Annotated in this window: 52 protein-coding genes, 7 pseudogenes and 1 riboswitch (2 of these 60 cut by a window edge); of the genes and pseudogenes, 27 read left to right on the plus strand and 32 right to left on the minus strand. The window is 68.5% G+C overall.

Annotation, left to right across the window (positions count from 1 at the left end):
* Both ACIGWZ_RS09800 and ACIGWZ_RS09805 read right to left on the minus strand, forming a co-directional pair.
* Positions 1-374: the start of an NAD(P)-dependent oxidoreductase gene (locus ACIGWZ_RS09800; RefSeq protein ID WP_400062643.1), read on the minus strand. It extends 574 nt beyond the left edge of the window; only the first 374 of its 948 coding nucleotides appear in the window; it begins with the start codon at positions 372-374; its stop codon lies off the left edge, out of view.
* Between the two features lie 130 nt (positions 375-504).
* Positions 505-1,446 carry an NAD(P)-dependent oxidoreductase gene (locus tag ACIGWZ_RS09805; protein ID WP_400063258.1) on the minus strand — a complete coding sequence of 314 codons (942 nt, stop codon included), beginning with the start codon at positions 1,444-1,446 and terminating at the stop codon, positions 505-507.
* A gap of 870 nt (positions 1,447-2,316) precedes the next feature.
* On the opposite strand from ACIGWZ_RS09805, the gene ACIGWZ_RS09810 reads away from it, so the two are divergent.
* Entirely contained in the window at positions 2,317-3,336 is a 1,020-nt protein-coding gene (locus ACIGWZ_RS09810) for an isopenicillin N synthase family dioxygenase (protein ID WP_400062645.1), read from the plus strand.
* A gap of 378 nt (positions 3,337-3,714) precedes the next feature.
* Here ACIGWZ_RS09810 and ACIGWZ_RS09815 read toward each other — a convergent pair whose 3' ends face one another.
* Positions 3,715-4,062, minus strand: coding sequence for a universal stress protein (locus ACIGWZ_RS09815; protein ID WP_400063260.1), 348 nt, complete (start codon positions 4,060-4,062; stop codon positions 3,715-3,717).
* On the opposite strand from ACIGWZ_RS09815, the pseudogene ACIGWZ_RS09820 reads away from it, so the two are divergent.
* A pseudogene (locus ACIGWZ_RS09820) lies at positions 4,019-4,529 on the plus strand (MerR family transcriptional regulator); the annotation flags it as partial. The gene ACIGWZ_RS09815 and the pseudogene ACIGWZ_RS09820 overlap by 44 nt on opposite strands.
* 33 nt (positions 4,530-4,562) lie before the next feature.
* Here the strand turns inward: ACIGWZ_RS09820 and ACIGWZ_RS09825 are convergent.
* Complete coding sequence (locus ACIGWZ_RS09825) at positions 4,563-5,303, minus strand: class I SAM-dependent methyltransferase (protein ID WP_400062647.1); 741 nt, start codon at positions 5,301-5,303, stop codon at positions 4,563-4,565.
* Between the two features lie 660 nt (positions 5,304-5,963).
* On the opposite strand from ACIGWZ_RS09825, the gene ACIGWZ_RS09830 reads away from it, so the two are divergent.
* Together ACIGWZ_RS09830 and ACIGWZ_RS09835 are read left to right on the plus strand one after the other, a co-directional pair.
* Entirely contained in the window at positions 5,964-6,554 is a 591-nt protein-coding gene (locus ACIGWZ_RS09830; protein WP_400062648.1) for a TetR/AcrR family transcriptional regulator, read from the plus strand.
* The gene (locus ACIGWZ_RS09835) at positions 6,554-7,390 is read left to right on the plus strand and encodes an alpha/beta fold hydrolase (RefSeq protein WP_400062650.1); all 837 of its coding nucleotides are present in this window, start codon (positions 6,554-6,556) and stop codon (positions 7,388-7,390) included. The genes ACIGWZ_RS09830 and ACIGWZ_RS09835 overlap by 1 nt, the downstream gene beginning before the upstream one ends.
* 32 nt (positions 7,391-7,422) lie before the next feature.
* Here the strand turns inward: ACIGWZ_RS09835 and ACIGWZ_RS09840 are convergent.
* Positions 7,423-7,809 (minus strand): annotated as a pseudogene (locus ACIGWZ_RS09840) (transposase); the annotation flags it as partial.
* A 37-nt stretch (positions 7,810-7,846) separates the two neighbouring features.
* On the opposite strand from ACIGWZ_RS09840, the pseudogene ACIGWZ_RS09845 reads away from it, so the two are divergent.
* Positions 7,847-8,291, plus strand: a pseudogene (locus ACIGWZ_RS09845) (transposase); the annotation flags it as partial.
* Positions 8,292-8,347: 56 nt separating this feature from the next.
* Here ACIGWZ_RS09845 and ACIGWZ_RS09850 read toward each other — a convergent pair.
* On the minus strand, positions 8,348-9,133 hold the full coding sequence (locus ACIGWZ_RS09850) for an amidohydrolase family protein (RefSeq protein WP_400062652.1): 786 nt from the start codon (positions 9,131-9,133) through the stop codon (positions 8,348-8,350).
* On the opposite strand from ACIGWZ_RS09850, the gene ACIGWZ_RS09855 reads away from it, so the two are divergent.
* The gene (locus ACIGWZ_RS09855; protein WP_400062654.1) at positions 9,110-9,595 is read left to right on the plus strand and encodes a MerR family transcriptional regulator; all 486 of its coding nucleotides are present in this window, start codon (positions 9,110-9,112) and stop codon (positions 9,593-9,595) included. The two genes, ACIGWZ_RS09850 and ACIGWZ_RS09855, sit on opposite strands and share 24 nt — an antisense overlap.
* Positions 9,596-10,049: 454 nt before the next feature.
* Here ACIGWZ_RS09855 and ACIGWZ_RS09860 read toward each other — a convergent pair whose 3' ends face one another.
* On the minus strand, positions 10,050-10,643 hold the full coding sequence (locus ACIGWZ_RS09860) for a TetR/AcrR family transcriptional regulator (RefSeq protein WP_400062656.1): 594 nt from the start codon (positions 10,641-10,643) through the stop codon (positions 10,050-10,052).
* Positions 10,644-10,779: 136 nt separating this feature from the next.
* Between ACIGWZ_RS09860 and ACIGWZ_RS09865 the strand changes: the two genes are divergently transcribed.
* The 5 genes from ACIGWZ_RS09865 to ACIGWZ_RS09885 all read left to right on the plus strand — a co-directional run bounded on the left by ACIGWZ_RS09865 (position 10,780) and on the right by ACIGWZ_RS09885 (position 15,634).
* Complete coding sequence (locus tag ACIGWZ_RS09865) at positions 10,780-11,523, plus strand: SDR family NAD(P)-dependent oxidoreductase (RefSeq protein WP_400062658.1); 744 nt, start codon at positions 10,780-10,782, stop codon at positions 11,521-11,523.
* A 28-nt stretch (positions 11,524-11,551) separates the two neighbouring features.
* A complete protein-coding gene (locus tag ACIGWZ_RS09870; protein ID WP_400062660.1) occupies positions 11,552-11,866 on the plus strand; it encodes a VOC family protein in 315 nt (104 codons plus the stop codon).
* A 92-nt stretch (positions 11,867-11,958) separates the two neighbouring features.
* Entirely contained in the window at positions 11,959-12,705 is a 747-nt protein-coding gene (locus ACIGWZ_RS09875) for an SDR family NAD(P)-dependent oxidoreductase (protein WP_400062662.1), read from the plus strand.
* Positions 12,706-13,583: 878 nt separating this feature from the next.
* Complete coding sequence (locus ACIGWZ_RS09880; RefSeq protein WP_400062664.1) at positions 13,584-14,312, plus strand: glucose 1-dehydrogenase; 729 nt, start codon at positions 13,584-13,586, stop codon at positions 14,310-14,312.
* A gap of 335 nt (positions 14,313-14,647) precedes the next feature.
* Positions 14,648-15,634: an LLM class flavin-dependent oxidoreductase gene (locus ACIGWZ_RS09885; protein WP_400062666.1), complete on the plus strand. Its 987-nt coding sequence runs from the start codon at positions 14,648-14,650 to the stop codon at positions 15,632-15,634.
* Between the two features lie 567 nt (positions 15,635-16,201).
* Here the strand turns inward: ACIGWZ_RS09885 and ACIGWZ_RS09890 are convergent.
* Positions 16,202-16,401 (minus strand): annotated as a pseudogene (locus ACIGWZ_RS09890) (transposase); the annotation flags it as partial.
* Positions 16,402-16,517: 116 nt separating this feature from the next.
* On the opposite strand from ACIGWZ_RS09890, the gene ACIGWZ_RS09895 reads away from it, so the two are divergent.
* From ACIGWZ_RS09895 to ACIGWZ_RS09930, 8 genes are all read left to right on the plus strand, one after another.
* Positions 16,518-16,832 carry a gas vesicle protein gene (locus ACIGWZ_RS09895; protein WP_400062668.1) on the plus strand — a complete coding sequence of 105 codons (315 nt, stop codon included), beginning with the start codon at positions 16,518-16,520 and terminating at the stop codon, positions 16,830-16,832.
* Positions 16,833-16,868: 36 nt separating this feature from the next.
* Entirely contained in the window at positions 16,869-17,339 is a 471-nt protein-coding gene (gene gvpJ / locus ACIGWZ_RS09900; RefSeq protein WP_400062670.1) for a gas vesicle protein GvpJ, read from the plus strand.
* Between the two features lie 3 nt (positions 17,340-17,342).
* Entirely contained in the window at positions 17,343-18,089 is a 747-nt protein-coding gene (locus ACIGWZ_RS09905) for a GvpL/GvpF family gas vesicle protein (RefSeq protein ID WP_400062671.1), read from the plus strand.
* Between the two features lies 1 nt (position 18,090).
* The gene (locus ACIGWZ_RS09910; protein ID WP_393547316.1) at positions 18,091-18,315 is read left to right on the plus strand and encodes a gas vesicle protein GvpG; all 225 of its coding nucleotides are present in this window, start codon (positions 18,091-18,093) and stop codon (positions 18,313-18,315) included.
* Between the two features lie 366 nt (positions 18,316-18,681).
* A complete protein-coding gene (locus ACIGWZ_RS09915; protein WP_400063262.1) occupies positions 18,682-19,041 on the plus strand; it encodes a gas vesicle protein in 360 nt (119 codons plus the stop codon).
* A 20-nt stretch (positions 19,042-19,061) separates the two neighbouring features.
* Positions 19,062-19,889, plus strand: coding sequence for a GvpL/GvpF family gas vesicle protein (locus tag ACIGWZ_RS09920; RefSeq protein WP_400063264.1), 828 nt, complete (start codon positions 19,062-19,064; stop codon positions 19,887-19,889).
* A 3-nt stretch (positions 19,890-19,892) separates the two neighbouring features.
* Positions 19,893-20,129, plus strand: coding sequence for a gas vesicle protein (locus ACIGWZ_RS09925; RefSeq protein WP_400062673.1), 237 nt, complete (start codon positions 19,893-19,895; stop codon positions 20,127-20,129).
* Complete coding sequence (locus ACIGWZ_RS09930; protein WP_400062675.1) at positions 20,105-20,422, plus strand: gas vesicle protein K; 318 nt, start codon at positions 20,105-20,107, stop codon at positions 20,420-20,422. The genes ACIGWZ_RS09925 and ACIGWZ_RS09930 overlap by 25 nt, the downstream gene beginning before the upstream one ends.
* A 237-nt stretch (positions 20,423-20,659) precedes the next feature.
* Here the strand turns inward: ACIGWZ_RS09930 and ACIGWZ_RS09935 are convergent, their stop codons facing one another.
* From ACIGWZ_RS09935 to ACIGWZ_RS10010, 16 genes and pseudogenes are all read right to left on the minus strand, one after another.
* Positions 20,660-21,403: a hemolysin III family protein gene (locus tag ACIGWZ_RS09935; protein ID WP_400062677.1), complete on the minus strand. Its 744-nt coding sequence runs from the start codon at positions 21,401-21,403 to the stop codon at positions 20,660-20,662.
* A 369-nt stretch (positions 21,404-21,772) separates the two neighbouring features.
* Entirely contained in the window at positions 21,773-22,858 is a 1,086-nt protein-coding gene (locus ACIGWZ_RS09940) for an AI-2E family transporter (protein WP_400062679.1), read from the minus strand.
* A gap of 211 nt (positions 22,859-23,069) precedes the next feature.
* Positions 23,070-23,519, minus strand: a complete 450-nt coding sequence (locus tag ACIGWZ_RS09945; RefSeq protein ID WP_400062681.1) for a hypothetical protein — start codon at positions 23,517-23,519, stop codon at positions 23,070-23,072.
* 263 nt (positions 23,520-23,782) lie between these two features.
* A complete protein-coding gene (locus ACIGWZ_RS09950) occupies positions 23,783-24,220 on the minus strand; it encodes an SRPBCC family protein (RefSeq protein WP_400062683.1) in 438 nt (145 codons plus the stop codon).
* Positions 24,221-24,308: 88 nt separating this feature from the next.
* Entirely contained in the window at positions 24,309-25,085 is a 777-nt protein-coding gene (locus tag ACIGWZ_RS09955; protein WP_400062685.1) for an SDR family oxidoreductase, read from the minus strand.
* A gap of 682 nt (positions 25,086-25,767) precedes the next feature.
* Complete coding sequence (locus ACIGWZ_RS09960) at positions 25,768-27,051, minus strand: NPCBM/NEW2 domain-containing protein (RefSeq protein ID WP_400062687.1); 1,284 nt, start codon at positions 27,049-27,051, stop codon at positions 25,768-25,770.
* Positions 27,052-27,481: 430 nt separating this feature from the next.
* Positions 27,482-28,606 (minus strand): LLM class flavin-dependent oxidoreductase, encoded by a 1,125-nt coding sequence (locus ACIGWZ_RS09965; protein ID WP_400062689.1) that lies wholly within the window; start codon positions 28,604-28,606, stop codon positions 27,482-27,484.
* On the minus strand, positions 28,603-29,979 hold the full coding sequence (locus tag ACIGWZ_RS09970) for an NtaA/DmoA family FMN-dependent monooxygenase (protein WP_400062691.1): 1,377 nt from the start codon (positions 29,977-29,979) through the stop codon (positions 28,603-28,605). The genes ACIGWZ_RS09965 and ACIGWZ_RS09970 overlap by 4 nt, the downstream gene beginning before the upstream one ends.
* Before the next feature lie 20 nt (positions 29,980-29,999).
* Positions 30,000-31,295 carry an LLM class flavin-dependent oxidoreductase gene (locus tag ACIGWZ_RS09975; protein WP_400063265.1) on the minus strand — a complete coding sequence of 432 codons (1,296 nt, stop codon included), beginning with the start codon at positions 31,293-31,295 and terminating at the stop codon, positions 30,000-30,002.
* Positions 31,296-31,326: 31 nt separating this feature from the next.
* Positions 31,327-31,863 carry a flavin reductase family protein gene (locus ACIGWZ_RS09980; RefSeq protein WP_400062693.1) on the minus strand — a complete coding sequence of 179 codons (537 nt, stop codon included), beginning with the start codon at positions 31,861-31,863 and terminating at the stop codon, positions 31,327-31,329.
* A gap of 49 nt (positions 31,864-31,912) precedes the next feature.
* Entirely contained in the window at positions 31,913-32,650 is a 738-nt protein-coding gene (locus ACIGWZ_RS09985; protein ID WP_400062695.1) for a GNAT family N-acetyltransferase, read from the minus strand.
* A gap of 135 nt (positions 32,651-32,785) precedes the next feature.
* On the minus strand, positions 32,786-33,811 hold the full coding sequence (locus tag ACIGWZ_RS09990; protein ID WP_400062697.1) for an ABC transporter substrate-binding protein: 1,026 nt from the start codon (positions 33,809-33,811) through the stop codon (positions 32,786-32,788).
* Positions 33,812-33,956: 145 nt separating this feature from the next.
* On the minus strand, positions 33,957-34,760 hold the full coding sequence (locus tag ACIGWZ_RS09995; RefSeq protein ID WP_400062699.1) for an amino acid ABC transporter ATP-binding protein: 804 nt from the start codon (positions 34,758-34,760) through the stop codon (positions 33,957-33,959).
* A complete protein-coding gene (locus ACIGWZ_RS10000; protein ID WP_400062701.1) occupies positions 34,757-35,815 on the minus strand; it encodes an ABC transporter permease subunit in 1,059 nt (352 codons plus the stop codon). The genes ACIGWZ_RS09995 and ACIGWZ_RS10000 overlap by 4 nt, the downstream gene beginning before the upstream one ends.
* A 337-nt stretch (positions 35,816-36,152) precedes the next feature.
* A riboswitch (SAM riboswitch) is annotated at positions 36,153-36,261 on the minus strand.
* A 345-nt stretch (positions 36,262-36,606) separates the two neighbouring features.
* Entirely contained in the window at positions 36,607-38,871 is a 2,265-nt protein-coding gene (locus ACIGWZ_RS10005) for a serine/threonine-protein kinase (protein WP_400063267.1), read from the minus strand.
* A 255-nt stretch (positions 38,872-39,126) separates the two neighbouring features.
* Positions 39,127-39,318: pseudogene (locus ACIGWZ_RS10010) on the minus strand (SDR family oxidoreductase); the annotation flags it as partial.
* 192 nt (positions 39,319-39,510) lie between these two features.
* Here ACIGWZ_RS10010 and ACIGWZ_RS10015 point away from each other — a divergent pair.
* Positions 39,511-39,720, plus strand: coding sequence for a hypothetical protein (locus ACIGWZ_RS10015; protein ID WP_400062703.1), 210 nt, complete (start codon positions 39,511-39,513; stop codon positions 39,718-39,720).
* A gap of 333 nt (positions 39,721-40,053) precedes the next feature.
* On the opposite strand, the gene ACIGWZ_RS10020 is transcribed toward ACIGWZ_RS10015, so the two are convergent.
* Complete coding sequence (locus ACIGWZ_RS10020) at positions 40,054-40,440, minus strand: hypothetical protein (RefSeq protein ID WP_400062705.1); 387 nt, start codon at positions 40,438-40,440, stop codon at positions 40,054-40,056.
* 97 nt (positions 40,441-40,537) lie between these two features.
* On the opposite strand from ACIGWZ_RS10020, the gene ACIGWZ_RS10025 reads away from it, so the two are divergent.
* The gene (locus ACIGWZ_RS10025) at positions 40,538-40,819 is read left to right on the plus strand and encodes a GNAT family N-acetyltransferase (protein WP_400062707.1); all 282 of its coding nucleotides are present in this window, start codon (positions 40,538-40,540) and stop codon (positions 40,817-40,819) included.
* A 32-nt stretch (positions 40,820-40,851) separates the two neighbouring features.
* On the opposite strand, the gene ACIGWZ_RS10030 is transcribed toward ACIGWZ_RS10025, so the two are convergent.
* Complete coding sequence (locus tag ACIGWZ_RS10030) at positions 40,852-41,292, minus strand: hypothetical protein (protein ID WP_400063296.1); 441 nt, start codon at positions 41,290-41,292, stop codon at positions 40,852-40,854.
* A 271-nt stretch (positions 41,293-41,563) separates the two neighbouring features.
* Here ACIGWZ_RS10030 and ACIGWZ_RS10035 point away from each other — a divergent pair, with 271 nt between their 5' ends.
* Complete coding sequence (locus ACIGWZ_RS10035) at positions 41,564-42,739, plus strand: glycerophosphodiester phosphodiesterase (RefSeq protein WP_400062709.1); 1,176 nt, start codon at positions 41,564-41,566, stop codon at positions 42,737-42,739.
* A gap of 446 nt (positions 42,740-43,185) precedes the next feature.
* On the opposite strand, the pseudogene ACIGWZ_RS10040 reads toward ACIGWZ_RS10035, so the two are convergent.
* From ACIGWZ_RS10040 to ACIGWZ_RS10060, 5 genes and pseudogenes are all read right to left on the minus strand, one after another.
* A pseudogene (locus ACIGWZ_RS10040) lies at positions 43,186-43,458 on the minus strand (GNAT family N-acetyltransferase); the annotation flags it as partial.
* 148 nt (positions 43,459-43,606) lie between these two features.
* Complete coding sequence (locus ACIGWZ_RS10045; RefSeq protein ID WP_400063268.1) at positions 43,607-43,735, minus strand: LPFR motif small protein; 129 nt, start codon at positions 43,733-43,735, stop codon at positions 43,607-43,609.
* 588 nt (positions 43,736-44,323) lie between these two features.
* Positions 44,324-44,479 carry a hypothetical protein gene (locus ACIGWZ_RS10050; protein WP_400062711.1) on the minus strand — a complete coding sequence of 52 codons (156 nt, stop codon included), beginning with the start codon at positions 44,477-44,479 and terminating at the stop codon, positions 44,324-44,326.
* 23 nt (positions 44,480-44,502) lie between these two features.
* Entirely contained in the window at positions 44,503-44,946 is a 444-nt protein-coding gene (locus ACIGWZ_RS10055; RefSeq protein WP_400062713.1) for a hypothetical protein, read from the minus strand.
* 31 nt (positions 44,947-44,977) lie between these two features.
* Positions 44,978-45,535 carry a transmembrane domain-containing protein gene (locus ACIGWZ_RS10060; protein ID WP_400062715.1) on the minus strand — a complete coding sequence of 186 codons (558 nt, stop codon included), beginning with the start codon at positions 45,533-45,535 and terminating at the stop codon, positions 44,978-44,980.
* A 1,148-nt stretch (positions 45,536-46,683) separates the two neighbouring features.
* Between ACIGWZ_RS10060 and ACIGWZ_RS10065 the strand changes: the two genes are divergently transcribed.
* The 5 genes and pseudogenes from ACIGWZ_RS10065 to ACIGWZ_RS10085 all read left to right on the plus strand — a co-directional run.
* Positions 46,684-47,715, plus strand: coding sequence for an MBL fold metallo-hydrolase (locus ACIGWZ_RS10065; protein ID WP_400062717.1), 1,032 nt, complete (start codon positions 46,684-46,686; stop codon positions 47,713-47,715).
* 269 nt (positions 47,716-47,984) lie between these two features.
* Positions 47,985-49,166, plus strand: a complete 1,182-nt coding sequence (locus ACIGWZ_RS10070; protein ID WP_400062718.1) for an acyl-CoA dehydrogenase — start codon at positions 47,985-47,987, stop codon at positions 49,164-49,166.
* Positions 49,167-49,306: 140 nt separating this feature from the next.
* Positions 49,307-50,620, plus strand: coding sequence for a cytochrome P450 (locus tag ACIGWZ_RS10075; protein WP_400062720.1), 1,314 nt, complete (start codon positions 49,307-49,309; stop codon positions 50,618-50,620).
* Positions 50,621-51,225: 605 nt separating this feature from the next.
* The gene (locus tag ACIGWZ_RS10080; protein WP_400062722.1) at positions 51,226-54,600 is read left to right on the plus strand and encodes a pyruvate carboxylase; all 3,375 of its coding nucleotides are present in this window, start codon (positions 51,226-51,228) and stop codon (positions 54,598-54,600) included.
* Between the two features lie 120 nt (positions 54,601-54,720).
* Positions 54,721-55,158: pseudogene (locus ACIGWZ_RS10085) on the plus strand (hypothetical protein); the annotation flags it as partial.
* 21 nt (positions 55,159-55,179) lie between these two features.
* On the opposite strand, the gene ACIGWZ_RS10090 reads toward ACIGWZ_RS10085, so the two are convergent.
* Positions 55,180-55,526: the final stretch of a hypothetical protein gene (locus tag ACIGWZ_RS10090; RefSeq protein WP_400062724.1), read on the minus strand. The gene runs 532 nt beyond the window's last position; the window shows 347 of its 879 coding nt (coding positions 533-879); its start codon lies off the right edge, out of view; its stop codon occupies positions 55,180-55,182.

Here is a 55,526-nt window from a genome sequence, read left to right on the forward strand (position 1 = left end):
GCCAGGAAGTCGGTCCCACGCTTGGCGGCTTCGTTCCGGACCAGCGCGGACACCTGGGTGGACACCGTGGAGCAGTCGATCAGCACCTTCGGCGCGGCGTCCGACGAGGTCAGCACGCCGCCGGGGCCCGTGGTGATCGCCTCCAGGGCGGCCGAGGCGGTCACCATGGTGAAGACGATGTCCCGGTCGGCCAGGTCAACCGGCCGGTCGGCGATCGTCGCTCCTCGTTCGGCCAGTGGTTCGGCCTTGGCGCGGGTCCTGTTGTAGACGGCTACGTCGTGCCCCGCGTCCAGCAGGCGGGCAGCCAGCTGGACGCCCATGCGGCCGACACCGACCCAGCCGATACGCCGGCGGTCCTGGGCGGCAAGCGTCATTGTTTCTGTACCTCAATCCCTGGAGGACGACTCGACCGATCGGCCGCGCAGCTGACCGGCCGGAGGGGGTATACGACCCGGCAAGGGCCGATGAGCAAGGACTCGCAGGCGGACTACGACGGTGGCTTCCTCAGGTAGTCGACGGTGGCTTCCTCAGGTAGTCGACGGCGGCGAGGTCGTCGTTGTCGTGGCCGGCGGCGACGGTTGCTTCCAGGCGGTCGCGGACGGCCTGGAGCAGAGGGCTGGGGGCGGCTGCTGCTGCGGCCAGTTCGATGTCCTTCAGGGCCAGCTGCACCGCGAATCCGGGCGCGTATGAGGCGTCGTCCATGACGCGCACTTTCTGCAGCTCGTACGGCATGGCGAGCGGGCCCGCCTCAAGCACTCGGACGAACGTCGCGTGGTCGACGCCGAGATCGTCGCACAGCGCAAGGACATCGCTCATGGCGACCGTCGAGGCAGCCATCCAGGCGTTGACCGCGAGCTTGACGGCGTTTCCCTCGACCCCCGTCCCGACATGGAGCACGGACGAACCGAGAGCGTCGAGCAGCGGACGCGCCCGTCCAAGGACATCCTCGGGACCGGCAACCAGCCAGACGAGCTTGCCCTGCCGTGCGGGAGCGGTGCTTCCCGAGACCGGTGCGTCGAGGTACGCAACACCGTGATCACGAGCCAGACCGGCCAGCGCGTCGGCGTTCCGTGGCCCTACCGTGCTCGCCTGTACCCAGACGGCGTCGTCGTCGAGCAGACCGATGGCAGCTGACATGACCTCCGCGACCGCATCGCCGTCACGGAGCACCGTGAGGACGACCGACGCGCCGGAGACCGCATCGCCCACCGCGCGCACTGCCGTGACCCCGGCAGCGTGTTCCGCCACCGCACGGGCCCTCGCCTCCGTACGGTTCCACAGCCGAACCTCGTGGCCACTCTCTCCGAGCCGCATCGCCATCGCGGCGCCGAGTGCGCCTGCTCCGAGAACAGCGACGGTGGAAGCGTGAGACATGGAAGATCCCTTTCCGTTTCCCCTTATCCATCTTCCGCTGGCACCCGGGTGTTCCCTGGCAAGGAAACGCAGCGCCCTTCACGAGCAGTGAGCCGAACATCGGCAGCCGAACATCGGCGGGTCCGGCAGGACGGAGGCACCCCCCGGCCTGGTCCCCGACCCGCTCGCGTGCCTCCCTCCCGCGCAATGCCGCAACCGCTCACCGAGCGCACTCATATCGGCCGCGCTGGGCTCGCGAACTGCGACAGTCGCCCGGGCCTCGATATCGGGCCTCCGTCCGTCCTCTGCCGAAGCCATCGAATTGCCGGAGCGCCTCCCTGCTCCGGCAACCTCTCCCGTGCCGGATGCCGTCCGCTCGATGAGGTCACCTCCGTAAGCGAGCACTTCAGCGACGTTGGTGTCGTCACGCTGTTGATCTGCGGGAACTGGCCGACCCGCGGGGGATTTGCTCCGGAACGCGCTGTGACTTGCCGGCGCCCCCCGAACACTGGGCAGAGACCGCTGAGGGACAGAGGGAGCAAAGATCATCCAGCTGGAGCCTTACCGCTCGGTGGGCTTCCGCACTGCCACGAATTCCCGTCAGCAACCCACCGAGGAAAGCCGGAGGTCAAGACCGTCTCCACGCCTCGACGCCCGGTTCTCCGATGAGGGCATGGCGGGGAAAGGTTCCGTGTGACGTGCACCATGCTTGGCCCGCCGGTCGGCGCAGTATCCTTCCTGCCATGCTCCTGCTCGTTCGACGCCGCCACGTGGACCTCCTCCGCGTCACGAGCATGTCCTGTCGACGCTCCGGCTGACTTCCGCTCCGCCCGCCCGGCCCTTCCGTGCAGGCGGTCTTCCCTCTGCACATCTGCCCGGCCTCGCGGCCCGCCCTACCCGGGCCTGCCGCGGCTTGCTCGGCCACCACCGAGTACGGCCTGGCCCTCACCCGCGGAAAACACCATGTCGCAGCAGCTTCCCGTGATTGACCTGTCAGCCGCGTCCCGTGATCCCCAGGAGCGCGCCCACCTGCACGCGCAGCTCCACACGGCCGCCCGAGATGTCGGCTTCTTCCAGCTCACCGGACACGGGGTCGCCCCGGCCCAGACCGATGCGCTCCTCGGTGCCATGCGCCGCTTCTTCGCCCTTCCGGAGGCGGACCGCTTCGCCGTGAGCAACCTCAAGTCCCCGCACTTCCGCGGCTACACCCGAATCGGCGACGAGCACACCGGCGGCAGCCGCGACTGGCGCGACCAGCTCGACATAGGCGCCGAGCGCCCCGCCCGCGCTCCCGGCCCGAGCGAGCCCGCCTACCTGTGGCTGGAGGGCCCCAACCAGTGGCCTGGCGCCCTGCCGGAGCTGCGTGCCGCGGCCCTTGCCTGGGTGGACCGGCTCACCGAGGTCGCCAACCGGCTGCTGCACGAACTGCTCGCCTCGATCGGCGCGCCTGCCGACTTCTACGACAATGTCTTCGCCACCGACCCGCACCTGCACCTGAAACTGGTCCGCTACCCCGGCAGTGCCACCGATGGCACGGGGCAGGGCGTCGGCGCCCATAAGGACTACGGGTTTCTCACACTGCTGCTGCAGGACGAGGTCGGCGGGCTCCAGGTGCAGCGCGCGGACGGGGACTTCCACGACGTTCCGCCGCTGCCGGGGGCGTTCGTGGTCAACCTCGGGGAACTACTGGAGGTGGCCACAAACGGCTACCTCAAGGCCACCAACCATCGCGTAGTCAGCCCGCCCGGGGCCGTGGAGCGGTACTCCGTGCCGTTCTTCTACAACCCGCGCCTGGACGCGCGCATCGCACCGCTGCCGTTCCCGCACGCCGGCCACGCCCCCGGCGTCACCCAGGACCCGGCCAACCCTCTGTTCGCCGAGTACGGGCGCAACGAGCTGAAGGGCTGGCTGCGTGCCCACCCGCAGGTTGCCCGCCGCCATCACGCCGCCCTCCTCACCCAGGAGCTGAGCGCGGCCGAGTAGACCGGGTGAGGCTGGTCAACGCTTGTGCGGGCAACGGCGCAGAGGCCGCAGCTGAGGCTCTCTCAGCTGCGGCACAGGAGTAGCCGAACAATGCCCCGTACCGGGGCCGCAACGCACTGGACGACCGTGTGAACAAGCTCAAGCAGTTCCGGGCGGTCGCCACCCGGTTCGACATGCGCGAACTACATTTTCCTGAAAGCTGCACACTGCGGCGATCGTCACGTGGCTCTGCGCCTTCGTTCAAGAGCCCTCAGCACAAACACCGTTGCCGTACTCATACTCCAGCAGCGTTTTGGTATCGGTGCTGGAGTGCTGACCCGCCTCGGCCGCCCGGCAGGCGGCGCGTCGCATGAGTGGAACTCCGGTCCCTCGAAGCGATCACGGGACCACGGTGACCGGCCACCGGGCCGCCTTGACCAAGCGCACCGCGAGCGAGCCGATGAAGCGGTGACCTGCATGTTCGGAGGCCCCGACGACCACGGCGTCGGCCTTCAGCTCGTCGGCCACCCGCACGAGGCCGCCGAACGCGTCGCCCTCGACGGTGTGGAACTCCCACCGCACCCGGAAGACGTTGCCCAGGCGCTCGGCACCCTCCCGTACCTGCGTGACGATGTCCTCGGCGATCTGGGAGGTGGTCTCCACCATCGCCGCGGACAGGCCGGGCGCCATCGCCATCGCGGTTCCCGGGGTCGGCGCGGCGCACGCCGAAGCACTGGCAGCGCGGATCCGCGTCCTGCGCCTGCGGCGCGCGGTGCTGACGGGGGTGGCCGAGCGCGGGTCCACACCTGAGGAGACGGAACTCATGCACCGGCTGGCCCAGCCTTCCGAGGACGAACGCCGACGTCTGATCGGCGATTTCCTCGACGCCGTCTTCGGCGGTCCTGACGCCGCCCCGCATGCGCGGGGGCATGCGCTCGATGACCCCCGAGTTGCCCGACAACCCGGAGGCGGAGCAGGTCCAAGCGTGGGTGGAGTCGGCCGAAATATCTCTGGACCCTGATTTCCGCGCCATGGTGCGACGGGTGGCCGAGGACCAAGCAGCCGAGCAGGCCCGAAGCGACATGATGGGCCCGCGACGCGACATTGCCGCAGCCGTCCGTGACCAGGCCGGCCCGGTCCTGATCGCCGGCGTCGACCCGGCCTCGCCCCAGGCCGATCCGATCGTCGCTGCGTTCACGGCGCACTACGCGCACTGGGGATGCTTTCACGTCTCGGCGCGGCGGAACTTACGGTTTGTGGGTTACCCAGAGCAGTTCCGCCGGCCAGCGGTGTGCCCAGTCGGGTGGGTCGGTTTCGTTGTAGCCGTTGGGTGTTCCGAGTTCGGGTCGCGGCTCGATGAGGTCGTCGATGATGAGACCCGCGCCGCGCAGGACCTTGACCCAGCCGCCGTAGGTGAGCTGATAGCTGGTCGCGCCGTCGTCTTCGGCGATGGTGTTCAGTCCGAAGTAGTCCTGCTGCAGCGTCGTGGTCACGCGGCTGGCGGCTTCGTCGTAGCACGCTTCGAACCATGGGCTGGCGACGTTGAACACCAGGCGACCGCCTCGGCCCAGGACGCGTGCGGCCTGCGGGACGGCCAGGTGCGGGGGCGCCCAGCTGAGCCCACCGAAGTCGCAGAACACCAGGTCGAAGCTGTTGGCGGCGAAGGGGAGTTGTTCGGCGGCGCCTTGCACCAGCGGGTAGCGGGCCGCTCCCATCGCGCGGTTCGCTGCGGCGAGTTGGGCTTCGGACAGGTCGAGTCCGACCACGGTGGCGCCTTCGGCGGCGAGCGCCCTGGACCACTGGCCGGCGCCGCAGCCGAGTTCGAGGACGCGCTTGCCGGTGACGTCGCCCAGGGCGTGCAGGTGCGCGTCGGGGATGGAGTACATGCCCCACAGCCGGGGTGTGGCGCCGATTTGCGGGTCGTGCTTGTGCTGGTAGGCGCTGCTGATCTGGTTCCAGAGCCGCCGGTTGGCGGGGATGCTGTCCACGTGCCGACTCCAGCACTGCCTGCCGGGGGCGGTCAACACGATTAAGGCACTGGCCGGCCCTCGCCTCGGTCCGGCCCTGGCCCGGCCCATGATCCGCCGGACGAGCCCTGGCCCATCCACCCCGCAACAGCCCCTCCCGTTCCGCTTTCCGAGGCGACCCTCCCCCCGCGGCCCCACTCCGACATCGCAGTCAGCGTTGTGGCCATCGTCGCGGCGCCTTCCGTGAGGCGGGTCAGGAGGGTGCGGGAGAGGTCGACCTCTGTCGGGGAGTAGCCGACTGCCGCGGTGACGTAGGCCGCCAACTCGTGGTCGCCGTCGGATGATTCCACGCGCACCGTCATCACCGCCGGGGCCCCTCCACCCGGCCGTGGCCCATCGACAGGCCAGCTCCTTCACCGTTTCCAGGGCCAGGTCCTTGACCACGCCGACCTGCCGCTTCAGGGACTTCACCGGGGACGTCCGCCACCGTCAGGGCGTTCACGTCCTCTCCGGGGCACGCGTGGCCAGTTCTGATCCCCTGCTTGCGGTCACCCAGCGGGAAGCTCTCTGGCTGCGATACACGACGTGACGCCGAGCGGCGACGAGACTCACCGCCTCCCGTTTGCCATCCCTAGGACCCCTAGGTTATACCTAGGGCCACTAGGAATACGGGGAGGGTGTATGGCGCGGGCCGGGCTGACGGCGGAGCGGGTGACGAGTGCGGGCGCCGAGCTGGCGGACGAGGTCGGGCTCGACCGGGTGACCATGTCGCAGGTGGCGCGGCGACTCGGCGTGAAAGATGCGAGCCTCTACTCGCACGTCCGCAGTCTGGAGGATCTGCGCGGACGGATCGCGCTGCTGGCGGCGGACGAGAAGACCATCCGTATCGCCGAGGCGACCGCCGGGCGGTCGGGCAAGGACGCTCTGGTCGCGTTTGCCAACGCCTGGCGGGAGTACGCCCGCCAGCACCCGGGCCGCTACATGGCGACGCAGACCCCGATCCAGATCGACCCTGAGCTGGCCGCAAGAGCGCCCGGACCACGGCGCGCGGTCGAGCTGACCTACGGCATGCTGCGCGGCTACGGACTGGCCGAGCCCGATCTGACCGACGCGGTCCGGTTGCTGCGCAGCACGTTCCACGGGTTCGTCGCCTTGGAGGCGGCGGGCGGGTTCGCGCACGAGCGTGCGCCGCAGCACTCCTGGGTCCGCGCCCTCGATGCCCTGCACACCCTCCTGGAGCACTGGCCCCCGTCCCGAGAAGGAGACTCCTGATGACCGCCCCGACCCTCGGCAGCCTGCGCGTGAACGGCGCAACCCTGCACTACGAAGTGCGCGGCCAGGGCCCGCTCCTACTGCTGATCCCCGGAGGAGCGGGCGACGCGGCCTCCTACGACGGCGTCGCCGACGACCTGGCCGCCGCATACACGGTCGCGACCTACGACCCGCGCGGCATGTCCCGCAGCACGCTGGACGACCCCGAGGCCGAGCAGCACGTGGCCGAGCACGCCGACGACGCGTTCCGCATACTGGAGCTGCTGTCGCCGGGTGAGCCTGCCGCGGTGTTCGGCGCCAGCTCGGGCGCGATCACCGCCCTGCACCTGCTCACCGTCCATCCCGAACGCGTCGAACGCGTCGTGGCGCACGAGCCTCCGGTAGTGGAGGTCCTGCCGGATGCCTCCGCACATCGCGCGCTCATCGCGCGCGTGCAGGAGACGTTCCGCACCCAGGGGCTCATGCCGGCGATGGCCGTGTTCGCCGCGGGTCTGAAGAAGGACGGCGACACCACCGAACCGAAGGCCGAGCTCAAGCTTCCGCCGCAAGCAGCGGCGCGGGCCGAGCGGACGATGGCCAACCTCCCGTACTTCGTCGGGCGCATCGTGCCCAGCTTCATGTCCTACGCCCCGGACATCCACCGGCTGGAGGCGCTGTCGGACCGGCTCGTGCTCGCCTGCGGTCACGACTCACGCGGCGAGCTGCCCTACCGTCCGGCCGCTCTCCTGGCCGAGCGTCTCGGCACGGAACTCCTGCACTTCCCCGGCGGACACACCGGCCTGACCACGCACCCCGCCGAGTTCGGCGAACTCCTTCGGAAGGCATTCCTCGCCTGAGACCGTGTTCTACGTGGTGAGGCGGACAAGTTGCCCCGGTCCACGGGGCTCGGACCTGTGTGTTCGCCCCCCTTTTTAGCCCTGACGTGGGCGGTGTCGAGGACGACACGGGTGGCATCGATGAGGCCGCCGTCGTCGAGCCGGTGCAGTACCCCCTCGTGCAGGCGGCCCCAGACTCCTGCTCGCGACCAGATCAGAAACCGGCGGTGGGCGGTCGACTCCGATATCCCGAAGCAGGGCGGCAGTTGGCGCCAGGCGCATTCGCTGACCAGGACGTAGATGATGGCCGCGAACAGCGTCTCATCGGGGGTGTCCCGCGTTCCACCGCCTTGCGGCCGCGCCCTCGACGGAGGGACCCGCGGCTTGGCGATCTCCCACAGCCCGTCCGGAACAATCCAACTCCACGTACCCCGCCCCAGACCGAACCAACGACCGCCTCACCACGTAGGACTTCCCCAGGCGATCGCCGATACGACCTGCTCGGCCACCACGATGCGCAACCGTCGCGTTGAGTGGATCCGACTTGGCGTCTTTGCGAAGCTCAAACAGCTCGCGTGGGAGTGCCACGACAGGCCTGGGACCGCCGCCGGAGGAGATCACCGTGCACCTGGACGCCGGCTATGACTCGGACAAGACCCGTGTCCTGCTCGACGAACGCGGCCTCCGCTGCCGCATTGCACACAAGGGTGAGCAGGCGCCGATACAGACCAGTCAGAGGTGGCATGTCGAACGCACCCACGCCTGGCAGAACGCCTGCCACCGCCTCGCCCGCTGCTACGAGCGTCGGGGCACTGTCATCGACGCCTTCTTCGACCTGGCCGACGCCATCATCACCGCGCGTAGCCTGATCCGTCGGGCATGGACGACCCACCGTTGGGACGAACGCCCGAACCGCCGCCCATCAGCACCCTTATCTGCGCCACCTCATTCCTCGTACGGTCGGAGCCATGCGTGCGGTCAGAGACCGAGCAGCTCCGCGAGGGTGCCGCCGAGGACGCGATCGCGGAGCGCACCCGGCCGAGTCACTCGTTCGACGGTGGCGCGGGCGAGAACCGGGTCGCCGTAGGGTGCGTCCGAACCGAACAGTGTGCGGTCGGGCACCTCGTTGATGGCCAGTCGCACCGCGAAGATGATGTTCGCTGTCGACAGTTCCAGGTACATGTTCGGGGTTTCCCGGGCCAGCTCGATGGCCGTCAGCCAGTTCATTCCGCCGAGTTGGCTGATCACCAGGGGGACAGTGGGGTGACGGCGCGCGAGACCGGCCAGAGTCGCCAGGTCAGCCGCTGTGGTCGGCGCGAACCCGTGGACGACGACCGGCAGCCCGCCGTGATCGGCGGCTGCCTGCAGAACCGGCTCGATCTGGCCGGCCCTTTCAGGTGGCGGGGTCAGCTCACCAATGCCCCGAAAGCCCCGGCCAACGACCTCCCGCTCGACGTCCGCCGCGATCTGCTGGGCCGGTAGGTCCAGGCGTACCTTGCCGAAGCCGATGAAGCGCTCGGGGTATGCCGCGCACGCCGAGTCGAGTTCCCGCCACGCGGCCTGGTAACTGTCCGGACCATTCGACCGTCCGCTGACCGTCTCGTCCAGCACACTCATCTCGCGCCGGAACGAGGCCAGGTCGGTGGCCCGCTCGGGATGCGGCCGGGTGCCGAACAGCACGGCGCGGTCGACTCCTGCCTCGTCCAGCAATGCGATGTGGCTGTGCACGGGATCGTGGACATGGCTGTGCGCGTCGATAATCAACGAATTCTCCTGGTCATGAACGGTGACAGCGGCGGAATACGGCCGCTGGCCTCAGTGTTGAACGTTGGCACCATGGCAAGGTCAAGCCGAGTGGAGAAACGAGGGGCGATGCTGATCGGGCAACTGGCCAAACGCACCGGGACCAGCGAGCGCCTGCTCCGGTACTACGAACGCGTCGGCCTGCTCACCGCGAACCGTCAGCCCAACGGATACCGCGACTACGATGACGCCACTGAGCAGACGGTCAGGCAGATCCGCGCCCTGCTGGCGGCCGGGCTGTCCACCAACCTGATCCGGCAAGTGCTGCCCTGTGGCAATGCGGACGGCTCGCTGCGTCCGTGCCCAGGAGTGCTGGAAAAGCTCCGAGTCCAGCTCGCCCACCTGGACCAGCGCGCGAACGAGTTGGCGCAAGCTCGGCAGACCCTGCGACAGGCGATCGCGACCACCGAACAGATCGAGTAACCACGGCCAACGCACCCGCGGCCTGAGCCGGCTACCCGGGCAGCAGCGCCGAAAATCGGCCCCACAACGGGTCGATCAGCGAATGGTGGCGGCACAGACGCAGGTACCCGGTGACCACAGGGTGTCGCAACTCCATGATCACCAAGACCTGTGCTTGTTTCCGTACCGTAGACGAGACGGAGCTGCCGCGCTTCGTCCAACGCCGCTTCACAAGCGGCTACTGGCCGACGCCGTTCAAGCCAACGCCGCCTCTGGCGGACGGCCCTGAGGAAGTGCGCCGCCGCGCCGGTGGTACCGGATGCCCATCGAGACACGTTCGCTATTTCCCATGGGGAAGTCCATGAACCTCCCCATGGGAATTATCGTGACCGTTCCACACCACGGGAGGGCCAGTCCGACTCCCGTCCCCTGGCTCGAGGTTTGGTGAGCGCGGTCGCCGCGGGGTGATTCCGTCTCAGTCTGGGATGGCGGCGTCGACCAGGGCGGCGGCTACGGTGCGGGCCGCTGTTTCGGCGCTGGGGTCGCGGTCCAGCCAGGCGCTGATCCCGGCGCCGTCGTAGAGCAGTACCAGTTGGTGGGCGAGTGACTTCGCATCCTTGGCGCCTGCCTGCTGGGCGAGGCCGAAGAACAGCTCATGCAGCCAGGTGCGGTAGCCCTGTGCGGCTTGCTCGACGACGCCGCCGGGTGGGGCATCGGCACTCGCGCTGATGAACGCACAGCCACGGAATCCCGGCTCGGTGAACGACAGCCCCTGCACCTCGAACGCGCCGACCAGGCGCTCCTTCGGGGTGTCGTAACGGGTCTCGAGTTCGTGTGCCATGCGCTCGGCGGTCGCGGCGTGCCGTGCCTGCAGGTAGGCGCGGACCAGGCCGTCCTTGCTGCCGAACGCGCTGTACAGCGTGGCTTTCGCGACTCCGGCGTGCTCGATGACTCGGTCGATCCCGACCGACTGGACACCCTCGGCGTAGAACAGCTCGTTGGCGGCGGCCAGCAGTCGCGCCCGCGCTGCCGCGCTGCGTGCCTTCGGTGACAGCACCCTCTCAGACATACACGCATAGTAGCAGACAGGTCTGTCTGTCTTGAATTGATTGCGGGTTCCTCTTGACATATCCAGACAGGTCTGTCTAGATTGAACCTGTTACCAGACAGACCAGTCTGGATAGCAAATCTGGAAGGTGCATCCCATGTCTGTGGAGCACAAGAACCTCGACCTGCACCCCATTACCGCCCTGGTCACCGGGGCTACGTCCGGCATCGGCCGGGCAGTCGCCAAGCGGCTCGCTGCCGATGGAATGTCCGTCGTTGTGTCCGGCCGCAACGCTCAGCGAGGCGCCGAGACCGTCGACGAGATCACCGCGGCCGGCGGCCATGCCCGGTTCGTCGAGTCGGACCTTGAGGACCCGGCCGGCATCGACCGGCTCGCCGGCGAGGTCGGCGAGATCGACGTCCTGGTCAACAACGCCGGGCAAGCCATCTGGGCACCGACCGAGGAGATGAAGGTCTCCGAGTACGACGCGATGTTCGCCAGCAATGTCCGCGCGCCGTTCTTCCTCGTCGCCGCGTTCGCTCCGGCGATGGCGGCGAAGGGGTCGGGCAGCGTGATCAACATCGGCAGCATGGCCGGCAGCCTCGGCCTGGCCACCGGCGCCGCGTACGGCGCGACCAAGGCCGCGTTGGCATCACTGACGCGGGGCTGGACCGCTGAGTACAGCGGCCGCGGCGTTCGCTTCAACACCGTCGCCCCCGGCCCGGTCTACACCCGGCCCGAGGCCCGCGGCCTGTTCGACGCGCTCGCCGAGACCACCGCGATGAAGCGCGCTGCCGAGCCCGAAGAGATCGCCGAGGTCGTCGCCTTCCTCGTCTCGCCGAAGGCCGGCTACGTCACCGGCGCGACCGTTGCCGTCGACGGCGGCCGCACCGCCATCTGAACCTGTCTGCCCCGAGAGGCACACGCTCATGAGCGACACCGTGTACGGACTCGGCGTCGACGCCGCTGGCGCTGGCGCTGAGAAATTCGCGCACTTCCGGGCCGAGGCACTCGGGCGGGAAGTCGCCTCAGGCGAGGCCCGAATTCGCCACACTCGGCCCGGAGAGGCCACTTCAGCCGCGATCCGGTTCCACCTCGACCTCATCAGCCCCACCGTCGAGGCCGAGTCTCAGCGGCTGATCGCGCTCGGTGCGTGCCAGATCCGCCACGTCGCCCAGGGCTCTGCCCGCTGGGCAACGCTCGCCGACCCCGAAGGCAACGAGTTCGCCCTCGTCGCCGGCTGAGACACGAAATGCGGCCAAGGAGTGCGCACCCGAGTCCGAGCGCACGCGTCCGCGACCAGGTCGCCCGGCAGCACAGAAGCACAGGAGTTGAAATGAACCAGCCCGTTATTCTGATCACCGGAGCGCTCAGCGGCATCGGCCGCGCCGCCGCCGTCGCCTTCGCCAAGAAGGGCGCGAAGGTGGTCGTTGCCGGTCGACGCGATGAGGCAGGCAAGGCGCTCGCCGAGGAGCTGCGCTCTTTCGGCTCCGAGGCCGAGTTCATCAACGCGGACGTCCGCAAGGAGGATGACCTCCGCGCTCTGGTCGACGAGACCGTCGCACTGTTCGGCCGTCTCGATGTCGCGGTGAACAATGCCGGCACCGAAGGCAAGGTCGGCCCGATCACGGACCAGACCGCGGAAAGCTATGCCGCGACGTTCGACACGAATGTTCTCGGCGTGATCCTGAGCATGAAGCACGAAGCGCGCGTCATGCAGGGACAGGGCAGCGGCACCATCATCAACATCTCCTCGACCTACGGGCACGAGGGTGCGGCGGGAGCCTCCCTCTATGTCGGCAGCAAGCATGCCGTCGAAGGCATCACCAAGTCCGTGGCGCTCGAGCTCGCCAAGTCCGGCATCCGCGTGAACGGCGTGGCGCCTGGTCCTACGGACACTGGCATGCTGACCCGTTTTACCGGCATACCGGAGAACAAAGCGGCTCTGGTGGCGGATGTTCCGTTGGGGCGCCTCGGCCTCCCGAAGGAGCTTGCCGACGCGATCGTTTTCCTTGCATCGAACGAAGCCTCATTCATCACCGGGCATATCCTCAACGTCGACGGCGGTCACACCGCCAACTGACCTTGCCAGGCAAGGATGTTCGCGTCCGCTTCGACCCGGTTGGTTGACCCGATCGTGAGGGGAACAGCTCCGAACAGGTCGATCGGCCTACCTCGTGCTGTGACCGCGGTGGTTCGCCGGGGTGGCGGTCGTGGCGGTTGACCCGGTGAACCTATGCGGTCACGGCACTAGCCATTACTTCGCGCCGAGGAGGCGTACGGCAATGCTGCGATCCACACACGACATGGTTTTGCCCCAGTTCGTGGAAGCCGGCGGGGTCCAGTACGCCTACCGGCGCTCGTTGAGCCCAACGGCACCCCGCTGGTGTTCTTCCAGCACTTCATGGGAAATCTCGACGACCACGACTCAGCTTTGACTGATGCCTTCGCCCGGGAGCGGGAAGTAGACCTACGGCATTTGAGTGGTCACCCACCCGCACCGGCAGGCGCAGCTGCGCACTCCAACCGGGTCACGAGAGTGGGCCACGGGGATGAATGACCGAGTCAATGGGTTTCCCGAACCCACGTCGTGAGCTGCGTGTGATACGACGACAGTCCAGCGCCGTGCGCAGAGCACTGGCTCGACTGGCTTTGCGTCACAGAACCGCGCCACTGGCCGAATTCCGTTCACCTGGGGAGTAATTCACTCGCTGGATCGGTTCTCCCTTAGCTTTGAGCCATCGGGAATCGGTCATCGGTCATCGGTCATCGCGATCCGTGAGCATGGGACCACCTGAGGTGCTCTCAGGGCCCAAAGGCTGTCCCATGGTGCTTTAATTCCGCCTTGGGCGTGGGCATATCTACTCGATCCGATCTCCCCGAACTAAGATGTTCGCGAGGCATCCGGAATGAACTCGAACCATCCGCCAGTCAGGATTGAGCATGTCGGGAGTAGCGACTATGGGCAAGCTGCAGGGAAAGGTGGCGGTCATCACCGGCGGCACCGCGGGGATCGGACTGGCCACCGCAAGGCTCTTCGTCAGAGAGGGCGCCTATGTCTTCATCACGGGCCGCCGCCAGAAAGAACTCGATGAAAGCGTGAAGGCAATCGGTGGCAACGTATCCGGCGTTCAGGGTGACGTCGCCGAACTGGCCGACCTCGACCGCCTCTATGAGACCGTCAGAGCGAAGGGGCGAATCGATATCGTTTTCGCCAACGCAGGGCTGGGTGAGTTCGCTTCACTGGAAGATGTCACGGAAGAGCATTTCGACAAAATCTTCAACATCAATGTGAAGGGGGCACTCTTCACGGTACAAAAGTCCCTGCCGCTATTGAATGATGGCGCCTCTGTCATTCTTGCGGGCTCCGTTGCGAGCGTCAAGGGAACCCCCGCGTTCTCGGTCTACGGTGCGAGCAAGGCCGCCGTCCGAAACTTCGTCCGAGGATGGACGGTGGAGCTGAAGGATCGCCGTATCCGGTGCAACGTCCTCAGCCCTGGCCCGATCGAAACTCCGCTTGTGGCGGAGCAACCTCAAGATGCCATCGCGAAGATTGCATCCACCATTCCGATGGGCCGCATGGGGAAGCCCGACGAAGTCGCCAAGGCGGCGCTCTTCCTGGCCTCGGATGACTCCAGCTTCGTCACGGGGATCGAACTGTTCATTGATGGCGGCAGAGCGCAGATCTAATTCCGCAACGGCGCATCCGGCCGTGTCGTTCAGTTCGCGGGGCCCGTCGCGACCACATGCCGGCGTAGAGCTTCGGATTCAGGCCCGCTCCCCAAGACAGGGATACAGACGAGACGAGTGCCTGTCGAGCCGCGCCGGTGACCGCCATCGGCGGGCCGTTCGAGATCATCGATCGTGAAGTGCCACGGCCGGTCCCGACCACGTACGGGTTGCCGTGGTCGTCCGCGGAATCTGCCACGGCCCCACAGCGTTTTCGTGACCGCCAAGTTCCCGCCCAGCTCCCAGGGGTGAGCCTGGGAGGTGGGGATTTCCTTTCTCTCCAAGGAGGCTGACCGATGGACGTGTCCTGCCAGTTCGCCACGTCTCTGCACTCTCCCGAACACATCGCCACCGCTGAACAGTTGGGCTACCATCGCGCCTGGCTCCACGACACCCCCGCCCAAAGCCCCGACGTCTGGGCGATGCTTGCGCTGGCCGCCGAACGCACCCGCCGCATCGGCCTCGCCCCCGGTGTCCTCGTCCCGACGCTGCGCCATCCGATGGTCAACGCCTCCGGCGCCGCCACCCTCGCCGCTCTCGCACCCGGCCGAGTGGCCCTCGCCTTCGGTACCGGTTTCAACGGCACGCGCGCCCTCGGCGCACCCCCGGCCTCCTGGTCGTACCTCAGCGCATACGTCCGGACGGTACGCGGTCTACTGCGCGGTGACACCGTGGAATGGGACGGCGCCCCCATGCGCATGATGCACCCCGGTACGAACGCACCGCAGCGCCCCATCGACATCCCTGTGCTGGTCTCCGCTCTCGGCCCCAAAGGGCTTGCCCTCACCCACGAGATCGCTGACGGTCTGTTCACCGTCAACGGCGAAACTGCCCATGCCCACGAGTTCACCTGGGCCGCCCTGGGCATCCACGGCACCGTCCTGGGCGAGGAGGAACCACTCGACTCTCCCCGTGTCCGCGCCGCCGCCGGCCCCGGCAATGCACTGGCCTACCACGCTGCCTACGAATTCGGCGGCGACCCCACCACCCTGCCCGGCGGAAAAGCCTGGCTCGACGCCATCACCGCTCGCCCCCGCACCGAACGTCACCTCGCCGTACACGATCAGCACCTCACCGACCTCAACGCAGCCGACACCGCCGCCTGGAACGCCGGAAGCTGGCAGGCAATCACCTCCACCACCGTCACCGGACCCCCCGACCGCATCCGAGACCAGCTCAGCGCCTACGCACGAGACGGCATCACCGAAATCGTCTACCAGCCCTCCGGCCCCGATATCCCCGGCGAGCTCGAACACTTCATGGCCATCGCCCGTGACGTGTAAGCCTCGATTCACCGAGTAGGTGTCTGTCCGCGAGCCGGACATGAAGACGCGGATGCCCTCTGGGCTAGGCCCTCGCTTGCGCGTCGCGCTCCTTGGCCGGGTGCTTCAGATCGGTCCGGCGCCCCGGAGTGATCCGAGCCCAACGACCGGGCCGACGGACGGGATGCGGTACTTGTGGAGGTCCTCGTGCGGCGAACGGTGCTCCGTCGATGACGCCGTTGGTGAGGTCGGCCAGGAGTTGGCGGAATTCGGGGCGCAGGACGATCCAGTCGATGGAGCCATCGGGCTTGATGACCCTGCGCTTCTTGAAGGCCGAGGTGTCGTTCTCCCGGTAGACCTTGGCGAGCGGTCCCCAGCGCAGGCGGGCCCGGGAGTCCTCGGCGTCTTCGAGCTGACGGTCGACGCCGGCTTCGAGGCCGACGCGAAAGTGGTATCGGCCGGGCTAACCTCCACCGGCCGCCTTGTCGTCATCCCCGGACCGGAGGAGGCACGATGACCGACGCCGCCGACCTGCTCGCCGCGCACCCGCCCACCACGATGGACCGGCTGGAGTTCCTGCGCGCCCGCTTCGACGCGGGCCTCGCCTGGGTCGAGAACGACATGATGGAGCCGGGCCCAGACCCGGTCTCGGCTCCACTGGGCGAACGCCGGTAGACCGTCTGCCGGCACGGACCGAACACTGGAGGCAGCTGCCTCCAAGTGCAGCCCGACGTGGCGACGAACACGATCGCCACCAGAGCGTCGCGGTCACCTGCCCGACGCCGGCCTCAGGCGGAGACTGCGCTGGCGAACCTGATGGGTCGCGACAGGTCCGTATGCAGGACGGGACGCCGTTCGGCCCTGCTCAGGATGCGATGGTCACGGTGGCGATAACACTTGATACATGGCAGAGCGATCGCGGACACGGACTTCGTCGACGGCCACCCGAAAGCAGAAGGCGCCTGCGATGGGGCCTGCGGCCGCGGCGCGTGGTGCGGCCGAGTTGTTGCAAAGCCTGATCAGCCATCGTGCCGAGGGGGTATCGGCCGTCCGGCGCAGCGAGGATGGCTGGTGTGTCGAGGTGGAGGTCCTCGAGCTGGCACGCGTTCCTGACACCACGAGCCTGCTCGCCACCTACGAGGTGAAGCTCGACGAGCAGGGCGAGCTGCTCGAATACTTCCGTACCCGTCGCTATCGCCGAGGCTCGGCCGACGAGTGAGCGCACGGTCCTCACGCGATGAAAGGACGTCACTAGATGGCCGCCACGAGCACTTATTCCGGCTTTGCCGGTGAGGTAGTCCCGTGCCCTCCCAGAGCCGGCACGTTGTACGACGTGCTGGAGCTCATCCTGGACCGGGGCATGGTCATCGACGTGTTCATCCGCGTGTCGCTGGTCGGGATCGAGATCCTCAAGATCGATGCCCGCATCGTCGTCGCCAGCGTCGACACCTATCTGCGTTTCGCTGAAGCGTGCAATCGACTGGACCTGGAGCGGGACTCGGGAAGTGTCACCGTTCCCGAGCTGTTCAGCGGCCAAGCCGCAAAGAGCATCGGGAAGAGCAAGGTCAAGAAGGCGGCCAAATCCGTCGGCGACACCGTTCGCACCGCGGTGGGAGCGGGCGACGATTCGGATGAGGAGTCCGAGGAGGAAGCGCAGCCGAAACGCCGGCGCGCCCCCGCCCGGTCCGGAGCGGCTTCCCGCCGGCGTAGCTCCGGGGAGGACTGACCGGTGACGGACGACGGCGTCTACGTCTACGGGATTGTCCGTGCGGCGCATCCGGTGCCCACGGTTCTGCACGGTGTGGGTAACCCGCCGGGGGCGGTGACGATGATCGTTGAAGGGAAGGTTGCCGCGGTCGTCAGCCCCGCCCCACCGCAGTTGCGCGCCCGCCGCCGTGACCTTCTGGCACACCAGGAGCTGCTGCTGACGCTGGCCGAGCAGGGGCCGCTTCTCCCCATGCGGTTCGGTATGGTCGCGTCCGACGCGACGGCCGTTCGCCGGCAACTGACGGATGCCGAGGATCGCCATCTGGCCGTCCTGGACTGGGTCGCGGACCGGGTCGAGATCAACGTCAAGGCGATGCCGGCCAAGGATTCCCTCGCGGCCGTCGTCAAGGATGACCGCGCCGTCCGCGAGCTGCGCGAGGCGGTGCGCCGCCGGCCGAGCTACGAGGCGAACGTCCGCCTGGGGTCGGCCGTGGCGGCGGCGCTGTCGCGCCGGGCCGCCGAAGCGGGGCGCGACGCCGCACAGGAGCTGCGCCGTGCGGCTCATGCGATCGCTGCCGGGCCAGAGGTCTCCGGGTGCGTGATGAACGTATCGTTCCTGGTCAGCCGGGGTGACTGCGTCCGCTTCGCCGAGGAGGTGCAGCGGCTGGCCCAGCGCCATCGCGACCGGGTGGAGCTGAAGGTTGCCGGCCCTCTCCCGTGCTACAGCTTCCTTGAGCCCGAGCGCGTCGCCGAACGGATCGGGGCATGACATGGGGCTGATCAGCGGACTGCTCACCCTGCCGCTCGCCCCCGTGCGGGGCGTGACCTGGGTCGCCGGCCAGCTCGCTGAGGCCGCCGATCGTGAGCTCCACGATCCGGCACTGATCCGCGTCCGGCTCGCCGCCCTGAACCAGGAGTACGAGAACGGTCATCTCTCCACCGAGGCATTCGAACGCGAAGAAGACCGGCTGCTCGACCTGTTGCACGGGTGCTGACCTGGTACGTGCGACGACGCGGCGTCGGGTGGGCTGTTCGGGCTGTTCGGGCTGTTTCGGGTGTGACCTGCCCAGTGCGCGATAAGTGCCGCTCGATCCCCGTCGCTGGGCGTTCCGCCACCCTCCTCGACGCCGAGGAGGAGGGCTGGCGTGGTGAATTTCGCGTGAGCGGGGCCGTGCATAGGAGGGAGAAGCTCACCCGAGGACGAAGATGACGACGACGAGACGACGACGGAGATGACGAGGGTGAAGACGGCGAGGTACGGAGGCGATACGGAGTATGAGGCGGACGGCGGTGGAGGGGCCAAGGCCGACAGGGGAACGCGACGCCGGTAGAAACGAGGGACGGGAGGAATGGGCGACTACATGACAGATGTTGATTACCGGCAAGGCTTCTCTCCCGCGTCCGGTCCCAGTACGGCCAACCTTGCCGACATTCTCGAACGCGTTCTCGACAAGGGCATTGTCATCGCCGGGGATATCAAGATTGATCTCCTCGATATCGAGCTGCTCACCATCCGCTTGAGGTTGTTCGTCGCTTCAGTCGATACCGCAAGGAAAGCCGGGATCGACTGGTGGGAGACCGATCCAGCACTCAGTTCGAAGGCGGCCCGCAGTGAACTGCGTGACGAGAACCGCCGGCTGCGCGAACGCGTGGAAGCCCTCGAGTCCGATAGTGAAGAGGCGTCGGCAGCCCCTCGAAAGAAAAGCAGGGCGGAGGCATGACGACGCATGTGCCCAGCGGTATGACACGCCCCGCGACCGCGGGGTCGTCCAACGGTTCGAGGGCCGAGACCGCCGTCTATGTCTTCGCCGTGTGCCGCCGACTCGACCCCGCGGCCCTGACCGGACTTCCTGGGCTCGCCGACGGCCGCCAGGTGCGTGCTCTGCCGTTCGGTTCGCTCACGGCGGTCGTCCAGGACGTACCGGCCGCTGAGTTCACGGAAGAGGCGTGGCATCGGCGGCTCGGTGACCGCCAAGAACTGGAGCGCTGCGCACGAGCCCACCATGAGGTGGTCACCGCGGCGGCCTCCTGCGGGCCGACGGCGCCCCTCGCGCTGGCCACCCTCTACCACGGCGAAGAACGCGCGAAAGAAGTCCTCGGCCAGGATGCGGACCGCTTCGGCGCGGCGCTGGACCGCATCGAAGGCCAGGCCGAGTGGGGGGTGAAGGTCTACTTGTCGGCTACGCCCACCGAGCCTTGCGGCGGCGGACCCGCCGCGTCTCCCCGGAACGAGTCCGGTGCGGGCATCGGTGCCGGCCGGGCCTACCTGCAACGGAAGCGCGGGCTGCACCAGGCGCGAGAGCAGCATCACGACCGCACGCTGCGGATCGCCGAGGACGTCGATGCCGCGCTGTCCGGTCTGGCGACGGCTTCCCGCCGGCTCGGCCTGCACAGCCAGGAGGCGACGGGGGAGCGGCATCGGCTGCAGATCCTCAACGCCACTTACCTGGTCGCGGCCACGATGGACGAAGAACTCAGGACCGCGGTGGAGGATCTGCGACGTCGCACGGGAGCGCACATCGAGATGTCCGGGCCGTGGGTGCCGTACTCCTTCGTCGGCGAGGTGTGAGCCGTGCCGGCGTCGTCCCATGAGCCTGTTCCCTGGGAGACACCGGGCCCCCTTACCGGTCCCGTCGGTGTCCCACTGGTGGACCTGCTGGACCGCGTTCTGGCCACAGGCGTCGTGGTCAGTGGCGACCTTGTCATCGCCATCGCCGAGGTTCCTTTGGTACGTCTCTCACTCCATGCGCTGTTGTCTTCGGTCAATGAGCGTGTCCCGGCCCCATGGTCGGACGGAGGCCCCTTGTGACGGACAAGGGCGCACGAGCGGAGAGCCGCTTCGATATCGACCGCGATGAAATGGGCCGCGATCTGGTCGCTTTGGTTCTGACCATCGTGGAACTGCTACGGCAGTTGATGGAACGACAGGCGATCCGGCGGGTGGACCAGGGCGACCTGAGTGACGAACAGGTGGACCGGATCGGGGAGACACTCATGCGCCTCGAAGAGCGGATGACCGAACTCTGCGATCAGCACGGCCTCCGGCTGGAGGATCTGAACCTCGACCTCGGGCCGCTGGGCTCGTTGCTGCCCCGCGCCTGACGCTGCGCTCTCCGGGCACAGCGGCGCGGCGCTCCCGTCCTGCGGATCGACGAGCCCTTTTGCGGTCTGTGGTGACCGTCCGGTGCAGGTGAAGCGGCGTCGCTCGGTCCCGCCGGTGGCCTGGCGATCGCCGTCTGACTTTCGTCGCCTGAGCGATCCGGATTCGTTGGAGTTGTGGCTTGGTGAGCGGTGCGTTCCCTGCTCTGTGTCACATCGGTTGCGAACGGCTGCTGACGGTCAGCGGACCGCAACGAGGACGGCAGCGTAGTGGGCGGCGAAGGCGGTGACGGTGAAGGCGTGGAAGACCTCGTGGAAGCCGAACCAGCGGGGAGAAGGGTCGGGGTGCTTGAGTGCGTAAGCCACTGCGCCGACGCTGTACAGAAGACCTCCGGTGACAACAAGGATCACTACGGTCGCTCCGCCAGTGCGCGCGAAATCGGGCAGGTAGAAGACTGCCGCCCAGCCCAGCACGATGTAGCAGAGGACGTAGAGCCAGCGTGGGGCGCCGATCCAGACGATGCGGAAGACGATGCCGGCCAGGGCGCCGGTCCACACCCACCAGAGCAGGACCGAGCACTGTTGGGACGGCAGAAGCAGCACAGTCAGGGGGGTGTATGTGCCGGCGATCATCAAGAAGATGTTGGTGTGGTCCAGACGGCGCAAGATGGCCTCGCCGCGCCGTCCCCACTCTCTGCGGTGGTAGAGCGCACTGGTGCCGAAAAGCAACCAGGAGGAGATCGAGAAGACCCCGCACGCGAGGGTGGCCTGCGGTGAGCGGGCGAGGCGGATGAGGACGATGCCGGCGACGAGCGACGCGGGGAATATGCCTGCGTGTAGCCATCCACGCAGCTTCGGTTTGAGCGATTCCAAAGCGTCGGCAGCCTGCTCCACCGCAGCTCCGGCAGAGGCGCGCGGGGGGACGGCTGGAGAGGGTGAAGAACCCCGCCCCTGCTCACGCTCCAGGGGGTCTTCGGCGGTCATGCGGCCATGCTAGGAACCCGATGGCCGTGGCAGTCGGAGGCGCGGGCATGCGCACACCAGGAAACATGAACACGGCGTCATCGGGCTGTTCCTACTCCCGTGAGCGCCAACGAACCATCGGCTGAGTGGATTGTCGCACCCGCACGTCACCCGGCACGTACGTCATGCCGACGGCGGCGGTCTCTCTGCCAGATGACCACAGCGGGCCCCTCCCGCTCCCCTGAAGGCACCGCGTCGGCATGGGCGTATACATATGTGCCGGCGTACGGCACACCCACCCGTGGACGGCGCTAAGCCCCGAGGGCGACAAACGCCATGACGGGCGCTGCGCGTCCCGGCCGCCGGAGGGGGAGTGGAGCACGGGAAGCGTCACGCTAATGAACCGGCGGCTGGGGCGCGGAGGGCCTGGATCACGGACCAGGCGACCGAGGCCATGGGTACGGCCACGACCGCGCCGATGACCCCCGCGACGATGCTGCCGGCGATGACGCAGAGGGCGACGACGAGCGGGTGGAGCCGCACCGCCCAGCTCAACACGAGCGGGTGCAGCACATGACCTTCGAGCTGGCCGATGACGACGATGAGCGACAGTACGACCAGGGCGATGAGCGGGCCGCGACCCGCCAGAGCCACCATGGTGGCCACCGCCAGCGCGATGGGTGAGCCGATCAGCGGGATGAAGGCGGCGACGAACTCCAGCAGGGCCAGTGGCAGGGCCAGCGGCACCCGCAGCACGAACAGCGCGAGTCCGACGAGTAGGGCGTTGGTGCCGGCCACGATGATGATGCCGCGGGTGTAGCCGGCGAAGGTGTGCCATGCCGCGTGCCCGGCGACGCGCCACCGGGAACGGGCGGCTTCCGGCAGCTGTGCGCAGGTCCAGAGCCACAGTCGTTCGCCGGAGTGGATGAAGAAAACCGAGCAGAAGAGCGCCAGCACACCCCCAGTGACCAACTCGATGACCCGGCCGGCTCCGCTGAGCGCGCCGCTGATCAGGGTGGAGCGGTGCGAGGCCAGGAAGGAGGCGAACTTTCCCTGCAGATCTGCCAGCGCGGTATGGCTGACGTGCAACGGGGGGCCTTCCAACCATCGCTTGATCCGGTTGAAGCCCCCGCCGAACTCTCCCACGAGCCGTTCCCACTCCCCAGCCACCGCGTTGCCCACCAGCGCCAGCAGAGCCAACAGCACCACGATGCTGCCCAGCACGGATACCACCACTGCTACCGCTCGCGGCAATCGGCGGGCCATCAGGTCGGTCAGGGGGCGCAGCACCGAGGCGATCACCAGGGCGACGAACAACGCGACTGCGACGAGCTGGAAGCGGCCCAGCACCCTAAACGCCCCGTACACCGCTACCCCGACTGCCAGCAGTCGCCACGCATATGCGGCGGCCATCCGTAGTCCGGAGGGGACCGATGCGCCGACGACGTGCGCCCGGGCGCAGCGTACGGCGGACATTGACCGGCCTCGGCCTGCCGCCCCCGCGGGACGGCTGCCCAGAACCACGGGCCGTGGACGGCGATGCCCCGGCCCCCGCCTGCTGGGCCGCTGTGCGGGGCGGCCATACCTGTTGCTCACCTGGGCACTTCCTCCCGCGTCCCAGTGCGGTACGCGCTGCTGGGGAGACGCCCCGCCTCGGGCAGATCTACGTGAGTTATCGAATGATCATTTATCCCTGAACGTATGGAGGAAAACCACCGCCATCCGTATGCCATGCACGAACCTGTCCACGCGCGTGGACAGCGACAAGCGGCGGCCTGATCACGCGGAGGGCGGAGATCGCCACCGCCACCGCCACCGAGAAGGTCATCGCCGAGCGCGGCATCGAAGGGCTGACCCACCGCGCGGTCGCCGAGCAGGCCGCCCTCCAGCGAGCCGTCGACCGCTCCAGGCGCTCGTACGCGACGAACAGCGCCAGCGCCGGCACCGGGGCCGCCATCATCACGTACGTCCAGACCGGCCGGCCCAGCTCGCGCCTCTGGATCGGCGGCAGGACGAGGAAGAGCAGGCCGAGGACGGACAGCGGCATGCCGGGCACATCGAGCCCGGCCGCGTGCCCGGCCGCGTGTCCGGCCCCGGACTCGCGGATCGGCATCGAGCCGTCGATCACACCGAGCACGCCCAGAGGCAGGCTGACCAGCCGCCTGCCGCGACCACGAGACCGTCCACTTTGCGTCCGCGCCCTCGACGACCACATGTGCACCGTCGACCTCTCCGCGGACGCCCCCCTGCACATCGCCGTAAGAATTCGCACCCTGGGGCGCGGAGCCATCCTGCCTGGTGCCTCGAACTCGCCCCGCACAGAGGGCGTACGTCTTTCACGGCACCGTGACCGTCGCAGCCCTTCGCCTCTGGCTTTGCGCGTGACCCGCCGGACAGAACCTAGGAGGGCAAGGCGAAGCGCTCTTTGAGGGCGTTCAGACCGGTGGCGTAGATGGTGTCGCCGAAGTGCTTCTCGATCTCGGGGACGAGTTCGTCGGCGGCCTCGTATGTCGCGGCCCAGCGGATCTCGGCGCCCGCCTCGTGCGGGTGCACGGACAGCGTGGAGACGTAGTCGGAGACGGGGACGGCGGATTCATGGATGGTGTAACGGAGCATCCGGCGCGAGTCGTCCTTCTCCAGGAGCCGTTCCCGGATGACCACTTGGCCGTTGACGGAGAACGCCTGTACTGCCCCGGGCGTCTCGGGATCGGCGCCGTCCTCGATCACTGACGGCGGCAGCAGGGGGTGCCAGTCGGCGAGGCCGCCGAACTTGCCGATGATCTTCCAGACGGCATCGGGGTCGGCGGTGACGACGGCGGTGCGGGCGAGCGTGTGCACGGATAGGCCTCCGGTGGCTTCGGATTGCGATGGACTTCGCATGGCGATGACTGGGGGTGGTCTCTGGTCCGCCGGTTCCCTCGACGGATCACCACGTGCCGTCGCCGCGCAGTACGGCGTCGGCGCCGCCGTCGATGAAGGCGACCTGGCCGGTGACCAGTTCGTTCTCGGGAGAGGTGAGCCAGGTCAGGAGGGGAGCGATCTGTGCTGGCTGGGCGTGGCCGTGGAGCGGCATGGGGACGGTCGTGTCGACGATCTCACGCATGTCGGGGCTGGCCAGCATCGGTTCGGTCATGGGGGTGACGACGGTTCCGGGGGCGATGGCGTTGAGGGGGATACCGGTGCCCGCCCAGTCGGCGGTCACGGCGGTGCGGCGTATCCATCGGGCAAGCGCGGCCTTGGTCGAGCCGTAGATCGCATAGCCCTCTCCCCGGTCGACTGCTGCCTGGGCGGCGGCCAGCGCTGCTTCCTCGTCGCCGGCGAGCGCCGCGTCGGCGATGGCCGTGTCGTGAGGGTGGATGGAGGCGACCGAGGCGATGACGACGGCGCGCGGGTCCGTGCCGGCGGCCAGCAGGGGGCGCAGCCCCTCCAAGGTGGCGACCACCCCGAAGTAGTTGACGCTGACGGCGCGCGGTTGGAAACCGGCGAGACCGGCGCCCGCGATCACGGCATCGAGCTGTCCACCGCTCAACTCGCTTGCCCGCTCGACCAGATGGGTCCGGCCATCGGGGGTGGCGAGGTCCGCGACGATATCGGCGTCCTTGAGGTCGGCGCCGATGACCGTGTTCCCTTGCTCCTTGAGCCGGGTGGCGGTGGCCTTGCCGATGCCGGAGGCAGCTCCGGTGATGAGGTAAGTGCGGGACATGGTCGGCTCCTTTGCTGATGCCGTACGTGCGCCGGTCGCTGATCACTGCGCGTTGCGGCCGTTGGCCGTACGCCTTTGGTCGTCGGTCACCGATCGGCAGTCGCCGTTCGCCGCGCGGCGGCACCGGCGCGCGGGCAGGCAGGGATAGCGCGACAGCAGGGGCGTGGCGGACGAATCGACCACCGGCCGATCGACTCCTGATCAGGCGGTGATCAACGTACGCTTTTTCGGCACGACATGCCAAAAAATCTCTCCGCGACGATAAAGGCCGAGGCGAAGCAGGGCACGGAGCGCACAATGGCGGCAGCGCGGGGTCGTCCGTCCCTGACGGAACAGCGGCGCCTCGCGCCAAGGCAGGGCAGCTGCGCGCAATTTCTGGCCGGCTGGACGGGCGGCAGACCTGTACGAGGTCCCCGATCCGCGGCACGTCTCGTCATTACCGTCCGGCTTCTGGCGCTGCGCCAGGGGCTTTGTTCGGATCACCGAGCGGACCAGAGGAGGATGCCTGCGAGGTGGAGTCCGGTCAGGTAGAGGCTGACAGTCTTCTCGTAGCGGGTGGCAATGCCTCGCCACCGCTTGGCGGTGTCGCGCTGCTCATAGACCTCGTGTACCAGAACTGGCCGCCGACTCTTCCCTCCCTGCCGGTCCTGGCGGTGTGGCCACAGCAGCTGTCGGCGACCGCTCAGCGGCACGTGATGAGGGGACCGGCCCAGTCGGCGTGGTCGGAGTTGTTGCTGTTGCCGCCGTCGGTGACCACGAGACGCAGCTCGGTGCCGCCGGTCAGGTCTGCGGTGAGGTGCTTCGCGGGCTGGTCGACCGTCATCAGCCCGCTGTCGGCGACCTTCGTGCCGTCCCGGTAGATCTGGAAGACCACCGACCCGTTCGCGCCCACCTCGTCGTCGATGCCCACATCCACGCCGAGGGCGGAGCAGGCGCCGCCGAGGTGATAGGTGATCTCGCTGAAGGCGTGGGCCCCCAACCCTTCGGGGTAGTTGGTTCCCTGGATGGTGAGGGGACGTCCGTCGATGCTGCGATTCAGCCTTACCGGCCCCCAGCCGTTCTTGCTGGAGGTCCACGGCCGGGCGCCCAACGCGGTGGTTCGGGCGGTCGACGGCTTGCCCTCGGAGCCCGGGTGCGCGGAGGGCGACGGCTTTGCCGACGACGAGGGCCGGGAGCTCGGATGCTTCGACGCCGTGGTGCGGGTGGGGGACGGGGAGCCCGTCGCTGGGCTGGAGGCGTTCGCCGAGCCACTGGGCGAAGCCGTCGGCGGGTGGTCCGGAGTGGTGGCCGACGAGAGTCCGGACGGTCCAGGGCCGCCGGCCGAGGCGTCATGGCGCGCCGGTCCGAGCAGGGTGCCGACGGATATGACAACGCCGGCCAGGACAGTCACGGCACCGGCAAGCACGGCGATGCGCGCCGGTGAGAGTCGGGACACCTGGGCCGTGCGCGGTCCGGCGGACCGTAACGGCCCCACGGGGCGCACCGCGACGGAGAGTTCGCTGTCGGTGGGGGGCTTCCGTTCACTTTCGGAGGGGTCGGGCCCGTCCCCTGACTGGTTGGCCAGCCAGGAGTCGAAGCCATCGCGCAGCTCGGTGTTCCGGGAATTCTGGTGCCAGGCGGCGGCGGTGTGGCGTACGGCCGTCAGCAAGCGTTCCCGCCACGCCGCATCAGACCCCTGTCCTGGTTCGGGGGAGTGCAGGACGCCGTTGATGGCTTCCTTCGCCAGATCCGCCGCGGCCTGGGAGGATCTGGTGCAGGCGCGGGCGTAGGCCAGTACGGCGGCGTAGTGCCGGCGGTGGAACTCGTCGAGGGCTTCCTCGCCCGCCTCGGCCGCGCCGTCCGGAGCCGACGCGCCGTACGGAGCAGCCGCCGCCCGGCGGCCGGTCCGGGCTGCCGCTCGGATGCGCTGGACCAGCTCGGTGTCGGAGGGCGCTGTTCCGCCGACCGTGTCGCATTGCTCTTGCATGAGTGGGCTACTGACCCTTCAACGTCCTGACGATGAGTGAAAATACCGCAAGGCATGCACGGATGTGTCGGCAGCCCGTCGTAGTGACCCAGCCGGGGCGAAGACTGGATGCCGATGCGGTGTGACGTGACAGGGCCTTGGCCGCACCGGCCGGGCCCGCCCCGCTCACTGCTCGGCCCCGGCGGTCGCGCGTGCCGGTCAGCGGTGCCCGAGGAGCCGGCGCAGGCCGGGGCTCGAACTGCGTGAGCGACGGCTTGTGGCGAGCGCGTCTTCGAAGCGCGCGTGTGAGTGCCGTCGAAGCGGAAGCGGCAGGGACACGTAGCTCGGAGCCGGCGGAGTCCAGCACCTCCTGGAACGCCCCAGGAGGTGCTGGAAATGAGAAATGAGCCTTGGCGGCGAATGGACCGTGGGCGTCAGGCCACCCGCCCGCTCATCTGCGCCGCCACTCCTCAGCCAGCAGCTCGTAGGAACGCACCCGGTCGGCATGGCCGTGCGTGATGGTGGTGATGAGCAGTTCGTCGGCGCCGGTGGCCTCCTGGAGCTGTTCCAGTTGGTCGGCCACGCGGGCAGGGGAGCCGACGAACTGGGTTTCCACGCGGTCGGCCACCAGTGCCCGGTCCGTGTCGGTCCACGCATGGGACCGGGCCTGCTCGGGCGTGGGGAACTCGATCGCGCCCTCGGCGGTGCGGATGCTGCGGACCCACACGCCGTAGCCGGTGGCGAGTTCGCGGGCGGTCTCGTCGTCCTCGGCGACGACGACATCGGCCGAGACGCTCACGTACGGCTTGTCGAGCACGTCAGAGGGCTGGAACGCCGCCCGGTAGCCTTCCGCTGCCTCCAGCACGGTGGCCGGGCTGACATGGTAGTTCGCCGCGAACCGCAGACCGTTGCGGCCGGCGACCTCGGCGCTCAGCCCTCCGCTGCTGCCCAGGATCCATACCTGTACGTCAGCGCCCTCGCCCGGGACGACGTGTGCCTCGAGGCCGTCCGCGGACCGGTAGGTGCCGGCCAGCAGCGCGAGGATGTCGTCCACCTGCTCGCCGTAGTCCTGCGACCCGGCGCCCGGCTGCTGGAGCAGTCTGCGCTGAAGGGCGACCCTCGGCGAGCCGAGCAGGTGCTCGAAGGAGAAGCGCGGCGGGATCCGCAGCCCGTTGGGGGCGCGGCCGTCGACGACGGGCGTCGCGGTCGGCAGCGGGGTGGTGGTCGGTCCCGGCGGACGCCCGCCGGAGCGTCCGAGGCCCAGGTCGAGACGCCCAGGGTGCAGCGCGTCGATCAGGCCGAACTCCTCGACCGTGGACAGCGCGGTGCGGTGACCGAGCTGTACGGCGCCGGAGCCGAGCCGGATCGTCGACGTCGCGGCGGCGGTCAGGGCGAGCACGACGGCGGGTGAGGTGCCCGCCACACCCGGATTGAGGTGGTGTTCGGCGAACCAGTAGCGGGCGTAGCCGAAGCGCTCGGCCTGCCGGGCCAGGTCGAGGGAGTTGCGGAGCGCGTCGGTGGCCGTGGAGCCGGACGAGATCGGGACCAGGTCGAGGACGCCGAGGGGCGTGCTCACGAGGCCACCCGCCCGGCCGGTGCCCCGGCGTGCGGGTGGTCCAGGCCGAGGTGATCGCGCAGGGTGGTGCCCTCGTACTCCGTACGGAACACTCCGCGCTCCTGGAGCAGCGGAACCACGGTGTCGGCGAAGACGTCGAGGCCGCCGGGGGTGATGTGCGGGACGAGGATGAACCCGTCGGCGGCGTCCGCCTGGACGAACTCGTTGATGGTCTCGGCGACGGTGGCCGGGGAGCCGATGAACGACTGGCGGGTGGTGGTCTCGATGACCAGTTCCCGGATGGAGAGGTTCTTCGCCTCGGCGCGCTCGCGCCATTCCTTGGCGACGGTGAGCGGGTCACGGAACTGCCGTACGCTGGCCCGGCCGAGGGCGATGGTGTTCTCGCCGGGGATCGGATCGACATCCGGGAGCGGGCCGTCCGGGTCGTAAGCGGACAGATCCCGGTTCCAGATGTGCTCCAGGTACTTGATCGCGGTCGCGCCGCTGACCTGCTGGCGCCGTACCTCGCGGGCGATGTCCCGCGCCTCGGCGTCCGTGTCGCCGAGGACGAACGTCGCGGCGGGCAGGATCAGCAGCTGGTCGTGCCTGCGACCGTAGCGGGCAAGACGGCTCTTGACGTCCTGGTAGAACGCCTGCCCCTCCTCGAGCTTGCTGTACCGGCTGAAGATCGCGTCGGCGCTGGAGGCCGCGAACTCGCGTCCCTCGTCGGACTCCCCGGCCTGAAAGATCACGGGGCGCCCCTGGGGGCTCCGCGGAACGTTGAACTGTCCGCTGATGTCGAACTGCTCGCCCTGGTGGACGAAGGCACCGGCCTTGGCATCGCGCAGGAAGGCGCCGGTCTCCTGATCGGCGATGACCTCGTCGCCGCGCCAGGAGTCGAACAGAACGCGCGCCGTGGTCAGGAACTCCTTGGCCCGGGTGTAGCGCTCCTCCTGTGGCAGGAAGCCACCGCGGCGGAAGTTCTCGCCGGTGAACGCGTCCCAGGAAGTGACCACGTTCCAGGCGGCACGCCCGCCCGACAGGTGATCGAGGCTGGCGAACTGGCGGGCGACCTCATAGGGCTCATTGAAAGTGGAGTTGATGGTGCCGGTCAGACCGAGATGTTCGGTGACGGCCGCGAGCGCGGTGAGGACGGTGAAGGTGTCGGGCCGTCCCACGACGTCGAGGTCGTAGATCTCTCCACCCTGCTCACGCAACCTCAGCCCCTCGGCGAGGAACAGGAAGTCGAACTTGGCTCGTTCGGCGGTCCGTGCGAAGTGCGCGAAGGAGCTGAACTCGATGTGGCTGCCGGCCTCGGGGGCGCTCCACACGGTGGTGTTGTTGACGCCCGGGAAGTGCGCGGCCAGATGGATCTGCTTCAGTGGCTTGCTCATGTCGGTGCGGTCCTTCCGGCTCAGGCGGTGGCGGCGTAGCGGCTGGCGGGGCGGGCGAGCCCGAGCAGCCCGCGGAGGGTGTCGGTCTCGTAGGAGCTTCGGAACGAGCCTCGGCGCTGGAGTTCGGGGACCAGTCCTCGGGTGATCGCGGGAAGGTCGTGTCCGAGGACGGCGGGGCGCAGCCGGAAGCCGGACAGTCCGGTCTCCCGCAACTCCAGCAACAGATCGGCGAGTTGGGCGGGTGTGCCGGCGAAGATACGGGCGTCGCTGGCGTACGCGTATCCCGCGAGGGCGTCGAGGCGGTCCCGGCGGTCCTCCGCCGCGGCCGGAGTGTCGTCCAGGAACACCACCAGGTCTCCGAACAGGTGCAGCGGCTCCTCCGCACGCCCTGCTGCGTCCTGCTCGGCCCGCACCGCGGCGACGACGGCGCGCGCCTGCTCGGTGTCGTGCGGCGTGACGTACCCGACGTCGGCAGAGCGGGCGACCAGCCGGAACGGGGCGCCGGTCGCTTCCTCGTGTGCGAGCGCGCTCACCAGGGGCTGGCCCTGAGGCGGCCGGGGCGTGATCGAGGGGCCCTTGACGCTGAAGTGCTTGCCCTCGAAGTCGATGTAGTGCAGCTTGTCGCGGTCGATGAAGCGGCCGGTGGCGATGTCCCGGATCTCCGCGTCGTCCTCCCAGCTGTCCCACAGCCGGCGCACCACTTCGACGTAGTCGGCGGCCTCGTCGAGGAGACCGGCCGTCAGTTCCCTTACCGGCGGGCTGTGCAGGTCCCCGAGGTCGAACCGGGGCAACGTACGGCGTCCGAAGTGCTCGGCCTCGTTCGGGCGCCGGGTCACCTGCACGCGCAGGCCCGCGCGACCGGCGCTCACATAGTCGAGCGTGGCAATCGCCTTGGAGAGGTGGAACGGCTCGGTGTGGGTGGCCACCACGGTCGGCACGAGCCCTATGTGCCTGGTCAGCGGGGCGACGCGGGCGGCGATGAGAACGGCGTCCAGCCGTCCGCGCACCTGGTCGGTGCGCCCGTCAGGCTCCAGGAGATGCGAGGACTGGAATCCGAGCGAGTCCTCGATCGTCACGAAGTCGAGCAGGCCGTGTTCGGCCTCGGCGACGAGGTCGGCCCAGTAGCCGGCGCTGAACAGGTCCCGGGGCCGGGCCACCGGATCGCGCCATGCGGCAGGATGCCAGCCCGCGCCGTCGAGGGCGACGGCCAGGTGCAGTGAAGCGGATGAACGAGGCGAAGAGGGCAGCGAAGAGGGTGATGAGGACACGAGGGGGGCGCCTTCCTGAGGGGGCGTACGTACCGGGAGTTGGCTCATCTCGTCGTGATCGTCGTGATCGTCGTGCTCGTCACGAAGCACGACGGATCGGTTGTGGGGGCAGTGGATGGGCCGCGGCGAAGGCCCCGTCGTGATGCACCAGTGCCGTCGCGTCCTGATGCGCCGCGCCGGTCTCGACCTCGCCCACGACCAGCAGGTGGTCGCCGATGGGCTGGCGCAGCGTCACCCGGGCGGTGAGCCAGGCCGATACGTCGTCGAGTACGGGCAGGCCGTCCTCGTGCTCGGTCCAGGCGACGCCCTGGAACCGGTCGACGCCGCTGCGCGCGAACTGCCGTGCCACTTCGGCGTTCTGAGTGCCGAGGAGGTGGACGGCGAACCGGTCGGCTTTCCGCACGGCCGGCGCGGTCGATGCACCGAGGCCCAGGTAGAAGGACACGAGGGGCGGCTGCAGCGATACGGAGGTGAAGGAGGTGGCCGTGAAGCCGGCCGGGCCCGGGACAGTAATCACCGTTACTCCGGCTGCGTGGCGCCGCAGGGTACGGCGGAGTACGTCGTCGGCGGCAACGGCCGTGGCGGATCGGGCGGGGCGGTTCTCGGAGGCGATCATGTCGGGTCCCTTCGGTGGCTGGGCGTGGTCGCGCAGTGCGACTGCCTGATCAAGGCGTCGGTGCCGGATGACGGCCAGGGGTGCGCACCAGCACGAAGTTCGTACGGCGGCGCAGGGTGAAGCCGATGGACTCGTAGAGGCGGATGGCGCTGGTGTTGCTGGCGAGTGCGTGGAGGAAGGGGACCTCCCCGCGTTCCCTGATCCCGGCCGCCACCGCCCGGACCAGCCGTGTGGCCAGGCCCTGCCCACGGTGCGCAGGGTGGGTGCAGACGGCGCTGATCTCCGTCCAGCCCGGCGGATGCACGCGCTCCCCAGCCATGGCGATGAGCCGTCCGCGGTGCCGGATGCCGAGATAGGCACCGAGCTCGACGGTGCGGGGCAGGAAGGGGCCCGGTGCGGTCAGGGCGACCAGGTCCAGGATCTCGGGGGTGTCGTCGAGCCCGAGCCGCACCGCTTCGGGCGCCGGTTCGGCGCGTAGCCCGGTGTCGACCAGCTGGACGCCCTGCCCTCGCTCCACGATCTCCCATCCGTCGGGGACGGCCCGCACTCCCGTGACGGGGGTGACGGTGTCCGGGCCGACCAGCTCGGCCAGGTCGTCCCAGGCCCCCGGGTCGGCCGGGTCGGCGAGGGCGGTGAAGGGGCAGACGTCCAGGGGATAGCGGGCGGCGCGGCCGACGCGCTCGGCGAACCGGGCGTGTGGGCCGGTCAGCGCGGCCCAGACGGCGTTGTCCAGGAGGTGCGCTTCGGCCGGGCTCTGCGTGGGGTGAGGGGAGAAGCTGGTGGACATGGCGGTGGGTACGCTCCGTGGCATCCGTGGCATCCGTGGCATCCGTGGAATTCCTTCGGACATGGTGGGTTGGGGCGTCCCGGGTCTCCGGCGTGGCGCCGGAGACCCGGGCGGCAGCCGCCCTATGAGCGTTGATCAGGAGTTGTCGAGCGGCAGGCCAGGCGGGTTGACCTTGGAGGTGCTGACGGCCTCGTTGGAGAGGTTCCAGGCCGCCAGCCACTTGGCGTACTGACCGTTCTCGATCAGGTAGTTGATCGCCTCGGAGACCGGCTTGGCCAGCCCGCTGTCCTTCTTCGAGGTCGCGGCGATCAGGCCCTGGAGCCTTGCGCCCGCGCCGGAGAACTTGCCGGCGCTACGGGTCGCGTTGGGGGTGTTCGCCGTGTGGGTGGTGTGGTAGGCGATGCTGGGATTGGGGCCGAAGTAGGCGTCGATCTTCCCGCTGTTCAGCGCCAGGTAGATGCTGTTGTTGTCCGGGTAGTACTTGACGGTGAGGTCCTTGCCCTGCTTCTTCAGCTTCGCCTTCCACTCCAGCAGGACCTTCTCCTGGTTGGTGCCCCGGCCCACCGCGACCGTCTTGCCGGCCAGGTTCCGGTAGTCGCCGTCGAAGGTCCAGGTGCTCTTCTTGGGCACCTCGAACCCCAGGTTGTCCTGCCGATAGGTGGCGAACTCGTACTTCTTCTTGCGCTCCTCGGTGTCGGTGACGTTGGAGAAGGCCGCGTCGACCTTGCCGCTGTCGATGCCGACGAACAGGTTCTCCCAGGTGAGGTTCTTCACCTCGGGCTGGAGGCCGAGGACAGCGGCCACCAGTCGGCCGAAGTCGGGCTCGGCTCCGGTGAGCGTCTTCTGGTCGTCGCCAACGAAGTTCAGTGGCACGGAGCCGGTGGGCAGGGCGCCGACGCCGATGACCAGCTTGCCCTTCTTGGCGATCGATTTCGGCAGCTCGGCGCTGATGGACCTGACCTCGGACACCTTGAGCGTGGTCTCCTTGGCGGCGCCGTTGGAATGGGCCCCCACGGTGACCGTCCCGGACGCCTTGCTGTCGGACTTGCCGGCCGCGTCGCTGGTGCCCCCGCAGGCGGCGAGGCCAGTGCCGAGGGTAACGACGGCGGTGCCCGCGGAGAGGCTGCGGAGGAGTCTGCTGCTGAGGTTGAGGGTGCGCATGGCTGTCCTTGGTTCGGTGAGTGGTGGTGAGGGCGCGTTGCTTGTTCTTCGGTGGTATGGGGGGCTTGGGTGGTGTGGGGGGTCTTCGGTGGTGTGCGGGGGCGCGAGCCCGGACGGGGCGCGGGCAGTGGGACGGATGGCGAGGTCAGAGCACCTTGCTCAGGAAGTCCCTGGTCCGCTCGTGTTTCGGGTGGTCCAACACCTCGGTGGGCAGACCCTGTTCGACGATCCGGCCCCCATCGATGAAGACGACCCGGTCGGCCACCTCACGGGCGAAGCCGATCTCGTGGGTGACGATGATGAGGGTGGTGCCGCTGGTGGCCAGGTCCTTGATGACGGCCAATACATCGCCGACGAGTTCGGGATCGAGTGCGGAGGTGGGTTCGTCGAAGAGGATGACCCCCGGCCGCAGGGCGAGGGCGCGGGCGATGGCCACCCGCTGCTGCTGGCCGCCGGACAGCTGTCGCGGATAGGCGCCGACCTTGTCGGCCAGGCCCACCCGGCCGAGCAGTTCGTGGGCCAGCTCCTGGGCCTTGGACTTGGTCAGCTTCCCGGTGGCCACGGGAGCGGCGGCCACGTTGTCCAGCGCGGTCAGGTGCGGGAAGAGGTTGAAGTTCTGGAAGACGAAGCCGATCCGGCTGCGCTGCCCCAGGATGACCCGTTCGCTCAGCTCCTTGAGCCGCTCGCCGTGCCGGCGCACGCCGATCGGCTCACCGTTCACGCTGACGTACCCGACCTCCGGCTTCTCCAGGTGGTTGATCACCCGCAGCAGGGTGGACTTGCCGGACCCGGACGGCCCGAGGATCACGGTGACCTCGCCGGGTCGTACGGTCAACTCGACGCCGTCCAGCACCCGGTGGGCGCCGTACCACTTGTGCACGTCGTGGACCTCGACCGCGGCCGGTCGTATCTCGGCGGTTCCGGTCTCGGTCCCGTTCTCGGTGGTCATATCGCGGCCTCCCTCCGGGCTCGGGCACGCAGATCACGCAGACCTGCCCGCAACTTCTGCAACGGCGTCGGCGGAAGGGTGCGCGTCGCGCCCCTGGCGAAGTACCGCTCGACGTAGAACTGGACGATGGAGACCGCGCTCGTGAGGATCAGATACCAGACGGTGGCGACGAGCAGCAGCGGGACGATGTCACCCGGATACGTGCTGCCCATGCTCTGCGCCGAGCCGAACAGATCGAGCAGCGACACGTAGAAGACGAGCGACGTGCTCTTGATCAGATTGATCAGCAGATTCACGTAGTTCGGGGTGATGGAGCGCAGGGCCTGCGGAAAGACGATCTTCGTGAACTGGTAGCTCTTCGGCAGGCCCAGCGCCAACGCCGCCTCGTGCTGCCCCTGGTCGACCGCGAGGATGCCGCTCCGCACCACCTCGGACGCGTATGCCGTCTCGTTCAGGGTGAGTCCGACGACCGCCACGACGATGTCGGTGGCGAGCCGGGACTCGTCGAAGGTGAAGAAGGCGGGCCCGAACGGAACCCCGAGGCTCAGCGTCTTGTACAGCGCGCTGAAGTTGTAGAGGAACAGCAGCACCACGATGAGCGGAACCGAGCGGAACAGCCATGTGTAGGTCCAGGCAACCGCCCGCAGCACCGGGCTCCGGGAGAGCCTGCCCAGGGCGACCAGGATGCCGCCGAGCAGACCGAGCACGGCACTGTACGCCGTCACCTTGAGGGTGATGAGCAGGCCATCGAGGATCGCCGGGCGCAGGAACCAGTACTGGAACCGGTCCCACTGATAGAAGGGGTTGGTCACCAGGCCGTGGGCGATCTGGGCGGCCAGCACCAGCACGATCGCCGTGGCGATCCAGCGGCCTGGCCTGCGCAGCGGCAGCACCCGCTGCGCCGCGGGCGGCCGCGGTGCGGCGCCGTCGCCCGGCCGTTCGGCCTCGGCAGGACGTGCGGTACGTGCGGTACGAGGCGCGGAGGAGGGGGCGGGGCGCTCCTCGGCAGGAGGTGCTGAGGCGAGGGGTACCACAGCGCCAGGGGGTTCACTCATGGAGGACTCCAGCGAATTCGGACAGCCCGGACCACGGATGCCGCAACGGCACGGTGCCGGGTCGAAGGGGCTCCGCGTGACGTTGCGCACGGGGACGCGCGGAACGGGGTTTGGGCAAGGAGGACGCACACCGCGACAGCGGTGGCATCAGAGATTCAGAAGACCGTCAGTCTTCAGCCTTGGCGGAACGCACGGCAGGTGCCGGTACACAGAGCGCTGTTGACGCGCAGCAGATCGACCGACCGGTTCGCGCACAGCAGCAGGCAGCCACGGCGTCGCCATGCGGCTGTCCCCAAAGCTGCGTACATTCCGTCACCGTCACTGTTCCGGCCCATGGGGCTCGCGCTTACCGAAGGTCTTCCGGTCCGGTCGTCACCTGGGGCACCCCACCGCGGCGCGAGGGTTGCCGGTCAGCAAGCCAGGGCTTGTCGCTGACACTCATGACCGATCTGCGGCGCAAGTTAGTCAGATCTCGGCCATGCTTGTCAAAGCGTGCCCGACCTGTGGGATGACAAAACGAGTCCGGACAGACCTGGTGGGATGCCGACGAGGTCCGGACATGAACCACGAGCGCCGCGCACGGCGTCGGAGGCGGCCCTCGTGTCTGAACGTGCCCCTCGCGTCACGGCGGGTCCGCCGGCCAGGGGCAGTTGGATCGAGGCCGGCAACCGATCGCGAAGAAGCCGCCCGCGGGGTCGTCGAACTCCAGGCGGTCGCCCGCCCAGGCAAGGGCTACGACGGCCCGACGGGCCTGGGTGCCCCGAGCGGTGTCGCGGCCTTCACCGAGTAGGTCAGCCCGACTTCGGCGGCTTCTGTGCGTCGAAAGCGAAAAGCGTGTTCTTGGCCGCGGCCACGATCACCGCACGCCCCGCAAGAGTCACACGCGGGCTTGCGCCCAGCTGGCCCGTCAACCCATCGGCCTGCGGATCTGTTGTCCACAGGGGCTTGCCCTCGTACGGAGACAGCGCGACCACCCGGCCGGTGGCCGAGCTGAAGTACAGTGCGTCGGCTCCCGCAACAGGGCCCGACGCGCCCTCCACGCCAGTCTGCTGCGACCACTTCTCCCGGCCGGTCGCGGGGTCGAGTGCGGTGACGAGACCGGTCTGCCCGCTCACATAGACGGTGCTGTCCGCCATGCCGGGCGTCCCCACGTAGGTCTTGGCCAGTCGGGAGTACGTGACCTTCCGCGAGGCCAGGTCGACCCGCGCGACCCCGTTGTAGCGGTCCAGCTCCGTTCCCCCCATGTGTACTTGCAGGAGTACGAGCCTGCCGTTGGCGACGCCCATCGGCACGGCGGGGCCGTTGACCGCGATGGGCCTGCCCAGTGTCCCCGAGGCGCGGTCGACCGGGTACAGGGTGGGGTGGCGCACGGCAAAAGCATCCACCTCCGCATTCGTCGCGCACATCGCGACGAGCTGTTGGCCGACCAGGACGGGAGCGCACTGCTTACCCGCAGGGAATGACGACGTCCATGTGACCTGACCGCTGTGCGCGTTGCGGGCCTCGAAGCGGGAGTTGGAAGCGTCGACCGTCACGACGTCGGAACCGACCACAAGGGCGTCCTGAGTCCGACCCGTGACGGCCGTCGACTGGGCGCCGGACGGCACGGACCACAGCTCCCGGCCGTTGTTCGCGTCGAGGGCCACCACCTCGCTGGGAGGGCCCTGCGGGGCGCCCTGGGCGGCGAAGCGGTAACCGAGCACCGTGTCGTCGGTGGCGCCCACCAGGTGCATGCCGTTGGCAGGGACGCCGGGGCTCTTCGCCGTCCACATCCGCGAGCCGTCCCTGGCCCTGATACGGGTCGCGACAACACTGCCGCCCCCGCAGAACAGCGCGTCGCCGCGCGCGACGCAGCGCAGCTCGTCGGGGATGTCCGGGCGACCGCCGGGCACGGTCTTGTGCCACGGTTTGAAGCCGTCCGGAAGTGCGGCACTCGGGGTCGCAAGGCTGTTGCCCTTGTCGCCGCCGCTGTTCCCCCCAAAGCCGCCCGCCGTCAGTGCGGCGACTCCCGCGCCGATCGCTGCCACCGTGACCGCGACCGCGGCCGCGAGCACGGGACGCCATCGGCGACGCCGTGGGCGGCCGATGGGGGTGTCGACGCTCTCCGTATCGGGACCGGTCGGGGTGGTGGTCGGGGCAGTCGGCGCCGGGGTGGCCGTCGTCGGGGTGGCCGGCGTCGCGAAGTGATGCTGGGTGATCATGTCGCGGGTGCGGCCCGCGTCAACTCCCCTCGCGTCGGTCTGGTCGAGGTCGGCCGGCAGGTCCCGTAGCAGCACGAGGAGTTCGTCCGACGAGGGGCGCCCGTTGGGCTCCTTGGCCAGGCACGACTCGACGACCGTGCGCAAGGCCACCGGCACGTCCTCCAGCGACGGCTCCCCGTGCACCACCTGATACGCAACTATGTAGGGGCTTTCCGCGTCAAAGGGCCCTTGGCCCGTCGCTGCGTACGCCAGCAGCGTCCCCAGCGAGAAGACATCGGACCGCGGCCCCACATCACGCGGTGCTTGCAACTGCTCCGGCGACATGAAGGGCGGCGTACCGATGACCCGCCCTGTAATCGTCAGCGTCTGCTGGTCCACGGCGCGCGAAATGCCGAAGTCGATGACGCGTGGGCCCTCGGGCGAGAGCACGACGTTCGAGGGCTTCAGGTCACGGTGGATGACCCCCACCCGGTGGATGTCCCGCAGCGCCTCCGCCAGCCCGATGGCGAGCCTCCTCAGCTCCGCTCCGCTCAGCGGGCCCTTCATGGCGATGCGCCGGGCGAGCGTGTGCCCCTGGATATAGGTCGTCGCCATCCATGGCTGCTCGGCCTCAGGGGCAGCGTCGACCACGGCGGCGGTGAACGCGCCGCTCACCCGCCTCGCCGCCGCCACCTCCTGCCGGAAGCGGATGCGGAACTCGTCGTCCGCCGCGTACTGCGGGTGGATCAGTTTGATCGCGACAGGTCGCCCTGAACTCGTACGGGCCAGAAAGACCGTGCCCATGCCACCCGAGCCGAGCCGGGCCTCAAGTGGATAACCACCGATCTCGGCTGGATCACCTTCGCGCAGCGACACTCTTCCCGACCTCCCGTCCCCCGTGCACCTCTGCCACCACGGGCCTGCATACCAGTCCTGCACACAAACTAGCCGCTCCAGCGCCTGTGCCTGACATTGCTCCCGCTCCGTCAGTTTCTGCAGCACCTCCTCGAAGTGCTGCGTCTTCTCCGCGGCAATCTGCGCGCGGGGGCGGTGCGGGCGACATCGCCGCCTCGGGGCCCGGCCGGTTTGTTCCGCTGGATGCACGCGACGTCGATGAGCCGCGACCACGGCTCCTGTGATGAAGCTGGAGCGTGGTGAGGCGAGGAAGCACAGGACTTCGGCGATCTCTTCGGGCTGTGCCACTCGGCCCAGGGCTTGCACGTCGGCGAAGGACGCCAGGTGCGCACGGCTGTCGGAGCGGGTCCTCAGTGGCCCACCCTCCCCGGCCTGCACCGGATCGGACACAGCACCTGCCCGATCCACCTTGCCAGGTCCCCAACGTCCCGAGAGGACTCAGCACCGCAGCCTGCCCCATGTCGATCCACGCACCATGTCCACCAGCGATTTCACCGGAATTTGATCGGCCATGGTTAGCGTCGCCGCCGTCCGAAAGTTCCCGCCGCAGTGCGCCACGCATTTGCGACCCACCACTCCAGAGGAAGGACGCTCACCTTCATGAGCAACACGTCCCGCATTGAGACCCGTGAGATAGCCGACGAAGACCTCGACAGCGTCGCGGGTGGTCTCTCCGTCAGTGGCTCCGTGGACGGCCTGACCGCCACGTTCGCCCCCGGCCCCAATGGCATCCCTGTCCTGACCGGCGGCTCCGTGAAGTCCGTCAGCCTCACGGTCTCCGACATCCCCCTGGGCCCGATCCACGGCTGAGATGCAGAGCTAGCACGGGTGCTCATCCACTGGGCCGCAGCACCACCCCGAGCCATCATGGGGTAATTCAGGCTCATGTGTGACGTCGGCCTCCAAGACCTGATTGTGGTCGTGGAGGCCGACATTGCCGTATGGGGCGGCTGACGAAGTCTGTGCGGCGAAGGGAACCCTGGCGATCCCTCGGACAAGCCGACGCCCGCGCCCGGTGGCACCCCCGTTGTCGCCCGCCGCCGTACATCGGCCCAGATTGGGCCGGACCATCAATCCACTCATGGGAACGGCTGAGCAATGCCGCCGCGTCATGGCCGGCCCTGCTCAGCCGAGTTCACCGAATTACCACTTCTTGCAGGCAACCCCCATGCTCTGATTGTTGTCGATGCGCTTGATCTGACCGCAGCTCTTGATGCCGACCCCGTGTGAGTACGTGGCGTTGATGGTGAAGTTGTGACTGCAGCTGTTGCCCGTGCCGCTACCGCCGCAAATCATCGTGTACGTCTTGGTCGGCGAGGTCGTGGCGGAGTAGATGAACTCGTACTGCGCGGGCCCCTGAAGTTCCGGAACGCCGTGAATCGTGACCTTGCTGACGTGGTAACCGCTGCCGAATATGACCATTTCCACGTTGCCGCCGGTGACCGAGGTATCCGCCATCGCAGGCGCGGCGGCAATAGCCGACAACGCTATTCCTGAAATGGCGGCACCGACCAGTCGCTTGGTCCTCACGGAATTACCTCCACAGTTGTTCCACCCAGATGATGAATAACGGGTGTATAGCCGGTAGTTGGCGGCCGAGCCTAGGGTTTCGGATCCGGTGTTGTCAATGATTTCCTTTCCAACTGCCTTGTGCAGAAGGGGAGTTGGCGACGCGGAGGTCGCGTATTCCGATGAAGACCTCATCGGGTGCAGCACGGTGCGCCCGCCTACGGATGACACGCTGACGGTCACGGTGATCGCCCGAGTGCTCGCCGCTCACCGTGGTCAGGGGTTCGGCGAGGAAATCTCTGCGCGCGGGCTCAGCCGGGCGCGGGAGCTCGGCGCCGAAGTGATCGAGACCGTCGTCCTGTCCTCCAACGAGGATGGTCTGCGGTTCGCACTCAAGTAACGGGTTCGGATTCCCACACCCCAAGGCTGGGGCTACCCCCTGACCGGGTCGGCCCCCGGCCGCTTGACGATCCGGTCGTCGACTGCCATCGACTTCCAGAGCCGGCGGCTGATCCGGACCTTCACCACTTCGCCGTCGCCAAGGCGGACCTCGACGAAGTGGCACATGTTTGAGCCGTCGAGCATGCCCCGGGATTTGTTGATGACGATGCCTTCCCAGGAGTCATCTCTTCCAACTTTGCGAGAAGTGAACATGGTGGGAAACCTACGAGAATCGGCAGCCGGCCTGTAGGGCCCTGAGTCATATCCTGGGGATGACATATGTCCTGCCGGGGCATTGAACGGCTTCGGTGCGGAGCAAGAACCATTGCCTGGCTGCACGGCTTCCGCCGCCTGCGCATCCGCGGGGAACGACGTGGCGACATCCACGAAGCCTTCCTCGGCCTCGCCACCCACAGACACGTCCAACGCCATCGTGAGCGCTCCCGCCCGCACACCGGGTCACGGCGGCGATACGCAGAGTCGTAGCGCGTTCCCTTCATTCCCCGCGGCACCCTCACGGCACCCCCGCGGCACCCCCGCGTCTCCTTGGCGTCACCCGTCCGTGCTTACGATCAAGGTACTTCCGGGATCCGGGATACGTACGAAGTGGCCTCCCGGAGCATGTTGATACACCGGAAAACCCTGAAATGCCCGGATATTCACCGGGCGGTGCGGGGCCTGACACAGAGCAAGGAGCGCGGGCATGGACAAGCGGCACGAGCCGGGGCGGCGGACGATATTGGGAGCTGCGGCCCTGGGCGCCGGAGCGGCGGTACTGGCCGGAGCGGGACAGGCGAACGCGGCTGGAACGGGGCCGGCGGACCGGGCGGACCCGCCGACGCCCGCCGGGCGGCCCACGCAGCTGCCCGTACCGTTCGTCATCGGCCACCGCGGCGCCAGCGGCTACCGCCCGGAGCACACCTTCGGCTCCTACCAACTCGCCCTCGACATGGGCGCGGACGTCATCGAGGCCGGTGACCTCGTCCCCACCAAGGACGGGCACCTGGTCTGCCGGCACGAGCCCGACATCTCCGCCACCACCGACGTCGCCGACCACCACGAGTTCGCCGGCCGCAAGACCACCAAGACCGTTGACGGCCAGAAGATCACCGGCTGGTTCACCGAGGACTTCACGCTCGCCGAGCTGAAGACCCTGCGCGCCAAGGAGCGCATCCCCGACGTCCGCCAGCACAACACCATGTACAACGGCCACTGGGAGGTGCCCACCTTTGAAGAGGTCCTCCAGTGGGCCGAGCGCGAGGGGCGCCGCCGCGGCCGCCCCATATGGATCTACCCCGAGACCAAGCACCCCACCTACTTCCGCAAGCTGGGCCTGGGTATCGAGGAGCCGCTTGCCAAGCTGCTGCGCCGCTATGGCCGGCACACCGCGCACGCCCCGAACATCCTGCAGTCCTTCGAGCCCAGCAGCCTCAAGCGGCTCAGCGAACTGGGCGTGAAGTGCCCCAAGACCGTCCTGCTCGACGAACCGTCCGTCAGGCCCGCGGACTTCGTCGAGTCCGGCGACCCACGCACCACCGCCGACCTCCTCAGGCCCGAGGGACTCAAGTGGATCGCCGGCTTCGCCCAGGGCATCGGCCCCTGGCTGCCGCAGATCATCGCGCAGGACGACAAGGGCAAACTCGGCAAGCCCACCACCCTCGTCCGCGACGCGCACGCCGCCGGACTGTTCCTCACCCCGTACACCGTGCGGAACGAGAACAGCTTCCTGCCGCTGGACTTCCAAGTGGGCAAGAACCCGGGCGACTACGGCAACTCGCTCGCGTACCTCAAGGCGCTCTTCGCGACCGGTATCGACGGCCTGTTCTCCGACGACCCGGACACCGCGCTGCTGGCCGCCGAGGAGTTCCGCCGGCACTGACTCGCCCCGCACCCCGGACCGGCGCCCGGCTCCCACCCGCCCGCGTACTCATGTGAGTTGAGAACGTCACAGGGAGCTCGGGGCCGGTCCGTTCCGCTTGTCCCGTATGCCCGGGCAGAAGGCACCAGGCGGAGATTGCCGCCGCCGAATGCCGGTCCCGTCCCGCGACTTCGGCGGCCGCACCAGCCCTGGTCGGCGTGGCTCTTTCGCAGCCCACGGCGCGTACGGCAGCTCCGCCCCGTTCGGCGTCCGCCGAAGTTCCCGTGGAGTGATGACTGCCCTCGCGTGCCGGATGTACCCGATGGCGCGGGGCTTGCCGGTCTCCCCGGTCTCGACCGGCTACGCCAGGCCCTGGCAGTGGCCGGACGTCATCGGGCGAGGTGAACTTCTTGCCGTACCGGCGCAGGGCGTGCCGGCGGCGTGCGGCGCTGGGGGTGCTGGATGGGTCAGCCGGACGCCGTGACCGGGGACCACACGCCGAACCACTGCTCGGCGCCCCACTCCTCGAACCGTTGCACCTCGGTGAACCCCAACTTCGCCGCGAGGCGCATCGAGCGGTCGTTGGCGGTCTGGGTGCAGAGCACCACCGGCTCGCCGGGAAGCGCGTCGGCGAACCAGCCGAGCGCCGCCGCGCACGCCTCGGCGGCATACCCGCGTCCCCGCGCCTCCGGCAGGAACATGTAGCCGAGGCCGGCCTCCCCTGCATCCGGGCGGATGTGACCCGGACCGCCGCCTGTCACGGCGGCTGACCGTCGAAGCAGGTAGCGGCAGCGGTCAGCCGGCCTTCGGGGCACCGGCACGCGTCCCCAGCTTCGGGGATGGCCTGTCGATGTTCCCAGCTCGCGGGCCCGTTTTACCGCGGTTACTTCAGTGGCGGCCGTGCGCGGAGTCGGAAGCCCCGCCGAAGATCCGGGCCACGGCCCGGAAAGGCAGGGTGACGACTGTGGCGATAGCGCCGCCGATGGCCCGGAAAACGTCTGCGATCGCACTCAACATGGGGCGGACCTCCATCTTGACCACCCGGCGACTCCGGGTAGCGATGCCGCTGCGTGGCCGTTTGCGTGGTGTGCCCGATGGTCACCCGTATCGTGGAAAGGGTTCACCTGACAGGCGTGTGAGCAGCCCCCGCTCAACTATAGGCGCGTAGCGCCGGTGTCGGCATTTCCGCGCAAATGCCGAGGCGGGACGGCCAGAGCGACGCCCAGGCGGCCGGGCTGGCCGTCCCGGCCCAGTCGGGTACGCAGCTCGTCGGGGTCCGCCAAGACGCCGCCTCGCCGCCTCGGGTCGGTGCCTTCTGGAATGGGCGGCGTGGGAACACGACGACGCGGCTCTGGTCTCCGGCCGGGCGGGGGAGTGCCAGGCGGGCCGCTGCCGTTCCGGAGCCCCTATCTCCAGAGCCGGGCGCAGGCCCCGTACCCGGTGGTGCTCCGGCGTCGGACGGATGGGCTCGTGTTCAGAAAAGCCGGGTGGCCAGGTGCTGTCGCACCGTCACGAGGGGTCTGCTTTCCTGAGTGCGACCCGCCGTTGCACTGGCTCTGCCTTGTGCCTGCGATGAAGCATTCCGGGGCGTTGGGTGGGCGTGCCCTACCAGTAGTGGCGCCGCCCGAAGGCGCCGTGGCCGAGGGAGCCGAGCAAGAACAGAACGGCGCCGATCACGGCAAGGACGATCCCGATGGTCCACAGGATGGAGATGCCGGTGACGAAGCCGATGACGAGCAGGATGATCCCAAGAATGATCACGGCTCTCTCCCGCGGTTGCGCGTTCAGGCTGTCAGGAGACGGTTGAAGAACGACCGGTAGTGCCGGAGTGCCTTGCGCAGGTCTTCGGTGTTGGCTTCCTCGCCGCGCTTCCACTGGCCTTCCAGGCCCTGCTTCTGCTCGGCGAACGTGGAGGCCAGGGTCTGCATGACGTCGGCGACCAGGGCGTCCGCTGACTGAACGGCCTCGCGCGGGTCATCCACGAAGGTGCTCTGGACCCTGTTCCAGCGATCACGGAAGCCTTGCTCGTCATCCCGCGTCAGAAGCGGGTGCGCTTCATCGTCACCTGAGGGATCGGCTTCCTTCCGGCGGGCGGGCTCGGTCGTTGCCTCGGGCTCCGGCGGTACTTCATCCGGCGGCACTTCATCCGGCGGGGCATCCTTCGGCTGGGCAAGGTCTTCCGTGGACAGGCCCGTACCGACAGCGTCCGATGTGGTGTCGCGTTGCATATTTCCTCCTCGTGGGCTTCTCGCAGTCCGCTCAGGCGCGCGCGTGGCGCGACTGGCCGCCGTTGGTGAGCAGTTCGTCGAACAGCGCACGGTAGTGCGTCATGGCGCCGCGCAACTGCTCAGTGGTTGCTCTGTGTTGCGTGGTCAGGGCGTCGATTTCGTGGGCTTCCCGGTAGTGCTTCAGGGTGCGCCCGTGCTCGACGGAGAGGTCCTTGAGGCGTTGCTCGTAGTCCTCCGTCGGGTAGCCCCTTTCGTGCATGAGGGAGGTCACCAGACGGTCTGCGTCGTGTACGGCGGTCTCGGGCCGGTCCACGAACTCCTGCTGTACGCCGTCCCAGTCGCGCCGGTAGCGTTCCCGGCGCGAGTCCTCCAAGGGCTTGATGTTGAGTGCGTCGTGGCGTTTCTCGCGGGCCATGAGTTCCCGCTCACCGGCCATGCGGCCGTCAGCATCTTGCACCGTCCGGTCGTACTCCGGCCCGAAGCGCTCACGCAGGTGGCGACGGCGCATGAAGAGCCCTACTGCCACACCGATCAGAACCAGCACCACGGCCACGGGGATGACGATCGCCAGAAGAGTCCCTGTTGACATGGAGAGCAACCTCCCTCGTTGCAGATCGTCCTAATAGTTTAGGCTTTGCACCCTATGGGCTAATAGGGATAAAATTGGAGGCCCGCCGGTGGGTACCGCGGTCAGGGTAGGTCCACGCGGCACGTAGGACTCGGCATCGTTCGCCGGGTCCGTGTCAGGGCTGGCGTCGCGCTTGGGTGTGCACCGAAGGGAAGGGACGGAGGGGCTGCCGGCCCCTCGCCTTCGGATGCAAAGAGGAGTGGGCAGCCGGCAATCATGGACGCACCGCAACCTCACGGCTCGCCTGGAGAGCGGTACTTCGCATGGTGCCGGTGTTGTGGTGCTGCGCGGAACACGTTCGTATCGCCCCAGTCTTTCCTGGGGGCCGCACGCGCCACGTAGTGCCGCTGCCGCTGCCACTGGCTACCGCGGCCCACTCCAACGTGACGGATGGGGACCGGTCGGGTGCCGTTCCGACATTGCTGCTAATTCTGATCGATCGCTCTGTGCCGGGGGATCGCTCGGTGCCGGGAGGTGGGACATTCCATCCTCTGTCGGTGAGCCTCACCTGCAGAGGATGCGGAGAGCGTGAACGCTTCGCCCAAAACCCTCTGCGGACGCCAGAAGGCCCACCCTCAACCTGGGCGGGCCTTCCGACTGGCCATGGGCTCGGCTCTGTAGCCCATTCCCTCCGTATCCGAGGGGCTTACCCTCACTCATCCAGGATACGGCGCAGGCAAAGCGAGCCGCAGGGCCAGATCCCTGAGCACCGCTTCCTCGGCACCCCACTGCGGAGCGGCGAGACCCGCGGGCGATCCGTCCACGCCGACTGTTACGGGGCGGGTCATGGCGTACCTCCAACGGGATGGCGCACGTCATGCACAAGGTCGCCTACGCCCTCCCCAGCGGCGCAACCGCCGTCCTCGTCAACGGATCCGGGCCGCGCACCGCCTTCCGGACGTCACGCTGACCCGCGTGTCCTACGTGTCCTACGTGTCCTACGTGTCCCTGAACTCGAGCACATCGGCGGCGTCGATGCCTTCTGGCATTGGGCGATCCTCCGAGCCCTTACCTCGGCGCATTGGAGACCCTGCCCATGTGCCTCTGCGCTGGGGATTGCTCTACTGATCCCGCCGTTGCGGCTGTTCTGCACGTCGGAAGGAACCACCATGAGCGAAATCACCCGTCGCCCCCTGCTCGCGGGAACTGTTGCCCTTTCTTTCGGCCTCATGGGCTGCACGTCAGAGAAGGCATCGCCGGCCGGCGCGGCTGTTTCCGGGAGCGATGGCCCGCCCAAGGTAAAGGTCTATCTCCTGGGCACCGGAGGGCCGGAGATGACGACCACTCGTCAGGGAATGTCGACCCTCATCGAGGCTGGTGACCAACGGTTCCTGTTCGACGTGGGCCGCGGGGCCACGCAGAACATGTACGAGTCCCGGGTCCACCCCAAGGACGTCACCAAGATCTTCCTGACTCATCTGCACAACGACCATTACGAAGACCTACCGTCCCTCTGGCTCAACCCGTGGTTCATGTACGGACGGAAGGAAAGGATAGAAATCTGGGGGCCTCGGGGAACTGCCGGGATGGTCAGAGGGATGCGGGCGATGTATGAGCACGATGTGAAGCACCGCGCGAACGCTCTCTTCAAGAAGGAAGACCTGGACATCCGCGTCCACGAGATCGAACCGGGCGTCGTCCATGACAGTGACGGCGTCAAGGTGACGGCTTTCACCGTGGAGCACCATGACGGCAATCCCGCGTTCGGCTACCGCTTCGACCACGCGGGGAAATCCGTACTTCTGTCGGGTGACACCACATATGAAGAGAACGTCGTCTCGCACGGCACGCATGTCGATGTGCTGATCCACAATGTGGTCGCGCTCTCGGAGGAGATCGCCAAGTCAGGGAAATTCAAGGCGGTTGAGGCGAAGTTGACCACGCCTGAACAGGCGGCCCGGCTCTTCTCCAAGGCGCGCCCCCAGGTAGCGGTTTTCTCTCACATCGTGAAGAAGGGGCTGCACGGGGACAAGGGTGACAAGGTCATCCTGGAACGGACCCGGAAGGCGGGATACGACGGTCCGTTGCACATGGGGCTGGACAGGATGACGATCGAAATTGGCGACGAGGTGACGGTGAAGGCCCCTATCTCAACCGAACACCTCCCCGACCTGGACGGCCCCGATGTCCGGCTCGGCTGACCTCTAGGGCCTGTCCGGAGTCGATGACAGCGGCGAACTGCCACGGCATCACCCCAATGCAAGGTGAACGCCTGCAGTCTTGTGAGGGAGACCGCCCCGCCTCCCGCTGCCTCGGCGTGGACAGGCCGTCCTGAGGTGCGGGCGTGCTGACGGAGTACCTGCAACTACCCGCCTCAGCAGGGAAGTTACTGAAGCACGCGTTGTGAAACGATACGGCCCCTCGCTTAAGGTGACGCTGACTCAGTACAAATGGTGAGGAGCGAACATCCATGGCGGTCACGGCCGGATTGCATGTCAGCCCGGAATTTCCCGCGATGCTCGAGCGGATCGATGCACTCGGTGGGGCGCTTGACGCGGACGCGGACGCGGCCGAGGAACTCGGCAGACTCACCGAGGACATCGCGCGGGCGTTGCTGGGTGCTGGGGTTGTGGGGGCCGCACTGCCGCAGAGCCTCGGCGGCTACGAGTTCTCCCCACGCCAATTGATAGAGACGGTCGAGCGGGTCAGCTACCACGACGCCGCGGCCGGTTGGACGATGATGGCGCTGCAGTTGATGACCGGCACCACCGCGGCTTATCTCGATGCCGTTGCGGCGGCCGACCTGTTCCCGGATGTCGCGGGTGGGGACCATGCGTTGTTGGCCGGGCACGGCACCCGGCCCGGCCGGGCCGTCCCGGTGGAGGGTGGCTATCTGGTGAGCGGCAGTTGGCAGTTCGCCTCCGGTATGGCGCACGCCACCCATATCCACAGTGCGATCCAGGTCGAGGGCAGCGGGGAGCTGCGGGTGCTGGCGATGCCGAAGTCGCAGGTGGAACTCGTCGACAACTGGGATGTGCTCGGGCTGCGGGCGACGCACAGTATTGATTACCACTGCGCCGATGTGCTCGTCCCGGCGACGCACACGTATCTCGCCACCACCACGACCCCGGCCAACGGCGGCGCGATCTACCGCCTCGGCTTGGTCAACATGTCCGCAATCGGGCACACCGGCTGGGCGCTCGGTGTCGGGCGGCGCCTGCTCGATGAACTGAAAGTGGTGGCCGCGGCCAAATCCGGCACACGTAACGCCGCCGTCGACACCGCGCAGTTCCACGCGGAGTACGCGACCGCCGAAGCCAAGCTTCGTTCCGCACGGGCGTGGGCGATGGAGGTATGGCGAGCTATCGAAAACACCCTGAATGAAGGCGAGTTGCCGAGCACCGAGCAGGACACTCTGCTCAGGCTGGCGCTCAACCACGCGACGTGGACCGTGCAGGACGTGGGTCAGACGGTGCACCGATGGGCGGGGACGGCGGCGATCCGGCGCGGGCCGATCGACCGGTTTCTGCGTGATCTCGGCACAGGCACCCAGCACATCACCTCAAGCCCCACGGTCCTGCAGAACTGCGGGAAATGGCTCAGCGGCGCACAACCCCAAGCGCACTGGGAATTTCTCGACTTGACGCCGTGACGAACAGGCCGCGCCGTGGGGTAGGGAAGCGGGGACAGGAGGAAACTGGCCGATGCAGGGGCGGGTTGAGCGGCACCTTGGCGACGGCCCGCCCCCTCGGAACAGACTCGAGGGCAGGACTTGGGACAGGAGACACCGTTATGCGCATCCCCGGGCCCGAGCACCAGGAGGACGGCGGGCTGAGGGCCGTTGCGGCTGCGGGCGGGCTGCACCGGTACCAGTTATGCCTGCACGAGGCGCACGGACCCGTCGTGCGCTTCCAACTGCCGGGCGCGGGCACGGCCGTGTCGGTCGCCGATCCCGTGCTTCTGGAGGCCACGGCGCACATCGACAAGCGGCCCGAGGAGCTGTTCGCGTTCCTGGACCCGCTGTGCGAGGCCGGCAACCTGCAAGTGCTACCCGCCGACGAGCACACCCCCTGGCGCCGACTACTGCTCTCGGTGCTCGCCGGACGGCCGGCTCACGAGCGGCATTTCGCACGCTTCACCAAGCTGGCGCAGGAGCTCGCGGACCGCTGGGCGGGGCGGGCCGACGGCGAACCCGTCGAGCTGCAACAGGAGTTGACCGCGCTGTCGCTCCGTATGATCTGCGGGTTCGCGCTCGGCGGCGCGGAAACCGACACGGACCGTGTCGTCGCCGCGTTCGAGGCGGTGCTCACCGAGCACCTCGGGCGGCTCTACCAGGTGCCGCGGCCCGACCCGCGCTCGGCGGAGCGGGCCGAGGCGGCCCTTGCCTATCTGCGTGAGACGGTCGACCGCGTGGTGGCGGCGCACCGCTCGGGCGGCCGCACCGACCGCAGCGACCTGATCGGGGCGCTCGTCGAGGCCGGTCAGAGCCCGGCGCGGATCCGGGACACCGTGATGGTGACGCTGCTCGCCGCCCACCACACCACCGGCGTCGCGGTCTCGTGGACGCTGCACCTGCTGGGCCGCCATCCCGAAGCGGCCGATCGCGTTGCCGCCGAACTGGACCAGGTGCTGGGCGAGCGCGCCACGCCCGATTACGGTGATCTGCGGCGGCTCACGTATCTGGACATGGTGCTCAAGGAGTCGATGCGCCTGTTCCCTCCCGGCCCGTACGGTGCACGCGAGACGACCGAGGACCTGGTTCTGGGCCCGTACGAGATCCCGGCCGGGACGACGGTGTTCTATCCGTTCTGGGCGGTGCACCTGAACCCTGAGCACTGGCCCGAGCCGGAGCGGTTCGACCCCGAGCGCTTCACGCCGCAGGAGGTGGCCAAGCGGCCACGGCTCGCGTACGTCCCCTTCGGGATCGGGCCACGCAGCTGCGAGGGCGCCGCTTTGGCCACGGTCGAGGCCCAGCTTGTCCTGGCGGTCCTCCTCAAGCGCCTGCGCTTTCGGCCCGCGCCGGGGCACGAAGTGACGCCGGTGGAACGGTTCGTGCTGTGGGCACGGGACGGGATCCGGATGATGGTGCGGCCACGGGACCTCTAGGTGTGCTGTCCCGGCACGTCGGTGACACGCGTGCTGGGTGCTTGAACGAGGTGAGGGCCTTCTGGCTCGGTGGGGATTGCGACATCTACCGCCGAGTGCAGGAGGCCCTCATGATCCACCGTACGCCCCGCTGACGCCGACCGGCAGTCCGCCAGTCCGCCAGTCCGCGTGGCGCATCGAGTGGCGCACCGACTCCCGGAAATGTGCACGTGGCGCCGGTGCGGTGGACGGGGCGACATCCCCCTGTGGTGTCGTTTGTGGGGTGACACTGATCACGGTGGTGACGTGGTGTCGACTCGCTGACCCCAAAGAGGCCTCTGACCTGCTGTGATGGCCTGCCGCAGGACTTCGGATCCCGCCGGTGCCGAGGTCACCGCGCATGTCGCATGGGCGTGCCGACCGGTGTTTTCGCAGGTCAGATGGGGTCTTCTTGTTTGCCGTGTATGCGGCGCTTGGCGCCATTCGCCACGTTTGGCAGGGGCCATGCTGACCGCCTCCGCGTTACATGACGCCCAAGCAGGTAATACGTCCACGCGGGTCCGGCGTCTGATCTGTCCGTCGCCGACACCATGGTGTCCGTCAACGGCAGACCGAAGGGATCGAGAATGTTCCGCAAGGTACTGGTCGCCAATCGCGGTGAGATCGCGATTCGCGCTTTTCGCGCCAGCTACGAACTGGGCGCGAAAACCGTTGCCGTCTTCCCGCACGAGGACCGCAACTCACTGCACCGGCTCAAGGCCGACGAGGCATATGAGATCGGCGAGCCGGGCCACCCGGTACGTGCCTACCTCTCCGTCGAGGAGATCGTCCGCGCCGCGCAGCAGGCCGGAGCGGACGCGGTGTACCCGGGATATGGATTCCTGTCCGAGAACCCCGACCTGGCGCGGGCGTGCGAGGAGGCGGGCATCACGTTCGTCGGGCCGGGCGCGGACACGCTCGAACTGACCGGGAACAAGGCGCGCGCGGTGGCCGCGGCCCGCGCGGCCGGGGTACCGGTGCTCGGCTCCTCCGAGCCCTCCACCGACGTGGACGAACTGGTCCGGGCCGCCGAGGACATCGGCTTTCCGGTGTTCGTCAAGGCCGTCGCCGGCGGCGGCGGGCGCGGAATGCGACGCGTCGAGGACCGCGACACGCTGCGCGAGTCCATCGAGGCGGCGGCCCGCGAGGCAGCGTCCGCGTTCGGCGACTCCACCGTCTTCCTGGAGAAGGCCGTGGTCGACCCCCGCCACATCGAGGTGCAGATCCTCGCCGACGGAGACGGCAACGTCATTCACCTCTTCGAGCGCGACTGCTCGATGCAGCGCCGACATCAGAAGGTGATCGAACTCGCGCCCGCGCCGAACCTCGACCCGGCGCTGCGCGAGCGGATCTGCGCCGATGCCGTGACGTTCGCCCGGGGAATCGGCTACCGCAATGCGGGCACGGTGGAGTTCCTGCTCGACCGCGACGGAAACCACGTCTTCATCGAGATGAACCCGCGCATCCAGGTCGAGCACACGGTGACCGAGGAGGTCACCGACGTCGACCTCGTGCAGGCGCAACTGCGTATCGCCGCAGGTGAGACGCTGGACGATCTCGGCCTCTCACAGGACACAGTCACCCTGCACGGCGCCGCACTGCAGTGCCGTATCACCACCGAGGACCCGGCGAACGGCTTCCGTCCGGACACCGGCAGGATCAGCGCCTACCGGTCGCCGGGCGGCTCCGGGGTCCGTCTGGACGGCGGCACCACACACGCCGGTACGGAGATCAGCGCGCACTTCGACTCGATGCTGGTCAAACTCACCTGCCGGGGTCGGGACTTCAGCACCGCCGTCGGCCGGGCCCGGCGCTCCGTGGCCGAGTTCCGCATCCGCGGCGTGGCGACGAACATCCCGTTCCTGCAGGCCGTGCTCGACGACCCGGACTTCCGGGCCGGGCGGGTCACCACCTCGTTCATCGAGGAGCGCCCGCATCTGCTCACCGCGCGCCATTCCGCCGACCGCGGTACGAAGCTGCTCACCTACCTGGCGGACGTGACGGTGAACAAGCCCCACGGCCCACGGCCCCAGCTGATCGACCCGGTCACCAAACTGCCGCCCCTGCCCGCCACCGAACCGCCCGCCGGCTCCCGGCAGCGGCTCGCCGAGCTCGGGCCGGACGGGTTCGCCCGGTGGCTGCGGGAGTCACCGGCCATCGGTGTCACCGACACCACCTTCCGGGACGCCCACCAGTCGTTGCTCGCCACCCGGGTCCGCACCAAGGACATGCTCGCCGTCGCCCCGGTGGTGGCCCGGACGATGCCACAACTGCTGTCCCTGGAGTGCTGGGGCGGTGCCACGTACGACGTCGCGCTCCGCTTCCTCGCCGAGGACCCCTGGGAGCGTCTCGCCGCGCTCCGGGAAGCCGTACCGAACATCTGCCTGCAGATGCTGCTCCGCGGGCGCAATACCGTGGGCTACACCCCCTACCCGACCGAGATGACCGATGCCTTCGTGCAGGAGGCCGCGGCCACCGGCATCGACATCTTCCGGATCTTCGATGCGCTCAACGACGTCGGGCAGATGCGGCCCGCGATCGACGCCGTACGGGAGACCGGAACGGCCGTCGCCGAGGTTGCCCTGTGCTACACCTCCGACCTGTCAGATCCGTCCGAGCGGCTCTACACCCTGGACTACTACCTCCGCCTGGCCGAGCAGATCGTGGCGGCCGGCGCCCAGGTCCTGGCCGTCAAGGACATGGCGGGGCTGCTCCGGGCTCCGGCCGCCGAGACGCTCGTATCGGCGCTGCGCCGCGAGTTCGACCTGCCGGTGCACCTGCACACCCATGACACCGCGGGTGGCCAGCTGGCCACTTATCTCGCCGCGATCCGGGCCGGTGCGGACGCGGTGGACGGCGCGGTGGCGTCCATGGCCGGCACCACCTCACAGCCGTCGCTGTCGGCGATCGTGGCCGCGACCGACCACTCCGAACGGCCCACCGGGCTGGATCTGAAGGCGGTCGGGGACCTGGAGCCGTACTGGGAGAGCGTCCGCCGGATCTATGCGCCCTTCGAGGCGGGCCTGGCCTCGCCGACCGGTCGCGTCTACCACCACGAGATCCCCGGCGGGCAGCTGTCCAACCTGCGTGCACAGGCGGTGGCGCTCGGCCTGGGCGACCGCTTCGAGGAGATCGAGGCGATGTATGCCGCCGCCGACCGGATTCTCGGTCGGCTGGTGAAGGTGACCCCGTCGTCGAAGGTGGTCGGGGACCTTGCGCTGCACCTGGTGGGCGCCGGGGTGACGCCGGAGGACTTCGAGGCGACGCCGAACGAGTTCGACATCCCCGATTCCGTTATCGGCTTCCTGCGCGGCGAGTTGGGCAATCCGCCCGGAGGGTGGCCGGAGCCGTTCCGCGCCAAGGCGCTGCAGGGCCGCGCCGACCCCCGGCCGGTGCAGGAACTGACCGCGGACGACCGCAGCGGACTCGAGAAGGACCGGCGCGCGACCCTCAACCGGCTGCTCTTCCCCGGCCCGGCGCGCGACTTCGCGACGCACCGTGAGGCATACGGCGACACCAGCGTGCTGGACAGCAAGGACTTCTTCTACGGGCTGAGTTCCGGGGCGGAGTACGCCGTCGACCTCGAACCGGGCGTACGGCTCCTGATCGAGCTGGAGGCCGTCGGCGAGGCCGATGAACGCGGTATGCGCACCGTGGTGTCCACCCTGAACGGTCAGCTGCGGCCGATCCAGGTGCGCGACGCCGCCGCGGCCGCGGACGTGCCGGTCACGGAGAAGGCCGACCGGGCCAACCCCGGCCACGTCGCGGCCCCGTTCGCCGGAGTGGTGACGCTCGCGGTGACCGAGGGCGACGAGGTAGCGGCCGGCACCACCGTGGCCACCATCGAGGCGATGAAGATGGAAGCCGCGATCACCGCCCCGAAGGCCGGGAAGGTCGCCAGGCGGGCCATCAATCAGGTCCAGCAGGTCGAGGGGGGCGACCTCCTGGTCGAGATCACCTGACCCGCCACGTGCCGCTCCCGCCCGCCGCCCCCCGCCGCGGCGTGCGGGAGCGGCGTGGCGGCGAGGACGGGGCCGGGGCGCCGCGCCGTGCTCGCGGGGTGCAGCGCCCCGTAGTGGAAGGAGGAGGCCACGGGGGAGGGGGTGCTGCTCGACGACGGCGAGTTCGTGGCCAGCCGGTCCCCGATCCGGTGCGTGGGCGTACGGCCCGACCCGCTGGTGGCCTCGCTGGGGCTGCCCACCGACCGGGGGCGGCTGTGCGTGGACGAGTACCTGGGCGTGCCCGGCCGACCCGAGGTGTTCGCCTGCGGTGAGGCCGCGGCGGTACCCGTTGCCGCCTCGATGCGCACCATCTGCGAGACCGTCCTCGACGACGCGCGGGCCGGCGCACACACCGTTCCGGGCACGGCGGACGCCATGACTGTGCTGCGCCGACACGGCGGAGCGGGCCTGGGTCTGCCGCTGGCGCGACGCCTGGCCCGCTCCGCCGGCGGTGAGGTGAGTCATGACGCCGGGCACGCCCCGGGGGCGTGCTTCGTGGTCAGCCTGCCCGCCGGATGACCCGGTCCCGCCCGGTGGTGCTCAGGAAACGCCCGTGAGGGTCGTGTCCTGGGGGACGGCGGTCCTGCGCTCCTGAACCTGGGCGTAGGCCATGAGGCCGAGCAGGACTGCGAGGAGGACCGCCGACGAGCCCGCCGTGCCGAGGTCGAGGCCGCCCTTGGCGAGAGGCTTGGTGAGGAAGTCGCCGGCGGTCGCCCCGAGGGGCCGGGTGAGCACGAAGGCGATCCAGAAAAGGACCACGTTCGGTACGGCCGGCACCCGCATCAGGGCGACGAGTACGGCGAGCACGCCGGTAACGAGCAGGGCGCCCCCCGCGTACCCGAGGCCGGAGCTGTCGGAGAGGAAGTCGCCCATCGAGGTGCCGAGCG

It is taken from the genome of Streptomyces sp. NPDC053427 (assembly GCF_044544985.1).
Classification (GTDB): domain Bacteria; phylum Actinomycetota; class Actinomycetes; order Streptomycetales; family Streptomycetaceae; genus Streptomyces.

Excerpts from the sequence above, each read along its gene's own strand:
- ACIGWZ_RS09940 (WP_400062679.1), bottom strand. The coding sequence starts at position 22,858 with ATGTCCGCCGTACGCTGCGCCCGGGCGCACGTCGTCGGCGCATCGGTC.
- ACIGWZ_RS09980 (WP_400062693.1), bottom strand. The coding sequence starts at position 31,863 with ATGATCGCCTCCGAGAACCGCCCCGCCCGATCCGCCACGGCCGTTGCC.
- ACIGWZ_RS09835 (WP_400062650.1), top strand. The coding sequence starts at position 6,554 with ATGACCGCCCCGACCCTCGGCAGCCTGCGCGTGAACGGCGCAACCCTG.
- ACIGWZ_RS09910 (WP_393547316.1), top strand. The coding sequence starts at position 18,091 with ATGGGGCTGATCAGCGGACTGCTCACCCTGCCGCTCGCCCCCGTGCGG.
- ACIGWZ_RS10000 (WP_400062701.1), bottom strand. The coding sequence starts at position 35,815 with ATGAGTGAACCCCCTGGCGCTGTGGTACCCCTCGCCTCAGCACCTCCT.
- ACIGWZ_RS09975 (WP_400063265.1), bottom strand. The coding sequence starts at position 31,295 with ATGAGCCAACTCCCGGTACGTACGCCCCCTCAGGAAGGCGCCCCCCTC.
- gvpJ (WP_400062670.1), top strand. The coding sequence starts at position 16,869 with ATGGCCGCCACGAGCACTTATTCCGGCTTTGCCGGTGAGGTAGTCCCG.
- ACIGWZ_RS10075 (WP_400062720.1), top strand. The coding sequence starts at position 49,307 with ATGCGCATCCCCGGGCCCGAGCACCAGGAGGACGGCGGGCTGAGGGCC.
- ACIGWZ_RS09870 (WP_400062660.1), top strand. The coding sequence starts at position 11,552 with ATGAGCGACACCGTGTACGGACTCGGCGTCGACGCCGCTGGCGCTGGC.
- ACIGWZ_RS09970 (WP_400062691.1), bottom strand. The coding sequence starts at position 29,979 with ATGAGCAAGCCACTGAAGCAGATCCATCTGGCCGCGCACTTCCCGGGC.
- ACIGWZ_RS10060 (WP_400062715.1), bottom strand. The coding sequence starts at position 45,535 with ATGTCAACAGGGACTCTTCTGGCGATCGTCATCCCCGTGGCCGTGGTG.
- ACIGWZ_RS10070 (WP_400062718.1), top strand. The coding sequence starts at position 47,985 with ATGGCGGTCACGGCCGGATTGCATGTCAGCCCGGAATTTCCCGCGATG.
- ACIGWZ_RS10030 (WP_400063296.1), bottom strand. The coding sequence starts at position 41,292 with ATGGCGTTGGACGTGTCTGTGGGTGGCGAGGCCGAGGAAGGCTTCGTG.
- ACIGWZ_RS09960 (WP_400062687.1), bottom strand. The coding sequence starts at position 27,051 with ATGCAAGAGCAATGCGACACGGTCGGCGGAACAGCGCCCTCCGACACC.
- ACIGWZ_RS09930 (WP_400062675.1), top strand. The coding sequence starts at position 20,105 with ATGGTCGGACGGAGGCCCCTTGTGACGGACAAGGGCGCACGAGCGGAG.
- ACIGWZ_RS10080 (WP_400062722.1), top strand. The coding sequence starts at position 51,226 with ATGTTCCGCAAGGTACTGGTCGCCAATCGCGGTGAGATCGCGATTCGC.
- ACIGWZ_RS09885 (WP_400062666.1), top strand. The coding sequence starts at position 14,648 with ATGGACGTGTCCTGCCAGTTCGCCACGTCTCTGCACTCTCCCGAACAC.
- ACIGWZ_RS10035 (WP_400062709.1), top strand. The coding sequence starts at position 41,564 with ATGGACAAGCGGCACGAGCCGGGGCGGCGGACGATATTGGGAGCTGCG.
- ACIGWZ_RS09915 (WP_400063262.1), top strand. The coding sequence starts at position 18,682 with ATGACAGATGTTGATTACCGGCAAGGCTTCTCTCCCGCGTCCGGTCCC.
- ACIGWZ_RS09855 (WP_400062654.1), top strand. The coding sequence starts at position 9,110 with ATGGCTGTGCGCGTCGATAATCAACGAATTCTCCTGGTCATGAACGGT.
- ACIGWZ_RS09935 (WP_400062677.1), bottom strand. The coding sequence starts at position 21,403 with ATGACCGCCGAAGACCCCCTGGAGCGTGAGCAGGGGCGGGGTTCTTCA.
- ACIGWZ_RS09875 (WP_400062662.1), top strand. The coding sequence starts at position 11,959 with ATGAACCAGCCCGTTATTCTGATCACCGGAGCGCTCAGCGGCATCGGC.
- ACIGWZ_RS09830 (WP_400062648.1), top strand. The coding sequence starts at position 5,964 with ATGGCGCGGGCCGGGCTGACGGCGGAGCGGGTGACGAGTGCGGGCGCC.
- ACIGWZ_RS09995 (WP_400062699.1), bottom strand. The coding sequence starts at position 34,760 with ATGACCACCGAGAACGGGACCGAGACCGGAACCGCCGAGATACGACCG.
- ACIGWZ_RS09880 (WP_400062664.1), top strand. The coding sequence starts at position 13,584 with ATGGGCAAGCTGCAGGGAAAGGTGGCGGTCATCACCGGCGGCACCGCG.
- ACIGWZ_RS10015 (WP_400062703.1), top strand. The coding sequence starts at position 39,511 with ATGAGCAACACGTCCCGCATTGAGACCCGTGAGATAGCCGACGAAGAC.
- ACIGWZ_RS09895 (WP_400062668.1), top strand. The coding sequence starts at position 16,518 with ATGGCAGAGCGATCGCGGACACGGACTTCGTCGACGGCCACCCGAAAG.
- ACIGWZ_RS10065 (WP_400062717.1), top strand. The coding sequence starts at position 46,684 with ATGAGCGAAATCACCCGTCGCCCCCTGCTCGCGGGAACTGTTGCCCTT.
- ACIGWZ_RS09920 (WP_400063264.1), top strand. The coding sequence starts at position 19,062 with ATGACACGCCCCGCGACCGCGGGGTCGTCCAACGGTTCGAGGGCCGAG.
- ACIGWZ_RS09955 (WP_400062685.1), bottom strand. The coding sequence starts at position 25,085 with ATGTCCCGCACTTACCTCATCACCGGAGCTGCCTCCGGCATCGGCAAG.
- ACIGWZ_RS09810 (WP_400062645.1), top strand. The coding sequence starts at position 2,317 with ATGTCGCAGCAGCTTCCCGTGATTGACCTGTCAGCCGCGTCCCGTGAT.
- ACIGWZ_RS09860 (WP_400062656.1), bottom strand. The coding sequence starts at position 10,643 with ATGTCTGAGAGGGTGCTGTCACCGAAGGCACGCAGCGCGGCAGCGCGG.
- ACIGWZ_RS10045 (WP_400063268.1), bottom strand. The coding sequence starts at position 43,735 with ATGTTGAGTGCGATCGCAGACGTTTTCCGGGCCATCGGCGGCGCTATC.
- ACIGWZ_RS09985 (WP_400062695.1), bottom strand. The coding sequence starts at position 32,650 with ATGTCCACCAGCTTCTCCCCTCACCCCACGCAGAGCCCGGCCGAAGCG.
- ACIGWZ_RS10055 (WP_400062713.1), bottom strand. The coding sequence starts at position 44,946 with ATGCAACGCGACACCACATCGGACGCTGTCGGTACGGGCCTGTCCACG.
- ACIGWZ_RS09865 (WP_400062658.1), top strand. The coding sequence starts at position 10,780 with ATGTCTGTGGAGCACAAGAACCTCGACCTGCACCCCATTACCGCCCTG.
- ACIGWZ_RS09990 (WP_400062697.1), bottom strand. The coding sequence starts at position 33,811 with ATGCGCACCCTCAACCTCAGCAGCAGACTCCTCCGCAGCCTCTCCGCG.
- ACIGWZ_RS10025 (WP_400062707.1), top strand. The coding sequence starts at position 40,538 with ATGATTTCCTTTCCAACTGCCTTGTGCAGAAGGGGAGTTGGCGACGCG.